Annotated in this window: 55 protein-coding genes and 3 tRNA genes (2 of these 58 running past the window's edge); 15 read left to right on the top strand and 43 right to left on the bottom strand. The window is 68.0% G+C overall.

Annotation, left to right across the window (positions count from 1 at the left end):
* The 3 genes from ACFVV0_RS04430 to ACFVV0_RS04420 form a co-directional block, all read right to left on the bottom strand.
* Positions 1–223: the beginning of a carbohydrate ABC transporter permease gene (locus ACFVV0_RS04430; RefSeq protein ID WP_387058758.1), read on the bottom strand. It extends 620 nt beyond the left edge of the window; the window shows 223 of its 843 coding nt (coding positions 1–223); its start codon is at positions 221–223; the stop codon falls past the left edge of the window.
* Entirely contained in the window at positions 216–1,211 is a 996-nt protein-coding gene (locus ACFVV0_RS04425) for a carbohydrate ABC transporter permease (RefSeq protein ID WP_387058755.1), read from the bottom strand. Before ACFVV0_RS04425 ends, ACFVV0_RS04430 begins: the two co-directional genes overlap by 8 nt.
* Positions 1,212–1,302: 91 nt before the next feature.
* Positions 1,303–2,625: an ABC transporter substrate-binding protein gene (locus ACFVV0_RS04420; protein ID WP_387058752.1), complete on the bottom strand. Its 1,323-nt coding sequence runs from the start codon at positions 2,623–2,625 to the stop codon at positions 1,303–1,305.
* Positions 2,626–2,849: 224 nt separating this feature from the next.
* Between ACFVV0_RS04420 and ACFVV0_RS04415 the strand changes: the two genes are divergently transcribed.
* Positions 2,850–3,302 (top strand): Fur family transcriptional regulator, encoded by a 453-nt coding sequence (locus ACFVV0_RS04415; protein ID WP_387058750.1) that lies wholly within the window; start codon positions 2,850–2,852, stop codon positions 3,300–3,302.
* A gap of 11 nt (positions 3,303–3,313) precedes the next feature.
* On the top strand, positions 3,314–4,807 hold the full coding sequence (locus ACFVV0_RS04410) for a catalase (RefSeq protein WP_387058748.1): 1,494 nt from the start codon (positions 3,314–3,316) through the stop codon (positions 4,805–4,807).
* Between the two features lie 115 nt (positions 4,808–4,922).
* On the opposite strand, the gene ACFVV0_RS04405 is transcribed toward ACFVV0_RS04410, so the two are convergent.
* The 6 genes from ACFVV0_RS04405 to gabT form a co-directional block, all read right to left on the bottom strand.
* Positions 4,923–5,306 (bottom strand): PLDc N-terminal domain-containing protein, encoded by a 384-nt coding sequence (locus ACFVV0_RS04405; RefSeq protein WP_387058746.1) that lies wholly within the window; start codon positions 5,304–5,306, stop codon positions 4,923–4,925.
* Positions 5,307–5,348: 42 nt separating this feature from the next.
* Positions 5,349–6,020, bottom strand: coding sequence for an O-methyltransferase (locus tag ACFVV0_RS04400; RefSeq protein WP_387058744.1), 672 nt, complete (start codon positions 6,018–6,020; stop codon positions 5,349–5,351).
* Positions 6,021–6,049: 29 nt separating this feature from the next.
* On the bottom strand, positions 6,050–6,958 hold the full coding sequence (locus tag ACFVV0_RS04395; RefSeq protein ID WP_387058741.1) for a hypothetical protein: 909 nt from the start codon (positions 6,956–6,958) through the stop codon (positions 6,050–6,052).
* Positions 6,955–7,656 carry a PhzF family phenazine biosynthesis protein gene (locus ACFVV0_RS04390; protein ID WP_387058738.1) on the bottom strand — a complete coding sequence of 234 codons (702 nt, stop codon included), beginning with the start codon at positions 7,654–7,656 and terminating at the stop codon, positions 6,955–6,957. Before ACFVV0_RS04390 ends, ACFVV0_RS04395 begins: the two co-directional genes overlap by 4 nt.
* Positions 7,657–7,741: 85 nt before the next feature.
* Positions 7,742–9,253 carry an NAD-dependent succinate-semialdehyde dehydrogenase gene (locus ACFVV0_RS04385; protein WP_387058736.1) on the bottom strand — a complete coding sequence of 504 codons (1,512 nt, stop codon included), beginning with the start codon at positions 9,251–9,253 and terminating at the stop codon, positions 7,742–7,744.
* Entirely contained in the window at positions 9,250–10,614 is a 1,365-nt protein-coding gene (gene gabT, locus ACFVV0_RS04380; RefSeq protein WP_387058733.1) for a 4-aminobutyrate--2-oxoglutarate transaminase, read from the bottom strand. The genes ACFVV0_RS04385 and gabT overlap by 4 nt, the downstream gene beginning before the upstream one ends.
* A gap of 93 nt (positions 10,615–10,707) precedes the next feature.
* Here gabT and ACFVV0_RS04375 point away from each other — a divergent pair, with 93 nt between their 5' ends.
* On the top strand, positions 10,708–12,159 hold the full coding sequence (locus ACFVV0_RS04375) for a PucR family transcriptional regulator (protein WP_387058730.1): 1,452 nt from the start codon (positions 10,708–10,710) through the stop codon (positions 12,157–12,159).
* 66 nt (positions 12,160–12,225) lie between these two features.
* Positions 12,226–13,149 (top strand): aldose 1-epimerase family protein, encoded by a 924-nt coding sequence (locus ACFVV0_RS04370; RefSeq protein WP_387058727.1) that lies wholly within the window; start codon positions 12,226–12,228, stop codon positions 13,147–13,149.
* A 23-nt stretch (positions 13,150–13,172) separates the two neighbouring features.
* Here the strand turns inward: ACFVV0_RS04370 and ACFVV0_RS04365 are convergent, their stop codons facing one another.
* Positions 13,173–13,796, bottom strand: coding sequence for a TetR/AcrR family transcriptional regulator (locus tag ACFVV0_RS04365; RefSeq protein ID WP_387058725.1), 624 nt, complete (start codon positions 13,794–13,796; stop codon positions 13,173–13,175).
* A gap of 75 nt (positions 13,797–13,871) precedes the next feature.
* Between ACFVV0_RS04365 and ACFVV0_RS04360 the strand changes: the two genes are divergently transcribed.
* Both ACFVV0_RS04360 and ACFVV0_RS04355 read left to right on the top strand, forming a co-directional pair.
* Positions 13,872–14,837: a nitrilase-related carbon-nitrogen hydrolase gene (locus tag ACFVV0_RS04360; RefSeq protein WP_387058722.1), complete on the top strand. Its 966-nt coding sequence runs from the start codon at positions 13,872–13,874 to the stop codon at positions 14,835–14,837.
* The gene (locus ACFVV0_RS04355; protein ID WP_387058720.1) at positions 14,834–15,910 is read left to right on the top strand and encodes an agmatine/peptidylarginine deiminase; all 1,077 of its coding nucleotides are present in this window, start codon (positions 14,834–14,836) and stop codon (positions 15,908–15,910) included. The genes ACFVV0_RS04360 and ACFVV0_RS04355 overlap by 4 nt, the downstream gene beginning before the upstream one ends.
* A 118-nt stretch (positions 15,911–16,028) precedes the next feature.
* Here the strand turns inward: ACFVV0_RS04355 and ACFVV0_RS04350 are convergent, their stop codons facing one another.
* Positions 16,029–16,760 (bottom strand): alpha/beta fold hydrolase, encoded by a 732-nt coding sequence (locus tag ACFVV0_RS04350; RefSeq protein ID WP_387058717.1) that lies wholly within the window; start codon positions 16,758–16,760, stop codon positions 16,029–16,031.
* Positions 16,761–16,905: 145 nt separating this feature from the next.
* Here ACFVV0_RS04350 and ACFVV0_RS04345 point away from each other — a divergent pair, with 145 nt between their 5' ends.
* Positions 16,906–17,367, top strand: a complete 462-nt coding sequence (locus tag ACFVV0_RS04345) for a hypothetical protein (protein WP_387058715.1) — start codon at positions 16,906–16,908, stop codon at positions 17,365–17,367.
* Between the two features lie 35 nt (positions 17,368–17,402).
* Here the strand turns inward: ACFVV0_RS04345 and ACFVV0_RS04340 are convergent, their stop codons facing one another.
* A complete protein-coding gene (locus ACFVV0_RS04340) occupies positions 17,403–18,782 on the bottom strand; it encodes a flavin monoamine oxidase family protein (RefSeq protein ID WP_387058712.1) in 1,380 nt (459 codons plus the stop codon).
* Positions 18,783–18,984: 202 nt separating this feature from the next.
* On the opposite strand from ACFVV0_RS04340, the gene ACFVV0_RS04335 reads away from it, so the two are divergent.
* Positions 18,985–19,281 (top strand): Dabb family protein, encoded by a 297-nt coding sequence (locus ACFVV0_RS04335; protein WP_387058709.1) that lies wholly within the window; start codon positions 18,985–18,987, stop codon positions 19,279–19,281.
* Here ACFVV0_RS04335 and ACFVV0_RS04330 read toward each other — a convergent pair.
* Genes ACFVV0_RS04330 through ACFVV0_RS04295 form a run of 8 tightly spaced genes read right to left on the bottom strand, consistent with a single transcriptional unit; the run spans position 19,268 to position 29,048 of the window.
* Positions 19,268–20,116, bottom strand: a complete 849-nt coding sequence (locus tag ACFVV0_RS04330; RefSeq protein WP_387058706.1) for a hydroxypyruvate isomerase family protein — start codon at positions 20,114–20,116, stop codon at positions 19,268–19,270. The two genes, ACFVV0_RS04335 and ACFVV0_RS04330, sit on opposite strands and share 14 nt — an antisense overlap.
* The gene (locus ACFVV0_RS04325; protein ID WP_387058703.1) at positions 20,113–21,000 is read right to left on the bottom strand and encodes an NAD(P)-dependent oxidoreductase; all 888 of its coding nucleotides are present in this window, start codon (positions 20,998–21,000) and stop codon (positions 20,113–20,115) included. The genes ACFVV0_RS04330 and ACFVV0_RS04325 overlap by 4 nt, the downstream gene beginning before the upstream one ends.
* Positions 20,997–22,022, bottom strand: coding sequence for an ABC transporter ATP-binding protein (locus ACFVV0_RS04320; protein WP_387058700.1), 1,026 nt, complete (start codon positions 22,020–22,022; stop codon positions 20,997–20,999). Before ACFVV0_RS04320 ends, ACFVV0_RS04325 begins: the two co-directional genes overlap by 4 nt.
* Complete coding sequence (locus tag ACFVV0_RS04315) at positions 22,019–23,998, bottom strand: dipeptide/oligopeptide/nickel ABC transporter permease/ATP-binding protein (RefSeq protein WP_387058697.1); 1,980 nt, start codon at positions 23,996–23,998, stop codon at positions 22,019–22,021. The genes ACFVV0_RS04320 and ACFVV0_RS04315 overlap by 4 nt, the downstream gene beginning before the upstream one ends.
* A complete protein-coding gene (locus tag ACFVV0_RS04310; RefSeq protein WP_387058695.1) occupies positions 23,995–24,936 on the bottom strand; it encodes an ABC transporter permease in 942 nt (313 codons plus the stop codon). The genes ACFVV0_RS04315 and ACFVV0_RS04310 overlap by 4 nt, the downstream gene beginning before the upstream one ends.
* Positions 24,937–24,975: 39 nt before the next feature.
* Positions 24,976–26,541: an ABC transporter substrate-binding protein gene (locus ACFVV0_RS04305; RefSeq protein WP_387058692.1), complete on the bottom strand. Its 1,566-nt coding sequence runs from the start codon at positions 26,539–26,541 to the stop codon at positions 24,976–24,978.
* A gap of 45 nt (positions 26,542–26,586) precedes the next feature.
* A complete protein-coding gene (locus ACFVV0_RS04300) occupies positions 26,587–27,723 on the bottom strand; it encodes an enolase C-terminal domain-like protein (RefSeq protein ID WP_387058689.1) in 1,137 nt (378 codons plus the stop codon).
* On the bottom strand, positions 27,720–29,048 hold the full coding sequence (locus ACFVV0_RS04295; protein ID WP_387058686.1) for a hypothetical protein: 1,329 nt from the start codon (positions 29,046–29,048) through the stop codon (positions 27,720–27,722). Before ACFVV0_RS04295 ends, ACFVV0_RS04300 begins: the two co-directional genes overlap by 4 nt.
* 168 nt (positions 29,049–29,216) lie before the next feature.
* Between ACFVV0_RS04295 and ACFVV0_RS04290 the strand changes: the two genes are divergently transcribed.
* The 3 genes from ACFVV0_RS04290 to ACFVV0_RS04280 all read left to right on the top strand — a co-directional run bounded on the left by ACFVV0_RS04290 (position 29,217) and on the right by ACFVV0_RS04280 (position 31,771).
* On the top strand, positions 29,217–30,215 hold the full coding sequence (locus ACFVV0_RS04290; protein WP_387058684.1) for a Gfo/Idh/MocA family protein: 999 nt from the start codon (positions 29,217–29,219) through the stop codon (positions 30,213–30,215).
* A complete protein-coding gene (locus tag ACFVV0_RS04285) occupies positions 30,205–30,978 on the top strand; it encodes an amidohydrolase family protein (RefSeq protein ID WP_387058681.1) in 774 nt (257 codons plus the stop codon). Before ACFVV0_RS04290 ends, ACFVV0_RS04285 begins: the two co-directional genes overlap by 11 nt.
* 91 nt (positions 30,979–31,069) lie before the next feature.
* A complete protein-coding gene (locus ACFVV0_RS04280) occupies positions 31,070–31,771 on the top strand; it encodes a GntR family transcriptional regulator (protein ID WP_387058679.1) in 702 nt (233 codons plus the stop codon).
* Positions 31,772–31,791: 20 nt separating this feature from the next.
* On the opposite strand, the gene ACFVV0_RS04275 is transcribed toward ACFVV0_RS04280, so the two are convergent.
* From ACFVV0_RS04275 to ACFVV0_RS04215, 13 genes are all read right to left on the bottom strand, one after another.
* Positions 31,792–32,874: a glycerate kinase gene (locus tag ACFVV0_RS04275; protein ID WP_387058676.1), complete on the bottom strand. Its 1,083-nt coding sequence runs from the start codon at positions 32,872–32,874 to the stop codon at positions 31,792–31,794.
* 67 nt (positions 32,875–32,941) lie between these two features.
* Positions 32,942–33,118, bottom strand: a complete 177-nt coding sequence (locus ACFVV0_RS04270; protein ID WP_387058673.1) for a hypothetical protein — start codon at positions 33,116–33,118, stop codon at positions 32,942–32,944.
* A 132-nt stretch (positions 33,119–33,250) separates the two neighbouring features.
* A complete protein-coding gene (locus ACFVV0_RS04265) occupies positions 33,251–34,264 on the bottom strand; it encodes a CorA family divalent cation transporter (protein WP_387058670.1) in 1,014 nt (337 codons plus the stop codon).
* A 103-nt stretch (positions 34,265–34,367) separates the two neighbouring features.
* A complete protein-coding gene (locus ACFVV0_RS04260; protein WP_387058667.1) occupies positions 34,368–34,697 on the bottom strand; it encodes a hypothetical protein in 330 nt (109 codons plus the stop codon).
* Complete coding sequence (locus ACFVV0_RS04255; protein ID WP_387058665.1) at positions 34,694–35,356, bottom strand: Hsp20/alpha crystallin family protein; 663 nt, start codon at positions 35,354–35,356, stop codon at positions 34,694–34,696. Before ACFVV0_RS04255 ends, ACFVV0_RS04260 begins: the two co-directional genes overlap by 4 nt.
* Positions 35,357–35,376: 20 nt before the next feature.
* Entirely contained in the window at positions 35,377–37,341 is a 1,965-nt protein-coding gene (locus ACFVV0_RS04250) for a potassium transporter Kup (RefSeq protein ID WP_387058662.1), read from the bottom strand.
* Between the two features lie 173 nt (positions 37,342–37,514).
* Positions 37,515–38,849: an MFS transporter gene (locus ACFVV0_RS04245; protein ID WP_387058659.1), complete on the bottom strand. Its 1,335-nt coding sequence runs from the start codon at positions 38,847–38,849 to the stop codon at positions 37,515–37,517.
* Between the two features lie 40 nt (positions 38,850–38,889).
* Entirely contained in the window at positions 38,890–39,369 is a 480-nt protein-coding gene (locus ACFVV0_RS04240; protein WP_387058656.1) for an RpiB/LacA/LacB family sugar-phosphate isomerase, read from the bottom strand.
* On the bottom strand, positions 39,366–40,343 hold the full coding sequence (locus ACFVV0_RS04235) for a ribokinase (protein WP_387058653.1): 978 nt from the start codon (positions 40,341–40,343) through the stop codon (positions 39,366–39,368). Before ACFVV0_RS04235 ends, ACFVV0_RS04240 begins: the two co-directional genes overlap by 4 nt.
* A gap of 98 nt (positions 40,344–40,441) precedes the next feature.
* On the bottom strand, positions 40,442–41,428 hold the full coding sequence (locus ACFVV0_RS04230; protein WP_387058650.1) for a LacI family DNA-binding transcriptional regulator: 987 nt from the start codon (positions 41,426–41,428) through the stop codon (positions 40,442–40,444).
* Between the two features lie 102 nt (positions 41,429–41,530).
* A tRNA-Met gene (locus tag ACFVV0_RS04225) sits at positions 41,531–41,604 on the bottom strand.
* Positions 41,605–41,638: 34 nt separating this feature from the next.
* Positions 41,639–41,710: transfer RNA gene (locus ACFVV0_RS04220), tRNA-Thr, on the bottom strand.
* Between the two features lie 121 nt (positions 41,711–41,831).
* Positions 41,832–42,788: an aldo/keto reductase gene (locus ACFVV0_RS04215; protein WP_387058647.1), complete on the bottom strand. Its 957-nt coding sequence runs from the start codon at positions 42,786–42,788 to the stop codon at positions 41,832–41,834.
* A gap of 98 nt (positions 42,789–42,886) precedes the next feature.
* Here ACFVV0_RS04215 and ACFVV0_RS04210 point away from each other — a divergent pair, with 98 nt between their 5' ends.
* From ACFVV0_RS04210 to ACFVV0_RS04200, 3 genes are all read left to right on the top strand, one after another.
* Positions 42,887–43,735 (top strand): pentapeptide repeat-containing protein, encoded by an 849-nt coding sequence (locus ACFVV0_RS04210; RefSeq protein WP_387058644.1) that lies wholly within the window; start codon positions 42,887–42,889, stop codon positions 43,733–43,735.
* Positions 43,732–44,286 carry a GNAT family N-acetyltransferase gene (locus tag ACFVV0_RS04205; RefSeq protein ID WP_387058641.1) on the top strand — a complete coding sequence of 185 codons (555 nt, stop codon included), beginning with the start codon at positions 43,732–43,734 and terminating at the stop codon, positions 44,284–44,286. The genes ACFVV0_RS04210 and ACFVV0_RS04205 overlap by 4 nt, the downstream gene beginning before the upstream one ends.
* Positions 44,287–44,414: 128 nt before the next feature.
* The gene (locus tag ACFVV0_RS04200; protein WP_387058638.1) at positions 44,415–46,139 is read left to right on the top strand and encodes an alpha-amylase family glycosyl hydrolase; all 1,725 of its coding nucleotides are present in this window, start codon (positions 44,415–44,417) and stop codon (positions 46,137–46,139) included.
* Between the two features lie 49 nt (positions 46,140–46,188).
* Here ACFVV0_RS04200 and ACFVV0_RS04195 read toward each other — a convergent pair whose 3' ends face one another.
* The 8 genes from ACFVV0_RS04195 to ACFVV0_RS04160 all read right to left on the bottom strand — a co-directional run bounded on the left by ACFVV0_RS04195 (position 46,189) and on the right by ACFVV0_RS04160 (position 52,943).
* Complete coding sequence (locus ACFVV0_RS04195; RefSeq protein ID WP_387058635.1) at positions 46,189–47,052, bottom strand: M23 family metallopeptidase; 864 nt, start codon at positions 47,050–47,052, stop codon at positions 46,189–46,191.
* A gap of 187 nt (positions 47,053–47,239) precedes the next feature.
* Positions 47,240–48,052 (bottom strand): inositol monophosphatase family protein, encoded by an 813-nt coding sequence (locus ACFVV0_RS04190; protein WP_387058632.1) that lies wholly within the window; start codon positions 48,050–48,052, stop codon positions 47,240–47,242.
* Between the two features lie 239 nt (positions 48,053–48,291).
* Positions 48,292–48,373: transfer RNA gene (locus ACFVV0_RS04185), tRNA-Tyr, on the bottom strand.
* Positions 48,374–48,460: 87 nt separating this feature from the next.
* Complete coding sequence (locus tag ACFVV0_RS04180; protein ID WP_387058629.1) at positions 48,461–48,829, bottom strand: helix-turn-helix domain-containing protein; 369 nt, start codon at positions 48,827–48,829, stop codon at positions 48,461–48,463.
* A 73-nt stretch (positions 48,830–48,902) separates the two neighbouring features.
* Positions 48,903–50,258 carry an acyltransferase gene (locus ACFVV0_RS04175; RefSeq protein WP_387058626.1) on the bottom strand — a complete coding sequence of 452 codons (1,356 nt, stop codon included), beginning with the start codon at positions 50,256–50,258 and terminating at the stop codon, positions 48,903–48,905.
* Between the two features lie 149 nt (positions 50,259–50,407).
* Positions 50,408–51,079 (bottom strand): response regulator, encoded by a 672-nt coding sequence (locus tag ACFVV0_RS04170; protein WP_387058623.1) that lies wholly within the window; start codon positions 51,077–51,079, stop codon positions 50,408–50,410.
* Positions 51,076–52,305 (bottom strand): sensor histidine kinase, encoded by a 1,230-nt coding sequence (locus ACFVV0_RS04165; RefSeq protein ID WP_387058621.1) that lies wholly within the window; start codon positions 52,303–52,305, stop codon positions 51,076–51,078. The genes ACFVV0_RS04170 and ACFVV0_RS04165 overlap by 4 nt, the downstream gene beginning before the upstream one ends.
* Before the next feature lie 5 nt (positions 52,306–52,310).
* Positions 52,311–52,943, bottom strand: coding sequence for a DedA family protein (locus ACFVV0_RS04160; RefSeq protein ID WP_387058618.1), 633 nt, complete (start codon positions 52,941–52,943; stop codon positions 52,311–52,313).
* 63 nt (positions 52,944–53,006) lie between these two features.
* Here ACFVV0_RS04160 and ACFVV0_RS04155 point away from each other — a divergent pair, with 63 nt between their 5' ends.
* Positions 53,007–53,273, top strand: a complete 267-nt coding sequence (locus tag ACFVV0_RS04155; RefSeq protein WP_387058615.1) for a hypothetical protein — start codon at positions 53,007–53,009, stop codon at positions 53,271–53,273.
* Here the strand turns inward: ACFVV0_RS04155 and ACFVV0_RS04150 are convergent.
* Together ACFVV0_RS04150 and ACFVV0_RS04145 are read right to left on the bottom strand one after the other, a co-directional pair.
* The gene (locus ACFVV0_RS04150) at positions 53,270–54,226 is read right to left on the bottom strand and encodes an acetylxylan esterase (protein WP_387058612.1); all 957 of its coding nucleotides are present in this window, start codon (positions 54,224–54,226) and stop codon (positions 53,270–53,272) included. The genes ACFVV0_RS04155 and ACFVV0_RS04150 overlap by 4 nt on opposite strands.
* 80 nt (positions 54,227–54,306) lie before the next feature.
* On the bottom strand, positions 54,307–55,586 hold the 3' portion of the coding sequence (locus ACFVV0_RS04145) for an esterase-like activity of phytase family protein (protein ID WP_387058610.1). It continues 379 nt past the right edge of the window; 1,280 of the gene's 1,659 nt are visible here — the last part of the coding sequence; the start codon falls outside the window, past its right edge; its stop codon occupies positions 54,307–54,309.

Genomic DNA, 55,586 nt, shown 5'->3' with positions numbered 1-55,586 from the left:
CGATCAGGCTGTTCGTGAAGTAGTGCGCCAGCGGCACCGTCGTCCAGATGTCGATGAACGGCTGGAACGTCAGGTTCGACGGCCACCACTGGAACGGTCCCTGCACATCCTGAAGCGGCTTGAGCGCCGAAGTCAGCATGACGTAGAGCGGGACCACGGTGAAGATGATGAGCGGCACGAGCACCACCCAGCGGACGATCCGGAAGCCACGGGTCTCAAGCATTGCGGTTCGCCTTTCTCTGCCAGAGCGCCCAGGCGCCTGCGACGATCACCAGGAAGAGCATGAGCAGCACGGACATCGCCGAGCCCAGGCCGAAGTTCCAGTTGATGAACGAGTTGGAGTAGATGTTGACCGTCAGCAGGTTGGCCGACGGCGGGGGCACCGGGCCGAACAGGACGAACGGGGTGTTGAACTCCCGGAAGGTCCAGAGGAACAGAAGCAGGAGCAGCACCGCGTTGATCGGGCGCATCATTCCCATCGTGATGTGGCGGATCTGCTGCCAGACGCTCGCGCCGTCGATGGCTGCCGCCTCGTACATGTCGTCGGGGATGGCCTGCATGCCTGCCATGGTCATCAGGAACGCGAACGGCCACTGCTGCCAGATCGACACGATCACGACCGAGAAGAACGCATTGCCGCCGACGAGCCAGAACGGCGCGGTGTCGGTCGTGTGCAGGTTGTTCACGAGCAGCTCGTTCAGCAGGCCGTTGTCGCGCTGCAGGATGAACTTCCACGTGATGATGCCGGCGTAAGCGGGCAGTGCGTACGGAATGAGGAACATCGTGCGCAGCAGGCCGCGACCGCGGAACTTGCGCTGCAGCACGATCGAGGCCGCCATCCCCAGGAAGAAGGAGATGCCGACGACGAGGATCGTGAACGCCAGGGTCACACCGAACGAGCTGAGCAGCTGCTTGCCGAGGGCATTGTTGAAGTTGAGGATGACCGCGTAGTTGCCGAAGCCGGCAAAGGGGGCGGCCGCCCAGTTGGTCACATAGAACTGAGTGAGCTGGATGAAGCTCATCCAGAGACCGACGATCATCGGGATGACGTGCACCAGCAGTTCGAGCAGAACGGCCGGCAGGATCAGCAGAAGCGGGGTCCACCTGTTCCAGGTCAGCCACTTCTTGCGACGGGCGGGGCGAGCCGGGCCCGGGGCCCTCCCCGTGGAGCTCGGCTCCACGGTGGGGCGGCTCACAGTCGTGACTGCCATGCGTTCTCCTCTGTGTTCCCACCGGCGGCCTTGCGTCTCTGCCGGCCGCCGGCGGGGTCGTTCACTTACCTGTCGGGTGGGGTCGAGCGGGTCAGCCCGTGACGCCCATCTTCTGCTGTGCGTCGTCGAGCGCCTGCTTGATGTCGTCGCTCGACACGGTGCTGCCGGTCGCGGCCTTCGCCATCAGCGCGACGACCGCGCCGCCGACGTTCGCCTGGAAGGCCTGGATGCCGGGCACCAGGGGCAGCGGCTTGGACTTGTCGTTGAGGATCGTCGACCAGACCTTCAGCTGGTCCGGCGAGGCGTCGAACGCCGCCGGTACACCCTTGACGACCGGGATCGTCGTGTACGCCTTGTTCAGGGTGGCCTGCGTCTTGTCGCTGGTCATGAACTTGACGAACTCGATGGAGGCGTCGAGGTGCTTCGTGTTCTTGAAGATCGAGATGTTCGATCCGGCCACGAACGACCCGATGTTCTTGCCGCCCTTGGGCGACGGGATGGGGACCACACCGTACGCGTCCGGGTCCATACCGTTCTGGCGCAGCGTGTTGATGCCGCCGGTCTGGGCGAAGTACATCGCCGCGTTGCCCTTGGCGAACGCGCCGGCCGCCTGGGTTCCGTCGGTGTACTGCACATCGGACGGGTTGATCACGTGGTCCTTGGAGAGCAGGTCGACGTACTGCTGCACGCCCTCGACCATCCCCTTGCTGGTGAAGGTCGGCTTGCCCGACGAGTCGAATGCCGCCCCGCCGTTCTGCGCACCGAAGATGAAGGAGAAGTGCATGCTGACGTTCACCGTTCCGGCTGGAACCGCGAGACCCCATTTGCCCTCATCCGGGTTGGTCAGTGCCTTCGCGTCGGAGACGAGCTCCTCCCAGGTCGTCGGCGCCTTGAGCCCGGCGTCGGCGAAGATCTGCTTGTTGTAGAACAGGCCGTAGGTCTGGCTGTACAGCGGGATCGAGGTCGGGTCCTGCCCGGGAGCACCTGCGGTCGCGAACGAGGAGGCCACGAAGTGGTCCTTGCCGCCGATCTTCGCGAGCGCCTTCGAGTCCCAGCCGTAGAAGGCTCCGGTGGACTGGAAGGTGACTGCGTTGGTGTTGCCGATGTTGAGCACATCGGGCCCCTGACCGCTGACGGCCGCCGCGAGCGTGTTGTTCGTCAGGTCGGACCACGGAACGACTTCGAGGTTCACCTTGATGCCGGTCTGCTTGGTGAACTCATCGATGACCGGGGTGAGGATCTCTTTGTCGTTGTCGAGGCTCGCGCCCTGGTTGCTGGCCCAGTACGTGAGCGTGACGCCCTTGTTGCTGCTGGTGGTGCTCGTATCGCTCGAACCGCTGCCGCTCGAGCACCCGACCAGGGCTGCTGCGACGGCCACCGTCACTGCCCCGGCCAAGAGAATTCGGATCTTCATTGAACGACTCCCATGTGGATGAAACCCGGGGCGCAAGGTCACTCCCCGGCGAGTGTTGCAATTGAAACACTTCCCGACAAATGGTGTCAAGTTAACAAACTCTGTAACTTTTGTCGCACTATTTGGCACGACAGGGGAAGATCTGTGAGAACTGCACCACGCGGCACCATATTTGAGCGACCATCCGATTTTTAGTCATTCAAAACAATCGCTAGGGTCGAAGGATGGACAACGCGCAGCTCGAGGGCGGCCTGAGGGCCGCGGGGCTCCGCGTCACGGCCGGACGCGTCGCCGTACTGGGCGCGCTCACCGAGCGGCCGCACACGGATGCCGAGACGGTCTTCCGCGCGGTGCTCGCCGAACTGCCCGGCACATCGATCCAGAACGTGCACAACGTGCTGGGCGACCTGACGGGTGCCGGACTGGTGCGGCGTATCGAGCCGGCCGGCTCGGCGGCGCTCTACGAGCGGCGCATCGGCGACAACCACCATCACGTCGTCTGCACGTCCTGCGGCGCGGTGGCCGATGTCGACTGCGTCGTCGGGCACGCTCCGTGCCTGACGCCGTCGGACGCATCCGGATTCTCCGTGCGGGCCGCAGAGGTGACGTTCTGGGGTCTGTGCCCGTCCTGTCAACAGCGTGGCGAGGTCTCGTCGCACGCCGAGAAAAGCAGATAGCAAGGAGAACGATGTCAGACGCATACACGACCAGTCAGACCGGAAGCCCGGTGGCCAGCGACGCACACTCGCTGAGTGCGGGCCGGGACGGCGCGGTCGCGCTGCACGACCGGTACCTGGTCGAGAAGCTCGCGCAGTTCAACCGTGAGCGCATCCCCGAGCGGATCGTGCACGCGAAGGGCGGCGGCGCGTTCGGCGAGTTCGTCGTGACCGGGGATGTCACGGCCTACACCAAGGCGGCTCTCTTCCAGCCCGGCGCGCGGACCGAGACGGTGCAGCGCTTCTCCTCCGTCGCCGGCGAGCAGGGCTCCCCCGACACCTGGCGGGACGTGCGCGGCTTCTCGGTGAAGTTCTACACGACCGAGGGCAACTACGACATCGTCGGCAACAACACCCCGGTGTTCTTCATCCGCGACGGCATCAAGTTCCCCGACTTCATCCACTCGCAGAAGCGGCTCCCGGGCTCCGGGCTGCGGGATGCGGACATGCAGTGGGACTTCTGGACCCTCTCCCCTGAGTCGGCGCACCAGGTGACCTACCTGATGGGCGACCGCGGCATCCCGCGCTCATGGCGGCACATGCCCGGCTACGGCTCGCACACGTACCAGTGGATCAACGCCGCCGGCGAGCGCTTCTGGGTCAAGTACCACTTCCACGCTCTGCAGGGCAACGAGGAGATGGCGGGGGCGGAGGCCGAGGCGATCGCCGGTGCGGACGCGGACTACTACCGCCGCGACCTCTACGAGGCCATCGAGCACGGGGACTTCCCCGCGTGGAAGGTCTCCGTTCAGGTCATGCCGTATGAGGATGCGAAGACCTACCGGTTCAACCCGTTCGACCTCACCAAGGTCTGGTCGCACAGCGACTACCCGCTGATCGAGGTCGGCGTGCACACGCTCAACCTGAACCCGGAGAACTTCTTCGCGCAGATCGAGCAGGCCGCGTTCTCTCCTGCCAACACCGTGCCGGGGATCGACATCAGCCCCGACAAGATGCTCATGGCCCGCGTGTTCTCCTACCCCGACGCCCAGCGCTACCGGGTCGGCACGAACTACAACGAGATCCCGGTGAACGCCCCGATCGCTCCGGTGCACAACTACTCTCAGGACGGGTCGACCCGCCACGGCTTCAAGCCCGCGTCGTCGCCGGTGTACGCGCCGAACTCGACCGGCGGCCCGGTCGCCGACGAGGCGCGCGCCGGAGCGGGGAGCTGGGAGTCGGACGGCGCGCTCGTCCGCTCCGCGGCCACCCTGCACGCGGAGGACGACGACTTCGGCCAGGCCGGAACGCTCTATCGCGAGGTCTTCGATGCCGCTGCGAAGGAGCGTTTCCTGCAGACGATCACGGGCGCAGTGGGCGGCGTGAAGAGCCCGGAGATCCGGGAGCGCGCGATCCAGTACTGGTCGAACGTCGACGCATCCCTGGGCATGGCCCTGCGCGCCGAACTGGCGAATGGCGCGGAGACGCCGGACGAGGCCGCCGAGTACGTCGGCGTGGCCGGCTGATAGGAGTCCTGTCGGACGCTTCTAACGTCGGAGATTTCGTCTCTGCGCTGCGCGTTTCTTCCGTCCTGACGGAGTTCGCAGCGGCGCGTCGGGCGAAATCTCCGACGTTGCAGTCTCAGGACTCGAGGCTTTTGCGCTTGCGTTCCACTTCTGCCTCGAGGCGCTCGAGGTGGGCTTGCCGCTCGTAGTACTCGATTTCGCGGTCGATCTGCGCCAGCTGCTCCTCGGTGGAGAGCTCGCCATCGCGGGGCGTGGCCGTGAACTCCTGCACGGGCATCGTCGTCGCGACCCTCGGCATCGAGAGCACACTGCGACCCCCCGATGTGCCGTACTCGCGGCCGATCGCGAACCACAGGATGCTTCCGATCAGCGGCAGCAGGATGACGATCAGGATCCAGACGAGCTTGGGCAGGTGCTTCACCTGCCCCTCCTGCCGAAGGATGATGTCGATCAGCGCGGCGACGAACAGCACGAACGTGAGTAGCGGCAACAGCACCATGACCGGGAGTCTATTGGGCGCCGTGCGCGGGCGGTAGCGTCGTCACCCAACCCGCAGCAGCAAAGCGAAGCCGTCCCACCCTTTGCTCCCCACGGTCTGCAGAGCTGTCGCGCTCAGTCGCGGGTCCGCAGCGGCTGCTGCGAGCACGGCACGGGTTCCCTGAGCAGAGGGGTCCTCGCTCCCGGCGTCGACCACGGAGCCGTTGCGCACCACGTTGTCGATCACGATCACGCTGCCGGGATGGGTCAGCTCCATCGCCGCGGCGAGGTACACCGGATTGTTCGGTTTGTCGGCGTCGATGAACACCAGGTCATAGGGCTCCACACTGCGCTCGATGAGCTCGGCCGCCGTCTGCGCGGCCGGCGCGACGTGCACATCCACGCGGTCGAACACGCCGGCCCGCTTGAAGTTGGCGCGGGCGATCTCGGCGTTCTGCTCCTCGAGCTCGAGCGTGTCGACGTGACCGTCCACCCCGGTCGCGCGCGCCAGCCAGATGGTGCTGTAGCCCGCGAGGGTGCCGAACTCGAGAATGCGGCGGGCGCCGATCATCTGCGCCAGCAGGGCCAGGAAGGCGCCCTGGTTGGGGGCGACTTCGATGTGGCCGGCGGTGGTGTCGTCGGCGGATTCGCGGGCCAGAGCGAGAGTGGCATCCTCATCGACGAGGGTGTCGACCAGGTAGCGGTCGACGGCTGTCCAGGTGTCCGGAGTGCTCATGCGCCCAGGGTACGCCCGGTGGTGGCGGATCAGTCGGGGGCGGAACTCGGCACCAGTTCGGCGAGCGCACCCGACTCCAACGCCACCCACACGGTCCCGTTCGCGGCGACGGCGAGCCCGTGCGGCTCGCTCTCCGGATCGGGCAGCTCGTGGGAGGAGACCGCTCCGTCGTCCGCGACGAAGATCACCTGCCCGGTCCCCCAAAGAGATACCCACACTCCCCCGGCAGGGTCGGCCGCCACCGCGTGCGGCTTGGACCCGGGCAGGAGAGGGAACTCCGTCAGGGTGCCGTCGCGCGCGATCCGTGCGAGCGCATCCGCCAGAATCTGCGCCACCCACACGGCGCCGTTCTCGGCGACCGCGATGCCGACAGGTCCCGAGGGGATGCGCGGCAGCTCGGTGAACGCGATGGCCGCATCCCCGCCGCGCACATGGCCGACGGCGCCGGCTGCGTTGAGAGTGAACCAGAGGCTGTCGCCGGATGCGGCGATCATCGAGACGGTGGAGCCCTCGCGACCCACCGGGAATTCCTCGACCCGACCCAGGATGTCGATGCGGCCAAGGGCGTCCGCGCCGAGTTCGGTGAACCAGGCGGTGCCGTCGTCGAGCGCGACGACAGCGAACGGTTGGGCATCGGGCGTGGGAACGGAGATCGTGCCGAGCACCGAGAGACCGCCGGCGGCATCCGGTGTCAGATGCAGCAGCCGGTTGCCGGTGGTGTCGGTGACCCAGACGGTCGACTCGGTGGCCGCGGACAGCAGCGACGGCTGTGATCCTTCGCCGAGGGAGAGGTACGCGAGCTCGCCGCCGGGGCCACGGCGACCGACCCGGCCGCCGTGCACGAGCGTGAACCAGACGGCGCCGTCCCGGGTCACAGCGACGCCGTACGGGCCCTCACCCGGTTCGCCGACCGGATGCTCGACGATCGTCGCACTCACAGGGCCACCGTCAGTGTGCGGTCGAACACCGTACGACCGCCGACCCGGATGCGCCCCTCGCCGGCCAGAGCCGTCACCAGCTCGGAGCCCGAGCCCTGCACGATGTGCAGGTCGCGCCCCAGCAGCGCCGTCACGCGAACGGCGGCGGCGCCGGTCGCCTCGTCTTCGGCGATGCCCATCTCGGGGGCGAACATGCGCGAGCGGATGCGGCCGGCGCTTTCGTCGATCCACGCGAAGGCGTAGTGGTGGCCGTCGGTGAACGCGGCAGGGTCGCTCGCGTCGACCTCGGCGGGTGTCGCCAGCGGGATCCACTCGAACTCCGGGGCCCACTCCGCGCGGGCCGTGATCCAGGTGGTGTCGCCCTCGACGCTCACCACCACATCTCCCGCCTTCTCGCGGAGTGCCGCGACGGGCGTGCCTTCGCGGTCGAGCCACCACGCGGTCCCGACACTGGGGTGACCGGCGAACGGAAGCTCCCGGGCGGGGGTGAAGATGCGGATGCTCGCGAGGCGACCGTCGGCGTCGTTCGCGCCGACCGCATCCACGAACACCGTCTCACTGAAACCGAGGCCGGTCGCGATCGTCTGCTCGCGCCCCTCGGTCAGCGCCGAACTCCGGATGATCCCCAACTCGTTGCCGTGCCCACCGCTCTCGTCGGCGAACACGCGCACGACCACCACCTCGACCGTCTCTGCCATCCCTCCAGCCTATTGCCGCGCGATTCGCGCCGAATCGACCTTCCGACGGCCCCTGAGGGTCGATTCGCCGCGAATGGGCGAGTGCTCAGCCCGCCGGGATCAGCGTGTACTTCGTGCTGAGGTACTCGTGGATGCCCTCCGCACCGCCCTCGCGTCCGATCCCCGACTGCTTCACGCCGCCGAACGGCGCCGCCGCGTTGGAGACGAGGCCAGTGTTCAGACCCATCATTCCGGTGTCGAGGCGGTCGATCATCCGGTGGCCGCGGGCCAGGTCGCGCGTGAAGACGTAGCCGACGAGGCCGAACTCGGTGTCGTTGGCTCGGGCGACGGCCTCGTCCTCGGTGTCGAACGTCGAGATTGCAAGCACCGGTCCGAAGATCTCCTCGCGCAGAATGGCGCTTCCCGGTTGCACGTCCGTCAGCACCGTCGGCTCGAAGAAGAAGCCGTCGCCGGCCGGGGCGGTACCACCGGTGAGGATGCGCGCTCCGCGGGCCACCGCATCCCCGATCAGCTCCCCCATCGAGACGACCGCGCGGCCGTCGATGAGGGGACCGATCGTGACACCGGCGTCAGTGCCGCGGCCGAGCTTCAGGGCTCCCACCGCGGCGGTGACACGCGCCGCGAATTCCTCGGCGACGGACGTGTGCACGAGGAACCGGTTGGCAGCCGTGCAGGCCTGCCCGATGTTGCGGAACTTCGCCAGCATCGCCCCCTCGACGGCCTTGTCCAGATCGGCGTCCTCGAAGACCAGGAACGGGGCGTTGCCGCCGAGCTCCATCGAGGTGCGCAGCACTGTGCGGCCGGCCTGCGCGAGCAGTCTGCGGCCGACGGGGGTCGATCCTGTGAAGCTCAGCTTGCGCAGGCGCGGATCGGTGATGATCGGCTCCGAGAGCGCGCCGGCATCGCTGGTCGGCACGACGTTGACGACGCCTGCAGGAACTCCCGCATCCGTCAGCAGCTGGGCGAAGAACAGGGTCGTGAGCGGCGTGAGCTCGGCCGGCTTGACCACCACCGTGCATCCGGCGGCCAGTGCCGGTGCGATCTTGCGGGTCGCCATCGCCAGCGGGAAGTTCCAGGGCGTGATCAGGTAGCTCGGGCCGACCGGTCGTTGCGAGACGACCATCGTGCCGGTGCCCTCGGGATTCTGCCCGAACCGGCCGCCGATACGCACCGCCTCCTCGCTGAACCAGCGCAGGAATTCGCCGCCGTAGGTGACTTCGCCGTTCGCCTCCGCGAGCGGTTTGCCCATCTCCAGAGTCATCAGCAACGCGAAGTCGTCGCGGCGCTCCTGCAGCAGGTCGAACGCTCTGCGCAGGATCTCGGCACGTGCACGCGGCGGAGTCGCCGCCCAGTCCTCCGCGGCCTCGACCGCAGCATCCAGGGCCCGGATGCCGTCCTCCGGGCGCGCATCGGCGATGCGCTTGATCACGCGGCCGGTCGCCGGATCGCTGACCTCGATCCGAGACGCGGACCCCGCCTCCCACACGCCCGCGATGAAGAGCCCGTCGGGCACGCGGGCGAGAAGCTCGACCTCGCGAGGAGTCAACGCGGGCGCGGCCGCAGCTGCTGCCGCTGGTGCGGTCTCCACCGCGCTCATGCCGCCGCCACCGCCTCCGCGACGACCTCGAGGCCCTCGATCAGCAGGTGGTCGGGCATGCTCAGGGGCGGCAGGAACCGGATCACGTTGCCATAGGTGCCACAGGTCAGGAGGATGACGCCGGCCGCATGGGCGGCCGCGGCGACGGCGTTCGCGAGCACCGCATCCGGCTCACCGGTCGCCGGGTCGACGAGCTCGATCGCGACCATCGCACCCCGGCCGCGCACCTCGGCGATGCGCGGATCGGCGTCGCGCAGTTCACCGAGCTTGTCGAAGAGGATCGCGCCGATCTCGCGGGCACGCGCGGCCAGGTTCTCGGTCTTGTAGGTCTCGATCGTGGCGAGCGCGGCGACGCAGGCGAGCGGGTTGCCGCCGTAGGTTCCACCGAGGCCGCCGACCTGCGGCGCATCCATGATCTCCGCGCGACCCGTGACGGCGGAGAGGGGGAGGCCGCCCGCGATGCCCTTGGCCGTGACGACGAGGTCGGGCACGATGCCGAACTGCTCGGAGGCGAACATGGTTCCAGTGCGGGCGAATCCGGTCTGCACCTCGTCGGCGATGAAGACGACGCCGTTCGCGGCGGCCCACTCTGCGAGCGCCGGCAAGAAGCCGTCGGCCGGAACGATGAACCCGCCCTCGCCCTGGATCGGCTCGATGATGATCGCGGCCAGGTTGGCGGCGCCGATCTGCTTCTCGATCTGCGTGATGGCACGCGTGGCGGCCTCGGCTCCCGAGAGCCCGCCGTCGCGCAGCGGGTAGCTGAGCGGCGCCCGATAGAGCTCGGGAGCGAACGGGCCGAAGCCGTTCTTGTACGGCTGATTCTTGGCGGTGAGTCCCATCGTGAGGTTGGTGCGGCCGTGATACGCGTGGTCGAACGCGACGACGGCCTGCTTGCCCGTGTAGTGGCGGGCGATCTTCACGGCGTTCTCCACAGCCTCGGCGCCCGAGTTGAAGAGAGCGCTCCGCTTCGCGTGCTCACCGGGCGTGAGGCGGTTGAGCGCTTCCGCGACATCGACATAGGAGTCGTACGGGGCGATGGTGAAGCAGGTGTGGGTGAACTGCGCGACCTGAGCGATGACCGCCTCCACGACCCGCGGCGCCGAATTGCCGACGCCGGTGACGGCGATGCCGGAGCCGAAGTCGATGAGCGAGTTGCCGTCGACGTCGACGAGGACACCACCACCGGCGGCGACGGTGAACACGGGGATCGTCGAACCGACCCCGGCGGCGACGGCCTGCGACTTGCGCTCCATCCGCCTGCGCGACTCCGGGCCCGGGATGGGCGTGACGAGCCGGCGCTCCTGCGGGAGGGCGGGCCCACCGGTGACGGTGACAGTGGCGGGGGCATCGAGGATGGTCATGGGGGAATCGTAGGGACCCTGATCCGTCCACGTCTTCGACAACTCGTACAATTGCGTTGGTTCCGTTATACACACTGGCAAGGAGGGACGACCGTGCCCGCCACCCTGACCCAACTGCTGGCCCAGACCGACCTCGGGCTCCGGTTGCTCACCCCGGCCGGCTCGGCTGCGCTCGATCAGCCGATCCTCTGGGCCCACAGCTCGGAGCTCGCCGACCCCACTCCCTTCCTCAGCGAGGGCCAGGTGCTCCTCATCACCGGAACCCCCGACGACGTCGAGCCGTACGTCGCCCGCCTCGTGGCGCACGGCATCGCCGGCCTGGGGTTCGGAACGGAGGTCGTGCGTGACGGAACCCCCGACGCTCTGGCCGAGGCGTGCATCCGTCACGGGTTGCCGTTGTTCGAGGTTCCGTACCGCACCCCGTTCATCGCGATCGCGCGGTTCATCGCCGACCGCGTCGCCGTCGACTCGTATGCGCGCAGCACCTGGGCCCTGGGCGCCTTCCGAGCGATCTCCCTCGCAGCGCTGCGACCGGATGCGCTCGGCTCGGCCCTCGCAGAGCTCGCCCGCCAGCTCGGTCACCCCGTCGCCCTCGTCGGCGCGACCGGAGCCGTCGATCGCGTCTTCCCGGCCCACGCCCTCGACGCGGCTGCGCGCGCCTCCCTCGTCGCGGCCGCCGAGCCGCTGCTGCGTGCGCGCCGACGCGCCGGGAGCACCGTGCTGCTCGGGCAGGAGTCGTTCACCCTGCAGACGCTCGGCGCCGCGGGCCGGCTGCGCGGCGTCCTGGCCGTCGGCGGCGATGCCCTCGACCCGGCGGATCAGCAGGTCGTCACGGGCGTGGTCGCACTGGCCGGCCTCGCGCTCGAACAGACCAGGGCGACGGATGCGGCCCGAGCCCGCCTGAGGACGGCCGTCTGGCGCGCGCTCCTCGCCGGCGACCCCGCGACTGCTGCGGTGGTGGCGGAGCCGGTCATCGGCGCACTCCCGGCAGGTCCGGTGCGGCTGGCCCTGTTCGCCGGAGCATCCGTCGACGCCGCGGCGGAGTGGCTGGAACTGCATCCCGCCCCGTTCTTCGCCCGAGACGGGGACGACCTGGTCGTCCTGCTCGAGGCCGGCGCGGTCGCGGACGACCTCGCGACCAGGTTCGACCTGCGCGCCGGCGTCTCCGCCCCGGCCTCGCTCGAGAGCCTGCGCGCTGCTCTCGCCCAGGCCAGTGCATCCCGGGACCGCAGTTCCGCCGGGGCGCCCGTCAGCGCCTTCGACGACCTGGCCGGCGGCGGGATGCTCGGCCTCCTGCACACCGAGGACGCCCGCGCGGTCGCCGCCGCATCCCTCGCTCCTCTCGCCGACGAGCCGACTCTGCTCGCGATCCTCCGCACCTGGCTCGACCACGGCGGCGTCTACGACGCGGCCGCCCGCGACCTCGGCATCCACCGCCACACCCTTCGCACCCGTGTCGCCGAAGCGGAACGCCTCCTCGGTCGCGACCTCACGTCCTTCCCCGCTCGGGCCGACCTCTACCTCGCGCTCCAACTCGTGCCCTGAGCCGAGCCCCGGCCCTGGCCCTGGCTGTTGGCGACGTCGGCACACGTTATTCGGCAGAATGGCTGAATGACCACACCCATTTCCGGCATTCACTTCGGCCTGAGCTCGGGCGACTACCACGCCACGATCGCCTCCGTCGGGGCGAGCCTCCGCACGCTCGAGTTCCGCGGACGCCCGCTCGTCGTGCCCTTCGACGCCGACGAGGTGCGCCCCGCCTTCCGCGGAGCGACGCTCGCGCCCTGGCCGAACCGGGTCATCGACGGCCGGTACACCTTCAACGGTGTCGAGCAGCAGCTCGCCCTCACCGAGCCGGCACGCGGGCACGCCCTGCACGGCCTCGCCTCCTGGCTGGACTTCACCGTCGTCGACCGCGCCGGCGACGCCGTCACCCTGTCCGCCACGGTCGAAGCCCAGGCCGGCTACCCGCACCGAGTGGACATCGCCGTCACGTTCAGCCTCGACGAGGACGGACTGCACACCACCGTCACCGCCACCAACAGCGGAACGGATGCCGCCCCCTGGGGCACCGCACCGCATCCGTATCTCGTCGCCGGCGAAGGCCGGGTCGACGACTGGACCCTGAGCCTGCCCGCCACCACGGTCGTTACGATCACCGAGGAGCGCCTGCTGCCCGTCGCTTCGGTCGCGGTCGACTCCCCCAGCGCCGCCGGCCTCGGTTTCGTCGAGGCGCGCGTCATCGGCGACACCTTCATCGACCACGCATACACCGGCCTGATTCGGGATGCGGAAGGCAACGCGACGGTGTCCGTCCTGACCGCCGACGGCACGGGTGTCGAGATGACCTGGGACGGGTCATGCCCCTGGGTTCAGATCCACACCGCCGACACCGACGACCCCGCGACCAACCGGATCGGCCTGGCCGTCGAGCCGATGACCTGCCCGCCCGACGCCTTCAACTCGGGCGAGGATCTCATCGTGCTGGAGCCGGGAGCCTCCTCGTCGGCCGGCTGGACCATCCGCGCCGTCTGAGACCGAGCGCGCTGCTCTTCGGGCTATGCCTGCACAACGTGATCGTCGAGTGACAATCGCGCCCTCAGGGACGTGAGAAGAAGGTCGACCCCGAGATCGAACGCGCGGTCCGCCCGCACGCCACCGGGATCGCCGCGACCGACGAGCCTCCCCAGCGCAGTCGCGGGGTCGGCGCGCCAGACCTCCGGAGGGGCCGAAAGGTCGAGTCCCGAACCGAGAGCGAAGGCGTCGAGAACGGCCACGATCACGAGCACGTCGTCGTCGGCGAAGCCCGCCGAGAGCAGGGCGTGCGCCAACGCCTCGTAGTAGCCGAGCACCGTCACGTCCGTCACCGGCTTGCCCACCAGCAGGGGCAGCACCCGCGGATGCGCCGCGAACATCGCGCGCTGCGCCCGCACCACGTACTCCACCACCGCATCCCATTCGAGCCCGCTCGGCACCACGATCTCCGCCTGCGCTGCGAGTCGCCCGCGCATGAGCTCGACGATCGCATCCTTGCCCTCGACGTGGTTGTAGAGCGACGACGGCGTGACACCGAGCTGCCGGGCGAGCGCGTTCACTCCGAACGGCCTTCCTGCGTCGACCAGAGCGATCGCGGCGTCCGCGATCCGCTCGGGGCTCAGGATGGGCGACGACGGTCTCGGCATCGTCTCCCCTTTCGCTCGCGGCCTCCTCTGTGCATAATAAACGAATACTATTCGTTTTAGCATCCGGATGGACCCATGACCTTCGAACTCGTGCGCTCGACCGGCGCTCCCGCATCCCTTGCCCGCGTGCCCGGAAGCCGCGACGACGCCGAGGCGCTGCGCATCAGCGTGGTGCAGCACGCGTGGCAGCCCGACCGCGCAGCACTCGAAGCGTCGCTGAGCGAAGCCGTCGCCCTCGCGGCGGCCGAGGGCGCCCAGATCGTGTTCCTCCCCGAGCTGACCCTCTCGCGCTACCCGGCCGACACCATCCCGAGCGGCCGCGCCGACGCGCTGGCAGAAGACCTCGAGAGCGGGCCGACGCGTCGCTGGGCTGCAGCCGCGGCTGCGGCGAACGACGTCTTCGTGCACGCGTCGCTCTACCAGCGCACCGGAGACGACGACGGCCGCGGGCTCAACACCGCCATCGTCGTCGCGCCCTCGGGAGAGATCGTCGCGCTGACGCACAAGCTGCACATCCCGGTGACCGCCGGATACTACGAAGACAAGTACTTCCGCGCAGGTCCCGCCGACGACCCGTACCCCGTGCACGTGCTCGCCGAGCTGCGCGGATTGCGCCTCGGGATGCCGACCTGCTGGGACGAATGGTTCCCGGAGGTCGCCCGCGCCTACGGGCTGCAGAACGCGAACGTTGTGGTGTATCCGACCGCCATCGGCTCCGAGCCCGACCATCCGGAGTTCGACACGCAGCCCCTCTGGCGCCAGGTGATCGTCGGGAACGGCATCGCCAACGGCACGTTCATGGTCGTGCCCAACCGGACCGGCGCCGAGACGCGACCCGACGGCACTCCCGGCAACACCTTCTACGGCTCGTCGTTCGTCAGCGACCCGTACGGACGGGTCCTGGCCGAGGCGCCTCGCGATACGCAGGCGGTGCTCGTGGTCGATCTCGATCTGCCGCAGCGCGACGACTGGCTGACCCTGTTCCCGTTCCTCGCCACGCGCCGACCCGACACGTACGACCTGCTCGGGCCGATCCGATGAGCGACCCGACGGCCGGCGGGGCCGACACGGCTGACACGGCCGGAACCGCTCCCGCCTGGCGGATGCCGCACGAGGGCGACCCCCACGAGCGCACCTGGCTCGCGTGGCCCAGCAGCGGATACACGCTCGGCGACACCCCGGCCGACGCCGAGGAGGCCCGCACCACCTGGGCCGCCGTCGCCAACGCCGTGGCCGAGTTCGAGCCCGTCTCCGTCGTCGTCGACCCCCGCGACCGCGACCTCGCCCCGCGCTACCTCTCGGCGTCCATCGAGATCCACGAGGCGGTGCTGGACGATGCCTGGATGCGCGACATCGGGCCCACCTTCGTCCGGTCCACGCGAACGGGCGAGCTCGGCGCCGTCGACTGGATCTTCAACGGCTGGGGCGCACAGGACTGGGCCAACTGGGAGCACGACCGCACGATCGGCGCGCGCGTCGGCTCCTGGGCGGGCGCCTCGCTCATCCCGAGCCGGCTGGTGAACGAGGGAGGCGGCATCCACGTCGACGGCGAGGGCACCGTGCTCGCCACCGAGACCGTGCAGCTCGACCCGGGGCGCAACCCGGACCTGACCCACGCCGACGTCGAAGCCGAGTTCGCCCGCACGATCGGCGTGACCACGACGATCTGGCTGCCGCAGGGCCTCACCCGCGACTCCGAGCGCTACGGCACCCGCGGCCACGTCGACATCGTCGCCGCCTTCGCGCGCCCGGGTGTCGTGCTGCTGCACAGCCAGCGCAACCCCGAGCATCCGGATTTCGAGGTGTCGCGCCGGCTTCGGGCCGTGCTCGAAGGGGCGACGGATGCGGCCGGCCGCGCACTCGAGATCGTCGAGGTTCCGGCCCCCGCCACGCTGCGCGACGAAGACGGCTGGACCGACTACAGCTACATCAACCACCTGCTCGTCAACGGCGGAGTGATCGCCTGCTCCTTCGGCGACGCGAACGACGCCGAAGCCGCGGCCATCCTCGCGGAGGCCTACCCCGGCCGCCGCGTCGTCACCGTCGACGCCCGCCCGCTCTTCGCCCGTGGCGGCGGCATCCACTGCATCACCCAACAGCAGCCCGCAGCCTAGCCGCCAGGCTCCGCCCGCGAGCGATTCGCAATCGAGTACGCTCAAAGTCCCCTTCTCCAACGATGGAGAACGGGACTTTGGGTGTACTCGATTGCGTGCGAGGTCTGAGGACGCCGATCTACGAGATCGCGGCGACCGCAGCCAGAATCGCGTCGATCGAGGCGGACGGTTGCGAGACCATCGAGACGTGGGACGCCTTGACCTCGGTCACGATCGAGCCCGCGCGCTCGGCGAGGCGCCGTTGCACGTCGATCGGAATGGCTTTGTCTTCGGTTCCGAGAACCGCCCAGGAGGGGATCGACTTCCAGGCCGGGGGCCCGGACGGCGTGACGTTGGCGGCGAAGGCGGTCGGCCGCTGGCTCGCGACGATGACCCAACGGTCCGCCTCGGGCAGGTCCTGCGCGAAGCTGGCGTGAACCACCTCCGGCTTGAGATAGGCGTCCCCGTCGCCTTCCGCAGCGCCGGGGAATCCGACGATGTCGAAGATCGTCGCCGGATCGACAGCAACGGCCGAGGTCGAGCCTTCGACGATCGAGACGACCGTCTCGCCTTCGTCTGGGATGAACGCATCCACGTAGACGAGCGCTTTGACGTTGGCCACCGACGAGGCGGCATTGGTGGTCACAGCGCCGCCGTACGAATGACCGGCCAGCACGACCGGGCCGCTCGTGCGCTGCGCCAGGAAGGATGCGATGTATGCGGAGTCGTCCGGCAGGTTGCGGAGCGGATTCGGTGGAACGAGGACCGTGAATCCCTGTGCCTGGAGTGCGACGGTCACCGCGTTCCAACTGGACCCGTCGGCCCAGGCTCCGTGTACGAGGACGATTGTCGGCTTCGTGGAATCAGCCATTGTGATACCTCTTTTCTGGCGGTGGATGATGAGGGGGGATTCCCCCAAGGCGCACGCTACGCGCGCCATCTCGGGCCCACCAGGGGCGCGGGTCGCAGCCGACACGGTTGCCCTATCCGGCGCGGAGGCGGAGGCTAGCAACACCATGACAACCATTCACATGCACACGACGGCGAAGGTGACGCCGGAACAGTTCCTGGCCGCGCTGGTCGATTTCGGGCCCGGGCGCTCGAAGATCTTCAGCAACAGTTCCGACGACTTCGAGACGGTGCACGCGAGCGGCGCGGACTGGGCTGACGTGACCGAAGGCTCCCGGGTCGCCTGGGAGCGCCTGCGGTACGACTGGTCCGATCCGATGCGCGTCACGATGAAGACCACGGACTCCAACATCTGGGGCGGGGCGTCGGGCCACACCTACACGCTCACGCGTCAGAGCGACGGAACCACGGCGGTCGACGTCGTGGTGGTGCGCGACGGGAAGAACGTCAAGGGCCGTCTCGTCGCATCCCTCCTGAAGACCGTGGGCAACGGCGCTCTCTCCAAGGGGCTGACGAGAACGGTCAAAGCGATCGAGGACCGTAACGCCGATCCGAACACGAATACATAGGGAACGGCGCGGGCGGCTCGGGTCGGGTGCGGGAGCTACGCTGGCGGAGCGGGCGGAGCGGCCGCCGCCGCAGCGACGATCGCGGCCGCGGTCTCGCGTCCGACGCGGATCGCGCCGTCGACGTGCTGGTAACCCTTGCCGGCCATGTCGCTGCAGGAGAAGTGGATGGGGCCCACCGGCTCCCGAAGGTCGCTGCCGTATCGCGCGAGTCCGCCCATGTCGAAGCTGGCGGCGTAGGCTCCGCGCGTCCACTCCTCGCTCCCCCAGTCGCTCTCGTAGTAGACGACCGGGCTCAGTGCCGCGTCGCCGTAGTAGTGCGACAGCGATTCCAGGATGCGCGCCTTGCGGTCCTCGGCTGACAACGTGAACACCGCATCCGCCTCCTCATCGGAGACGAACCCGACGAGCGTGCCGCGAGGGTCGCCGTCGTAGCAGTTGTCGTACGCCTCATGCACGATCTCGTACGGGCTGAACGCGGTGCCCGAGTACCCGTCTTCTCGCCAGAACGGCGTCTCGTACACAGCGTGCACCTTGATCACGAAGCCCATCGAGAGGTGCTGGTGCATCTGCTGCTGGCGGCGCGGCAGCGGCGGCTCGTACGTGATCCGGCTGATCAGGATGGGCGGGAGGGCCAGGATCGCGTACCGGGCCCGCACGTCGATCCCGTCCGCAACCGCGGTGACGCCCTGGGCATCCCAGCGCAGAGTGCGCACGGGTGCGGAGAGGTGCACGTCGTCACCGAGCCGAGCGGCCAGTAGCTCGGGAACCTGCTGCAACCCGCCCTTCACACGCTTGTCGAGAATGAAGTCGGCGTCGACCAGGTTCGAGAAGCTCCCCGCCGACGCGGCCATCAGCAGTGCCTGCAGCGCGGAGAACGCGTGCGCCGGCTTGGTCAGCATGGCGCCCGCGATGAACATCCCGATGTTGAGCCTGGCTTCCTCGTCGTCGGTCTGCGTCTCGAGCCAGCGCCGAAACGAGATCTCGTCGAGCTCCTCGGCTTGCGGATGCTCCCACGGCCGGTCGGGGTCGATCTCGGCGACCAGCGCATCCAGCTTCTCGATCAGCGTGAGGATCTCGTGCTCGGTCTGTGCCGCCACGGGAAAGATCTCCCCGGCGAAGGTGCGCCGCTCGCCGGTCGGACTGATGTAGATGTTCAGCCCTTCCCGGTATCGCTCGTACGTTTCGAGTCCGAGTTCGTCGAGCGTCTCGATGAGCGCATCCTGATCGGGCGACACCCACTGGCCGCCGATCTCCAGGGTCGCGCCGTCGATGTCGTTCGTCCACAGCCGTCCGCCGACGCGGTCGCGAGCCTCGAGCACTGCGACACTGAGCCCGGCCTTCTTCAGTTCGGTCGCCGCGGTCAGCCCGGATGCCCCGGCCCCCACGATGACGACGTCACGCTCGATGCTGCCCATGGCCTGCCTGTCCTTCGCCGCAACGGATGCTCAGCCCGATCGTACGGCGCGGGCTCCCGGCGCGCGACTCTGGGTTGCCGAGCGGCAACGAGCTGAAGCACCTCTCGCGAGGCCACTGGCCCGATATGCTCGAACGCGCGATTGACCCCGTCGGTCGAACGCGCGCGATTCACGTGCAGACCGCACCAACGAAAGGCTCGTCATGTCGATCACCCACACGGTCGTCTTCTCGCTCGCGCACCAGCCCGGCTCAGGCGAAGAGGCGGAATTCCTGCAGACCGCTCGAGACACCCTGTCCGCGATCCCCGGCGTTCACGAATTCACGGTGCGGCGCCAGGTCAGCACGTTCAGTTCGCTCGGCTTCCAGTTCTCGATGGTTTTCGACGACCACCCGGCCTACACCGCCTACAACGACCACCCCGCGCACGTCCGGTTCGTCGAGAACCGCTGGAAGCCCGAGGTGACCGAGTTCCAGGAGTTCGACTTCATCGAGGCATAGCGGGATTCACGGTGGACAGCATGGCGAGGGAGGTTTCGGTCGTGGATGTCGGCGCGTATTCGAGGGCGACCGTTCCGGTATAGCCGGCCTCACTGAGACCGTCGAGAACGGCCTCGAAGTCGATGGTTCCGCTCCCGGGCTCGCCTCGGCCGGGCGCGTCGGCGAGTTGAACATGCCCGATGTCGACGACGTATCGTCGGATGACCTCGCTCAGATCCTCCCCGTTGTTGGCGAGGTGGAAGGTGTCGAACAGAAACGCGATCGCATCCCGTCCCGACGCCTCACGGACCCGGTGAACCACCGCTAAAGCATCGGCAGCGGATTCCAGCGGGTACGCACCGTTCAGTCCGCGGCTGAGCGGTTCGATCAGCACCACCCCGCCCAGGTCGCCGAGTACCCGGACCGCGCGCGTGAGATTGGCCGTCGCGGTCCGATCCTGCGCGTCCGGATCCATCCCCGCGATCCGCTGCCCGTAGAGCGCGTTGAACCCGGCGCACCCCGTGCGTCCGGCAACGTCTGCCGCCACTCGAAGCGCGGTGGCGAACTCATCGACCCGAGAGGGATCGGACAGCACTCCCCGCTCTCCCGAAGGCATGTCCCCCGCGTAGAGATTCATCCCGGTGAGTGCCACCCCCGCATCCTCAACCGCCGAGACGAACGCATCGACGTCCGAGGCCGCTGGAGCCGGACCGTTGAACGGCCACCAGCTCTCGACGGCCTCGAAACCCGCCGCGGCCGCCGCGGCAGGACGGTCGAGAAGGTCGACCTCTGTGAACAGCAGTGAGATGTTCGCGGCCAGGGCATACGAGCGCCCGCCGCTGCTCGATATCCTCACAGGACCCAATCCGATCGTCCGGAGAGCCGGTCGACCTGTGTGAGGAGCGCGGTGTGATCGGCATCAGCCCCGCCGGTGATCCGGAGCGCTCCCATCAGCTGTGCGACGACCGCGCCGAGAGGCGCGAAGACACCGCGGTCTCGGGCGGATTCGCTGAAGATTCCGAGGTCTTTGTGGTGCAGGGCCACCCGAAAACCCGGAGCAAAGTTTCCGGACATCATGCTCTCCGCCTTCCGATCGAGGACGGCGCTGCCTGCCAATCCCCCGCGCAGCACGCTGACCGCGGCCCCGACGTCGACGCCGTGCGCCGCCAGGAACACGATGGCCTCGGCGACGAGCTCGATCGTACCGCCGACCAGCAGTTGGTTGGCCGCCTTGACGGTCTGCCCCGCCCCCGACGCGCCGACGTGCACGACCGTCGAACCGACGGCCTCCAAGAGCGGGCGGGCGCGGTCGAATGCCTCGCCGGACCCGCCGACCATGACCGATAGCGATCCCGACACCGCTGCAGCCTCACCTCCGCTGACCGGCGCATCCACGCTCTCGATGCCTCGTTGGCCCGCCTCCGCGCTCAACGCGCGCGCGACATCGGGGCGGATCGTGCTCATGTCGATGAGCAGCGCTCCCTCTGCCACTGAGGCCAATATCCCCGAGTCACCGCGGTACACCGCCGCGACGTCAGGCGAGTCGGGCAGCATCGTGATCACCACCTCCGCCGACGTGACCGCCTCGGCGACGCTGGCGGCGCCGAACCCGCCGACTCCGACGAAGGCGTCCACCTTGTCCACGCTGCGATTGAACCCGACCACCTCATGTCCTGCCCTGAGCAGATTGCGGGCCATCGGCATGCCCATGATTCCCAGTCCGATGAACGCGATCCTCATGCAATCACTTCCTTTTCTGCGACATCCTGCGCCGCCAGCCAGTGACAGGCCGCCTGAACGGCGCCGTCCGTCTCCGCGATCGGTTTCATCGGCGGCATGACCTCCTTGCATATCTGCGTGGCGAACGCGCACCGCGCAACGAACGGGCAACCTGTGTCAGTCGCGCCACCGCTGGCCCGAGCGACGGTGCTCCCAGCCCCCAACCGCTCGCGCCGGTCCTCGCGACGTCGCGACTGATCCTCGGGATCCGGAACGGGCACCGCCTCGAGAAGCATCCGGGTATAGGGATGCTGGGGCCGTTCGCACACGATGTCAGCCGGGCCCTCTTCGACGACACGCCCGCGGTACATCACGATCACCCGGTGGCAGACGTGCTTCACCACCTCGAGGTCGTGGGAGATGAAGAGGTATCCGAGGGAGAGCTCTCGCTGCAGGTCGCGGAGGAGGTTCAGCACCTGAGCCTGAACCGAGAGGTCGAGCGCGCTGACCGCTTCGTCGCAGATGACGAGCTTGGGCGAGAGCATGAGCGCTCGCGCGATCGAGATCCGCTGGCGCTGGCCACCGGAGAACGCGCCGGGGTAGCGGTCGGCTGCCGACGGCGGCAGACCCACTCGCAGCAGCGCCGCCTCGACTGCGGCGGACTTCTCTCGCCTGCTGAGGTGCCGATGGACGAGCAGCGGCTCCTCCAGGGTCTGCCCGATCGTGCGCGACGGATTGAGCGAGGAGTACGGATCCTGGAACACGACCGACAGATCTTCGCTGAGGGAGCGCCGTCGGCCGGCTTTGGCGTGCGTCACGTCTTCGCCCTGGAAGCGGATCCGACCCTCGGCGACCTCCACCATTCCGAGAACGGCATTCGCGAGGGTGCTCTTGCCCGAACCGGACTCGCCGACCAGCCCGACCGTCTCGCCTGCCTCGATCCGCAACGACGCATCGCGGACAGCGGTGGAAGCTGCGCCGCGGCGACTCCGGTACTGGACCGTGAGGTTCTCGACCTCGAGCAATGGGGTTCGGTCGTTCATGCCTTCGCCTCCTCGTATTCACGGCTGCGCTGCACGAGCTCTTCCACTCGGATGCAGCGGCTCAGTCGCCCGTCGCCCGAATCGACCATCGGAATGGCCTCTTCCCGGCAGGCCGCCGTCGCCAGTGGGCAGCGCGGCGCAAAACGGCACCCCCGCGGCCAGTCGGCCGGTGCCGGGACTGTGCCGGCAATCGACGGGAGTTCATCTCCGACTTCCACGCGATGCGGGTCGGACCGGAGCAGCCCGTCGGTGTACGGGTTGAGCGGTCGAGCGATCATCTCGTCCACCCGGGCGTACTCGACGATCTGGCCCGCATACATGACCGCTGCCTGCTGGCAGAGGTCGGCGACGACTCCCCAGTCGTGCGTCACCATCAGGATCGCCAGGTGCTCTTCGCTCTGCAGACGACGCAAGAGGTCGAGGATCTCGGCCTGCACGGTGACATCCAAGGCTGTCGTCGGCTCGTCCGCGATGAGTAGCCGCGGTTCTCCTGCGAGGGCGGCGGCGATCGAGACGCGCTGCGCCATTCCTCCGGACAACTCCCACGGATACTTCCCGGCGACGCCTGCGGGATCAGGCAGGTCGACGAGGGAGAGCAGCTCGAGAACTCTCGCTTTGATCGCTGCGCGGCCCAGCTTCCGGTTCAGACGCACCACCTGCGCGATCTGGTTGCCGACGGTGTAGTTGGGGTCCAGGCTCGCGATGGCCTCTTGCGAGATGACCGCGATCTGGGAGCCGCGGATCCGGCGGTACTCGCCCGCATCCGAACCGATGAGCTCCTTCCCGTCGAGCCGGCACGAGCCTCCGATAATCCGGCCGCCGCCCGTGAGCAGCCCGAGGATCGCCCACGCGGTGACGCTCTTGCCGCACCCGGACTCGCCCACGAGGCCGAGGGACTCTCCCGCGCGCAGCGTGAAGCTGACTCCGTCGACGACCGTGATCTCGCCTGAGCCGTCCGGAAAGGCCACAGTGAGGTTCTCGACCTCGAGGAGGTCGGGAGCGACATCCGAATGGAGGGCCGTTGTCGCTGTCCCGGGCGTGGCCGCTGCAGCAGCCCGAGCCGGCGTCGTCCGGGAATTCCGGCTCTTACGGCGCAGACGTGAGCCGCGAACGCCGGACACGTCGCGGACGGCGTCTCCCAACAGGCCGAACGCCAGCACGCACAGTCCGATCAGCACGCCGGGAGGCACGAGCATCCAGGGGTCCTGCGAGAGCGTGGTCGCCGCGAGGCCCACCATATTGCCCCAGCTGGGCTGCGGATCCTGCACGCCGAGGCCGAGGAAGCCGAGGCCGGTCTCCGTCAGCAACGCCACACCGGCGAACAACGACGCTTGCACGATGATCGGGCCGGAGACTCTCGGCAGGATGTGCCGGGTGAGGATCCGGGGCGTCGAGAGGCCACCCACCCTGGCTGCTGTCACGTAGAGTTCCGGCCGCACCGCGATCGCCGCAGAACGGACGATGCGAATGACGCCAGGCGACCCGAGGATGCCGAGTGCGATCATCGCGACCACCTCGTCGTTGCTGAAGATGGCCAGAACGACGAGGAGCATGATGATGTGCGGGATCGCGAGCAGGATGTCGGTGATCGTCATCACGACGCGGTCGAAGGCGCCGCCCAGATAGCCGGCGGCGAGGCCGGTGGGAACGGAGATCACCAGCAATGTGCCCACTGCGTAGACCACGGCCATGAGGCTCACGCGCCCGCCATAGAGCAACCGGCTCAGGATGTCGCGTCCCAGTGTGTCGCCGCCGAGCAGGTGCTCGGGCGACGGCAGCGAGAGCACGTCCTTGAGATCCTGCTGCAGCGGTCCGTACGGCGCGATGAGCGGGGCGAAGATGACGGCGATCACGACCAGCAGCAGGAATGCGAGCGCCACGATTCCGAGCGGACGCCGTTTCAGGCGCCGCACCAGTCCACGGAACCCGACTGCACCCGAGGTGACCGACGCGCCGTCGGCCGGGATGACGCTCACGACTGCCTCACCCGGGGGTTGAGCCATCCGTAGGCGATGTCGATGATCAGGTTGATCACGATGACCATGAGGGTGAAGAACAGCACGACGCCCTGCAGAGTCGGGAAGTCGTGGCCGTTCGTGGCTGTGAGCGCCGCATTTCCCAATCCGGGCAGCGCGAAGATGTTCTCGACGAGAACAGTGCCGCTCAGCAGTCCGATGAAGAGAAGGCCGAGCGCCGTCACGACGGGAAGTGCCGCGCTGCGCAGTGCGTGCCGGAAGACGATGGTCACCTCCGCGACTCCCTTTGCGCGGAGAGCGCGAATGAACTCGCGGTCCATGACGTCGATCATCGAGTCGCGTGTCAGCTTGGCGATGCCCGCCACGGCGCCGGCGGCCAGCGTGGCCACCGGCAGTACCAGCCCGAGTGCCCACATCCCCGGATCCGTGCCTATGGGCGTGTAGCCGGTCACAGGGAGCAGCCTGAACGTCACACCGAACAGCGTCGCAAGCAGCAGCCCGAGCCAGAAGTTCGGGATCGCGAACCCGAAGAGCGAGATCGCGTCCACGACGCGGCCGAGAAGGCGCCCTCGGAGCGCGCTGGCCACCCCGAGGGCGACTCCGATGATCGCCGAGACGACGACCGTCCCGGCGACCAGCGAGATCGTGACCGGCAGGCGCGCGAGCAGCGTCTCCGCCACCGGAGCCCTGTTGATCGGCGACACCCCGAGGTTGCCGTGGACGACGCCGACGAGCCAGTCCCAGTACTGCTGGTACAGGGGGTGGTTGAGTCCGAGCTCCACGCGGAGCCGTGCGTAGGCCGCCGGGGAGTAGTCCTGACCCAGGATCAGCCTCGCGGCATCTCCCGGGGTCAGGGACTCCAGCACGAACGTCACGATCGAGACGATCAGGATCAGCGGTACCGACAGGGCAAGCCGCTTCAGAATCAGGCGGATCACGAGTTCCTTGCCTTCCTTGTTGAGCTGACGTCCGTCGGCCTACGCGGCAGGCTTCCACCAGGTCGGGTTGCTCGTGCCGTTGCCCGCCGAGAGCTCGACACCCGCGATCTGAGGCCGCGAGTACATCACGCTGTCGATGAAGCTGATCGGCGCGACCCACGCGATGTCCATGAGACGCTGCTCCATCTGCTGGTCGAGCTTCTTACGCTCCGCGTCGGGAGCGGCAGCAGCCTGCTGGTACAGCGACAGGAGCTCTTCGTCCGACGACTTGAAGGGGTTGAACTGGGCCGTCGGCAGGAAGAGGAACTGGCCTTCGAAGAACATCGAACCGGCCCCCAGATACATGGCCGCGGAGGCATACTTGCCGCCCCAGAGGTCGTGGTAGTAGGACGTGTCAGGGTTCTCCGTGACGACGTTCAGCTTGATGCCCACCTTCTCGAGCTCGCCTGCCATCGCTTGCGTGTAGATGTTCCGGCTGTGCGCATTGGTAGCGACCGCATCCAGCGTGAACCCGTTCGGGTAGCCGGCCTGAGCCAGCAGCTTCTTGGCTTTCGCGGGGTCATAGGGGTAAAGCGTCTTGTTGATCCAGCCGTCCTGGCCCTTGATGACCGTTTGGTCGGTCGGAGTTCCGTAATCGCCGAAGAGCGCCTTGGTGAGCGTCTTGCGGTCGAGTGCGTAGTTGATCGCTTGGCGCACCCGCACGTCCGAGAGTTCCTTGCTGATCGCACCGTCTCGGTCCAGCATGAGCAGGCCGACGAAGATGCCCGGCGAGACCGACACGTTGAGTCCGGCGCTCTTTGCCGCCGGCGCCGTCGAGTTGTCGGCGAAGGCAACGTCGATCTGTCCCGACTTGACAGCGTTGAGAAGACTGGTCGGATCGGCGATCACCTTGAGGACCACCTTCTTGTAGTGAACCGCTTTCGGGTTCCAGTAGTGCGGGTTCTGAACGTAGGTGTAGTGGTCGCCGGTCACCGTCTCGGATGCGTCGAGCTGGTATTGGCCCGCGCCGTCGGTGCTCGTTGCGAGCGCCTGCGGGTTCTCGAGGGCCTTCGGGCTGATCACGAACCCCGTCTGGTTCTGCGCGCTGAGGAGCGCAGGGATCGTCGGGTCGGGCGTCGCCGACGTCACCTCGACGCTCAACGGGCCGGTGACCGCCATGGTCTTGCCTGCGAAATAGCTCGGGTTCACGCTGTGCGCGGCCATGTAGTCGAAGCTCTGCTTGACTCCTTCGGCCGTCATCGTCGTGCCGTCGGCGAACTTGACGCCACTGCGCAGCGTCAGATCGAAGACCGTGCCGGGAACCTTGTAGCCGAACTTCGTTGCAAGGCCGGGTCCGTAGGATCCGTCCGCTTCGAAGGTGATGAGCGTGTCGTAGGCGATCTCGGTCTGAGAGACCCAGCTGGCCGCGGGGTCGAGACTGGTGCGGCCGCTCAGCGACGGCGCTCCGATGTTGAGCACGTCGCCGACCGTCGAGTCAGTCGACGCGGAGGATGCCGTCTTAGCGCCGGTGCAGCCGGTCACCGCCAGTGCGACCGCGGCGATGGCCGCGATAGCCGCGACGCCCTGTCGGCGTCGGGTGCGTACGAGGGTGTTACGTGATGCCATTGTCTTTACCTTTCGACTTTGAAGAGGTGACGCGGTTCTTACTGATCAGCGACCGATGACTCGATCCGAGACGGCGTGCGCCTCGATCCAGGCCCAGTCGTAACTCACTCCGAGTCCCGGGCCGTCGGGAACGGCCACGCAGCCGTCCGCCGGGTCGATGGCCGTGAGGTCTTCGACGTAGTCGCCGGTATAGACCGGCGGCATCAAAGGATTGCCCAGCTCCGGGTCGAGCAGTCCCAGTTCGTAGTAGTTCGTGTTGCGGATGGCGGCCATGCAGTGCCGCTGGGCCGGTCCGGCAGCGTGAACTTCGAGATCCATGCCCAGCGCTTCGGCGGCCCGCGCGGTCTTCATGACGCCTGTGATACCCATGTCGAGCTCCGGGTCCCCCCGGAGGAAGTCGGTAGCTCCCGCGATGGCCAGATCGATGCGCTGATCGAGGCCGCGCACGAATTCGGTGATCAACAGGGGCGTGCGCACCTTGTCGCGGAGGATCCGATGAGCGTGGGCGGAGTCCCCGCGAACCGGGTCCTCCCACCAATACGCGCCCGTCTCATCGCACGCCCAGCCGAGCTGCAGCGCATCGGCAAGGGTCGGGAGACCCTTTCCGGGGTCGGTCATGAAGGCCGCCCGGCCGCCGATCCGATCGGCGACCGCTCGCAGGACCTCGATCTCACCCGCCAGGTCGGCGTTGCGGTAGCCGTGGAACTTATAGGCACGGGCTCCGTACTCGACGCAGTGCTGCGCGAAGTCGGCATAGGCTTCGCCCGATCCGAGCGTCCCCTCGCCCTTCACGCCGCCGATCGTGCTGACGTAGGCGGGCAGCCGGTCACGGAAACCACCGAGAAGAGCCCAGATCGGTTGTCCGACGCCCTTTCCGGCGAGATCCCACAGGGCGATGTCGAGAGCGCCGTAGCCGATGCGGTCATTCTTGGCGAGAGTCCTGTTGACCTGGTCCCACAGGTGCTCCCTCCGTCGATAGTCCTGGCCGACCAGCAGCTGCGCGGCGGCGTGCACCTGGGGAACAGCGAGCGGTGGGGCGCTCCACAGGGCGACGTACCCGCCTTCGGTCCCGTCGTCCGCGGTGATGCGCACCCCGAACTTGGTCGAGGTGCGGCCTCCGCTGCCGGGAATCTCGAACGAGAACTCCGTGATTCGCACGGAAGCGATGGTGGTGCCGCTCATGCGTACTCACCCGGCGCGTGGATCCAGTCGGACTCGGCGCCCTCCCACTGCCGCATACCGTCGGTGACGGCACGGAGGCGCTCCATCGTCGCACCGTCGTAGTGGCCGAGCGACAACCCGTCGCAGCCTGCTTCGACGGCGGCCCTGACGCTGTTGCGCAGCGTCTCGGACGTCGCGTTGGGGCGGACTCCGAGTGCGGCGATCAACGGCTTCTCGTAGCCGAGAGCGCGCCGCGCCTTCATGAGCTTCGCACGCTTGACGGCGACACCCTCCGGCGTGCCGAGCTGATCGGAGTAGTCGGACTCGCGTACCGAGTCGACGTACGAGAACGCGGACGTGAAGTTCAAGCCGGCCAGCTCGGGCTGCGCCATGTACGTGTTGTAGCGGAAGTCGATACCGGGCCGTGCGTCGTGCGCGGCCTCCGTGACCAGCTTGAAGAGCTCGTCCACGCTGCGGCGCCGGAACTGGAGCCAGGTCGTCAGCGCGGTGTTCTCGAGCAGAAGCTCGCCTTCGCTGTAGTTGCTCTCGCGCAGCAGCTGCGCCTCGTGCGCCTCTTCGAGGTCACGCCCCGAGGAGACGAGGTTGAGGTGGCGCAGTTCGTGGACGATGTCGTCCCAGTCCAGGCCTTCCGCGATCGCCTTGCGCTTGCACGAGTCGCAGAAGCACCCGCCCGTCGTGGTCGCCAGGAGCGCGCTCCAGCCGGCCGACGCCACGGTGGAGTTCAGCGTGTTGCTCGCTGAATAGCCCGATCCGAACATCACCAGACAGGTCTGGATGTAGTCGATGTCGTGGTTCAGCACGAGGTCGCGGATGAGCGAGACCAAGTACTCCTGGACGTCCGGGTTGTTGAGGCACGGGAGCGCCCGCTGCGCCTCGCGGGCTTCGAAGGGTCCGACGGTGTTGCCGAAGACGTCGCGCTGGAGAACGTCGGGGAACTGCTCCCGCGCGATCTGTGCATCGATGATCGTGTGCGAGATCTCGCACCCCGTCTTCATTCCCCGGGAGCGGGCCTCCCCGATCAGGTGGTCGAGCCAGTCGGTACCGGAGAGGAAGTCGCGGTCACTCTGGAGTGGCTTGATCCGGCCCGTGTACACGTCGGCACGTGGCGTCCAGTAGACACGGCTGTCTTCGGGGGCATAGTACTTGCGCACCGGGTTGTGGGGATAGAAGCGCGCATGCAACGGGCGCTTCTCCTTGTGCATCAACCCCACGAGGTAGGCGGAGTTGACTCCGGCCAATCCCTGGAGGTTGTCGAGGCAACGTTCGACTGTCTCGTCCGCGAGGTCCCACGCATACAGGCTCGCCGCGATTTCACTCAGCGCCATTGATGAACTCCGTTCCGTGAGCGTTCGTGGCTCACGTGCTGTTTGATGTCGACCATAAACACGCGCACAACTACCTGTCAATAAGTTTTGCCATACAAAACCATCTTTACGTCATTTATCACTTGGGATAGTCTCTGATCGTATGAAGAACCCACGAAAAGGAGAGCCATGCCCGTCAAAGACGACGTGCGGATCGCACTGATCGGGCCCGGAGCCATCGGGGAGCGACATCTCGCTTCGCTCCGCGCCGCAGGCGCACGGGTGGAGGTGGTCGTGGGAGGATCCCTCGGCGAGGCCCGAGAATTCGCCGAACGATGCGCTGTGCCGACCGCCCTCGACGATCTGGACGAGGCTCTGTCCCGCCCGGATATCGACGCCGTCGTGATCGCGAGCCCGAGCCACCTCCACGCGCCGCAATCGTTGCGTGCGCTCGCGGCGGGCAAGCCTGTCCTCTCGGAGATTCCGTGCGCGCTCTCACTCGCCCAAGCAGAAGAACTCGCGAACGCATCCCGCTCGGCCGACGTGCCGTTGCAGATCGCCCACACCTTCCGGTTCGCGCGCCCGTACCTGGAGATCCGGCGCCGGATCGAGGACGGCGCGTTCGCGGCCCGGCACGTCGTCGGGCACCAGCTCAGCCGCCGGCACGACAACATCGGCTGGACGGGGCGTCGTCGCGACTGGGTGGACGATGTGCTCTGGCACCACGGCGGTCACCTGTTCGACACGGCGCTCTGGTACCTCGACTCCACTGAGGTCGACGTGCGCGGCACGGTCGGGCCCGATTGGCCGCGAACGGGGAGCTACATGGACGCGGCGGCAGTACTCGTCGCGCCGGACGGCGACCTGGCGTCGCTGGCCCTCTCGTATCACTCCCGCATGAGCTTCGGCGGACTGATGGTCGTCGGCGAGGAAGACACCTTCGAGATCCGCGGAGGCGCGCTGATCTGCAACGGCGAGATCATCCTCGACTGTGGCGACTGGGACGAGATGATGCGCGAGGCGCAGGCCGACCAGGACCGGGATTTCCTCGACGCGATCCGCGAGAACCGCAGACCGCAGTTCACGATCGACGACGCATTGCCCAGCATGCGCGTGCTCGATCGCGTCTCAGCGGGACGGCACGTGGATCCCGTGCCGCACGACGATGGAGCGCTCGATGCTGGTTGATGCCCAGGTGCACGCAGGACCCGACCGCTATGGTCCGATCGAGGACTACCTGCCGACGCTCAAGGCCGCCGGCGTCGACGCGGCGGTCCTCGTGCAGCAGTCCGGGTCGGTCGACAATCGCTACCTCGCCGAACTCGTCGCCCAGAGACCTGACCGCTTCGCCGGGGTCGGAGGCGTCGACGTGTCCGCGGGCCGCGCGGATGCGCAGGTGAGGAGAGTGCGCGAAGCGGGGCTCACCGGCGTCCGGTTGCCCGCGGCCGTCCGCGGGCTCGACGGCGAACCGGATGTCTGGCGCGAGATCGCGGAGGCCGGACTCGTCGCCACCGTCCAGGGCCCGTATGAGGACGTGGCCGACCCCGACTTCCGTCGGCTGGTTGCCGACCTCCCGGGGATGCGCGTCGTACTCGAGCACGTCGGCAATCACCGATACCGCCCTGACGGCCTGCCCGACGCACTGCTCCGCCTGGCGGAGCTGGAGAACGTTCACGTGATGCTCTCCTGCTACTATCGCTTCAGTTCAGAGCGGTACCCGTTCGCCGACTCGGCCGCGACCGTGGCCGCCGTCATCGACGCGTTCGGACCCGAACGCCTGCTGTGGAGCGGTGACCTCAATCGCGCCGACCAAGGCCTCGCCGAGGCCGACGACGACTATCCGCAGGCGATCGCCCTGATCCGCTGCCAGCTCGGAGGGCTCACGGCCGCCGAGCGCGCGCTCGTTCTCAGCGGCAACGCCGCCCGCCTCTACCGAATCGCACTGCCATGACAAACCGCCGAAACAAGCCAGATAGCACACGCACGCGCGTACAATTCGGCTTCAACAGCCGCCGCCGCAACGTTATGGGAAGGGAGCAGCAATGACCTACGTGCTGCCTTCGGCCTCGCTGGTCGACAGCTTGAGCAGCTCGCTCCGCCGAAAGATCATCGCCGGCGAGATCGAGCCGGAGTTCCGCCTCACCGAGGCCTGGGTGTCCGAGCGGTTCGAGGTGGCCCGCCCCACAGCCAAAGCCTCGCTCGACCGACTCATCAGCGAGGGGCTGCTTCGTCGCGGCCCACGTCGCAGCAGCATGGTGCCGCGACTCTCCGCCGACGATGTGTCAGACATCTACTTCAGCCGCGGGCCGGTCGAATCGATCGCCGTGTCGTCGCTGGCGGCCACCTCTACGGTGCCCCCGCAGGCGGAACGTGCACTCGACCTCATGAAGATGGCCGCGGAGCGCAGTGCGCACAATGATCACACAGAGGCCGACGTCGACTTCCACCGCTCGCTCGTGGCCGCCGCCGCGAGCCCTCGTCTTCAGCGGATGCACCAGACCGTCATGGGTGAGGCGCAGCTCTGCATCGCCCAGGTGCGCATGAACCGTTTCGTCGACTTGCAAGAGCTCACTGCGCGCCACTCGGCGATACTCGACGCCATCCGCGTCGGCGACTCCGACGCGGCAGTCCGTGCACTGATGGCCGACCTCGAAGGATGCCGCGACACCCTCCTCGCGGATGTCGACCGTCGGCGCTCGGCCAAGCCGCACGACGCGGACAACGTTCTCAGCACGCTCAGCTGAGGCGCTGCTCCCGCCTGGGGCTACTGGCGGTCGGCGAGCGCTGCTCCCGCCTCCCGGAGGTAGCGCACGGGATCCGCGATCGCTGCGGCCGACCCTCCGGCACGCTCGCTGAGCGACTCGAAGTCCGCGAAGGCAGGCGCGGTGGGCGCATCCACGAGTCCCGCGACGAGCAAGGCTCGCGCGTCGGCGCTCCGCGCAAGGCCCGCGATGTAGCTGGGCACCTTGCCCGCAGCGGACTGGCTGTCGAAGCGGCCCTCTCCGGTGATGACCACGTCGGCCTGCGCGACGGCATCCGGCACTCCGAGCAGCGCCCCGACGAATTCTGCGCCCGCTGCGAGTTCCGCACCCCAGGAGAGGAGGCCGAAGCCGACGCCGCCCGCGGCTCCTGCGCCCTCGCTGCGCGGATCCGCCCGCAGCAGACCCGCAAGCCGTGTGAGCCCCAGCTCGAGCTTTGCGACGTCGTCGGGCGTAGCCCCCTTCTGCGGCCCGAAGACTGCCGCGGCTCCGAAGGGTCCGAGCAGTGGATTCGTCACGTCGCTCAGCACGATCGCTCCGCCTTCGGGCACGGCGCGCAGCGCGGTGAGGTCGACACTACCGACCCGGCCGAGCGCGCCACCGCCCAACGGGAGAGGAGAGCCGTCCTCGTCGCGGAATTCGGCTCCGAGCGCGGTCAACGCCCCCGCGCCACCGTCGGTTGAGGCGCTGCCCCCGATCGCGAGCAACAGGCGCTCCGCACCGTCGTCCAGTGCTGCGGCGATCACCTGGCCGAAACCGAGGCTGTGTGCGGCCAGCGGAGCGAGCGGGTCGAGCAGCGTGATGCCGCTGGCGGACGCAAGCTCGACAACGGCGGTGCCGTCGGGCAGGAGCACCCACTCCGTGCGAACGTCCCGGTTGTCGGGACCGGTCACGACGACGGGTTTGCGTACACTTCCCGCGACTGCCAGCGCGAACGCGTCGACGGTGCCCTCGCCGCCGTCCGCCATCGGCATGAGGCGGATGTCGTCGCTCGGACGTCGCTCGTGCCAACCTTCTGCGATCCCCTGAGCGACCTGGGTCGCCGTCGCAGAGCCTTTGAACGAGTCGGGGGCGATCAGGATGCGCACTCTGCCATTCTGGCGTATCGCAGGGCAGGCACTCCGTTCGCCGCGGAGTGTCAGCCGGTCGGATGCGTCAGTTGTGTTGCTTTCGATGAGTGCTGATCGCGAGGCCGAGCGCGGTGATGAAGAGGACTCCACCGAGAATCCAGAGAGCGCCGGCTGCGGCAGGGACAGCGAGACTCGCGATGACCGCTGCCGCGCCGAGCAGGCACAATGCGGCCGTGATCCGTTGGGCAAGAGCGGGTTTCATGGCGTTCGTCCTTCCGTCACGAATTCAGAGTGGCGGTCGTGATGCGCACTCGCCCATTCTGGCGCATCAGCCCGCACCAAAACCCCCACGTTCCTCGTGCGCGACCCCGTGATGCTTGGACCACGAGCAGGGTTAGAACCAGTGCCTTCTCTTGAGGGCGATGTATGCCCAGAGCTCGAGGGCGACGATGACGGCGACGATGAGCACCCACCCGTATGCCCAGTTGGTGGCGGGGAGGTTCGTGAAATTCATGCCGTAGATCCCGGCGACGACTGCGGGGATGGCGAGGAGCGCGGCGAAGGCGGAGATGGTTCTGGAGTCGCTGTTCTGCTCCGAGGCGACAGCGTTCTCATGACTGGAGATCACTCCGTCGAGCGCCGATTGCTGGTCGTTGGCGAGCCGAGCCGCACCGGCGAGGTCCTCGATGAGATCGATCACGTAGGGGGTGAGCCCTGGGTGAAGGTCAGAGTATTCGACGAGACGGCCTCGGCTGTTCTCGAACGCGACGGCAAGTGTGGTCACGGCTCGATCGACCCGGCCGATTCTGCGGCGGAGTCGGTAGATGCGGAGGTTGTCGTCTTTTTGGGTCTCGTCGAAGACCTGGTCCTCGAGTCCCCCGAGCTCTTCTTCGATCTCACGAGCGACGGCGAGGTAGCCCCGCACGACTCTCGCTACGATCGCATGGACGGCGCCGAGGGTGCCGAAGCCGAGAACAGCGGGGTAGGCGGCATCGAGGGCGGCCCTCACGTCAAAGCTTCCCGCGCCTCGCCTCGGGGCGACTGTGACGAGGATGCCCGGCCGGGCGAAGACATAGAGCTCGGACATTGTCGTCTCCGAGCCGTCGGCGACCGGCTGGAGCGCCCGCAGGACGATGAACAGCTGCTCGTCGAACCACTGCACCTTGGGTTGCTGGCGTCCGCCGTCGATGTCGTCGCGGACCAGAGGATGCAGCCCGACGGCGGCTCCGAGCGCATCGAGCTGCGCCGGGTCGGGGTCCGTCAGCCCGATCCAGACAAAACCGCCGGCCCCGCTCGTCGAGCTGTCACCGATGTCCTCGGTCGAGATCCTGTCCGACTCGGTGAACGTTCCGTCCGGGCTGTAACGCCGGGCCGAAAGCGCCTGCCCTTCCGCGCTGAAGAGTTGCATGAGGCGATTCTGGTCGTGCGACATCTTCTGCGCCAGCGGCCTTTCAGCTTCTGTGGTCATCGAGGTTGCTGGAGACGTGTCGGTGCCGCCCCCGCGTGTGCCCTCAGATGCCCTCTTCCTCCGCCTCTTCCCGCGTCAGGACGGCTTCCTCCGGGTCGCGCTCGAGCACGTGTTCGTGTTCGTTCAGGATGGGCTCCGGCTCACGTGGCTCACCGCCGAACGGCCCGCCTGCGCCCGGCCAGATGGTCTCGCCGGCCACGGCGTCGTTGGTGACGAGGTCGTCAGCGAACTCCCGTATCGCGATCGAGTCCTCGAGGGCGTAGTCCACCTCCCCCTCAGCGGGGTCGACCCAGCCTGGGGTCTCGCCGGCGTCGGCCTCACCGATCTCGTCCTCATCGTCGATGCCGTCCTCCGGGATGCGGTCCTCGTTCATGACGACCGTCCCGCCTCCGCGGAAGGTGTCGCGGACGAGGACGACTCGGCCGAGTTGGAACCGATGGTGACCGTCTGGCGATCGTCAGGGCTGCTCGGCGCGGAGGAGATGTCCACCCGGCGCGGCTTGCTCGACTCGTCGACCGGAACGCGCAAAGTGAGCACGCCGTTCCCGAAATCCGCCGATAGCTTCGAGCTGTCGAGACTCTCGCCGAGGAAGAGCTGACGCACGAATTCACCGCGCGGACGCTCGTCGATCAGCACCACGTCATCCGGCCCGAATGTCGGCCGGCGTTGCACCGTGATGGTGACCACATTGCGCTCGACGCGCACTTCGACGTCAGCGAGATCTGTACCCGGAACATCTGCCACGACGACGTATTGATCGCCGCGCCGATACGCCTCGAGCGCTACCGCGCGCGTGCGCCGATTCGTGCCCAACGCTTGCTCGACAGCGCGGTCTACGTCGTGGAAGGGTTCGAATCCCATCAGCGTCATGATGTCCTCCTCGCTCGGCCCGTCACGGTCTCGCTGAAGGCGAGTGTGCGCCCGCGGAGTGGCCGTTTCTTCGACCCAGCAGAGTGAAACAAGTCCCAGGCGCTTGCACTGTCGGGTCCAAGCGAAAGCGGTTAGAGCTAACGGCGCGGAGTTCACCAACATGTGCGCTTTATCTTCGTCGGTCAGATCTCGACGTCGCTGCCCATGGTCACGGTCTGAAGCGGCGGTAGTCCGAACCGGGCGGCGGGGTCTGCGGCGTTGTGTGCGAGGGCGATGAAGAGTGACCGGCGCCACCGGATCATGCCCGATTTCTGAGTGGTGCGGATCGCCCCACGGGAGATGAAGTACGACGCATGCTTGAATTCGCCGGCCTTGAGGGCGAGGACCCCGGCAGTGCAGGCGGCGCGGAGTGCTCGGGGGATGTCGGGCTTGTCCGAGAAGCCGAAGCGGATGGTCAGATGATCGATTCCGTCGTCCGCGAAGCCGAGATCGTCGTAGGTGTACGCCTCCATTATCGGCACATGTGGGACCTGCGCCGTGATCACCGACACGATGATGACGTGCTCGTGGAGAACGTGATTGTGCTTGACGTTCGCGCGCAGGGCCAGCGGCGTGCTGTCCTTGTTCGGATGCGGAAAGATCGCTATCCCGGGCACTCTCGGCAGCTTTCGGACGCGGACGTCCTCAATGAATTCGGACAGGGAACCCTCCTTCGCCTTGCGGTCATCCTGAACCAGTTGACGGCCGCGGCGCCACGTCGTCATGACGACGACGACTGCTGCGGCGATGAGTAGTGGCACCCAGCCGCCGTTGACGATCTTGGAGAGGTTGCCCGCGAGAAAGGCCAGCTCCAACCCGCCGAACACGACGGCCGCTGCAACGATCTTCCACGGTTGCCATTGCCACAACGGGCGGGCGACGAGCAGCAGCAGCAACGTGTCGACGACGAGCGCCCCGGTCACCGAAATACCGTAAGCAGTCGACAGTCGCTCGGATGAGCCGAATGCGAGCATCACGGTCATGACGCCGATCAACAGGAGGGCGTTGACGGCCGGCAGATAGATCTGGCCGCCCTCGCGCTCTGACGTCTGCCGGATGGTGAGTGGTGGGAGAAGACCGAGCTGCACTGCTTGGCGTGAGAGTGAATAGGCTCCGGAGATGACGGCCTGGCTGGCGATCACGGTAGCGGCCGTCGCCAGGATCACCACAGGAAGTCGCCCCCAGTCCGGAATCAACAGAAAGAACGGGTTGGCCTTGGCGGCGGGATTGTGCAGAACGAGTGCTGCCTGGCCCAGATAGTTGATCGTGAGCGCAGGGAAGACGAGGAAGAACCAGGCGCGGCGAATCGGCGAACGCCCGAAATGTCCCATGTCGGCGTAGAGGGCTTCGGCTCCCGTGATCACGAGGACCACCGCCCCCAGAGCGATGAACGAGATCGTGGGATGCGCGACGATGAAGAGGATCGCATAGGTCGGGGACAGGCCGAGCAGAACGGTTGGGTAGTGAATCACCGTGCCCAGGCCGGCCGCCGCCAATACGACGAACCACAGCACCATGACGGGACCGAAGAGCACACCCACTCTGCCCGTCCCGAAACGCTGAACAACGAAGAGTCCGACCAGAATCACGGCCGCGATGGGGATCACCAGGTGCCCGATGGCCGGCACGGTGACGTGCAGGCCCTCCACTGCCGAGAGAACACTGATCGCCGGCGTGATGATCGAGTCGCCGTAGAACAACGCAACGCCGACGATGCCGATCACGAGGAGCATCCCGGCGCGCGAGGCGCGTTTGGCATACAGTCGCTGGGCGAGCGCCGCCAGCGCCATCACGCCGCCCTCACCGTCGTTGTCCGCACGCATCAAGATGGTGACGTACTTGATGGACACGATGATCGTGATGCTCCAGAACATCAATGAGATCACGCCGAAGACATCGGCCTGATTCGCGCGGACAGCGCCGCCGTCGAGCAGGAAGACTGTTTTCAATGCGTAGAGCGGGCTGGTGCCGATGTCGCCGAAGACGACGCCCAACGCGGCAATCGCGGCCGCCACGATGGCCGGCGAACCGTGTCCGCGTTTGTGGGGTGAGTTAGCCGGAGCCTTCTTGGCGGCACCCGCGCCGCCCCGCCTTGCCGAGACCGTCATTGGATCTCCCTACCGGCTGAACTGTGTGGCTCGAGGGAACCGCGTGCGGCCGAACATGTTCCTCGCATTGACGCTACGGTACCCGCGTTCGACTGCCTTATCGCCGCTTAACCGGTCGCACCATACGGCGCGACCCCACCCGGCTTTTCACCGGGTGGGGTGCCCGGCAGATCTCAGGAGACGCGCGTGCGCTCCTCGGCCACGATGGCGTTGACACGGGCCCGCTCGGCGCGGCCATAGGTTTCGCGGGTGACGAGGATTCCGATCAGACCGATGACGGCCGCCGACATGTAGAGCAGCGAGGCGCCGGGCCAGCCCAGCCAGCCCACCAGCACGGCGGCGAGCAGAGGCGCGAAGCCGCCGAGCGCCGCGGCGATCTGGTAGCCGAGCGATGCGCCCGAGGTGCGGGTGGAGGTTCCGAACTGCTCGGTCAGCAGCGAACCCTGGGTCCCCGTCAGTGCAGCGTGGATGAAGCCGATGCCGAAGATGAACACGGCGACGACGAGCGCGGGGGTGCCGTCGTTGGTGAGCAGGTACATCGGGAACGCGAACAGAACCGCAATGATGCAGGCGACGATGTAGATCGGACGGCGACCGACCCGGTCGGTGAGCGAGCCCGCCAGGAAGGTCATGACGATTGCCACGATGCTCGCAGCGGTGAGGGCTCCGAGCGCCGTGGGGCGGATATCCGGGAATCGCTCGGTGAGGTAGTTGAGAAAGTAGGTAGCCGTGGAGTAGTAGGCGAACGACTCGACGATGCGCAGCGCGATCACGCGGAGGACGCCCTTCCAGTCGCGCCGGATGGTGGTGAGGAACGGGTTCTTCTCGATCTTTCCCTCGGCCTTCGCCTCCTCGAACTCGGGTGATTCCGACAGACGGGAGCGCACGACCAGCGCGACGATCACGAGAACGGCACTGAGAAGGAACGGGATGCGCCAGCGCCAGTCGCCCTCGAGGTTGGCGCAGATGAGGAACATGGCGCTCGCCAGCGCGATGCCGAGCGGGTTGCCCGACTGTGGGATGGCGGCATACATACCGCGCCGGTTCCAGGGCGCATGCTCATACGCCATGGTGATGGCGCCGCCCCACTCGGCCCCGAACGCGAGACCCTGGATCATCCGGATGATCACGAGCAGGATCGGGGCCAGCACACCGACGGTCGCGTAGGTGGGAAGCAGGCCGATGAGGAAGGTGGCGCCGCCCATCACGAGCATCGCACCCACGAGAACGGGCTTGCGGCCGAACCTGTCGGCCAGATAGCCCCCGATCGCGCCGCCGAGCGGGCGCATCAGGAAGCCGACGGCAAGCGTTGCGAACGAGAGCATGGTGCCGACGAAGCGGTCGCTCTCTGGGAAGAAGACGGCGCTGAAGTACAGGGCCGAGGCGGTGCCGTAGGCGATGAAGTCGTAGTTCTCGACGCTCGTACCCAGGGCGGCGGCGATCGCCGTCTTATTGCGGTCTTTCGATCCCAGGGCAGAGGTCTGCCGGATGGTCGTGGTGTTCGTCACTGATGGATCTCCTTTGATCGATTGGGGAGGTGGGAAGGGATTAGTGGTTTGCCGCGATGGGGGTGGCGGATACGGGAACGAGCGCGTCGAGGGCGTTCAGCTTCGCCACGCGACGGCGGGTGTCCGCGTCGTCGTCGAAGGTGGCGGCAAGGAACTGGGCCACGATGTCGTCGATGAAGGCGGACGGCACGAGCCAGGCGCCGAGAGCGATCACGTTCGCGTCGTCGTGCTCGACGGCCTGGTGCGCAGAGTACGACTCGTTGGCGAGGCCGCAGCGGATGCCGGGGATCTTGTTGGCGGCCATGATGGCGCCCGCTCCCGTTCCGCAGACCAGCACGGCACGGTCGGCGCTCCCGTCGAGCACCGGGGCGCAGGTCGCCTGGGTGATGTCGGGAAAGTCGACCGGATCCGTGCTGTCCGTGCCGCAATCGATCACGGTGTGGCCGAGCTTCTCGACGGCGTCGATGACGCGCTGCTTGAGGGGGAAGCCGGCGTGATCGGCTCCGACGGATACTCTCATGCGGGAGTCCTTTCAGGGGTGGCTGCGAGCATCCGCTCGACATCGCGGAGGGACGGGATGGACGAAGACGCACCCTCGCGGGTGACGGCGAGAGCCCCGGCTGCTCCCGCGAGTACGAGTCGCTCGCCCAGTGGCAGCGTCGGGTGGGCAGCGAGATAGCCGACCAACGTGTCGCCGGCGGCAGTAGTGTCCACCGCGTCCACTCGGGGAGCGCGGACGCGACCGGAGCCTTCGGCCGAGACGTAGACGGCTCCGTCAGCGCCGAGTGTGCACACTGCATCGATCGTCATGTGGCCGTCATGGCGGAGCGCATCCACTGTCTCTGAGAGCAGGCGGACGGCGTCGTCTGCTTCGGCACCCTGAGGCTGGACGCCGAGAAGTGCCGCGAGCTGAGCGAGTTCGTTTTCGTTGACGACCAGCAGGTCGATGTCGTGGATGAGGTCCTCGGGTGCCACGGGCGCGGGTGCTGCGTTCCAGATGACCATGGCGCCGGCTCTCCTGGCCACACGGGCTGCGGCGCGGTTGGCTGCGGCGGACACCTCGTTCTGCAAGACCAACACGTCACCCGCACCGATCGTCGTGAGCTCCTCGGCTGCGACACGGTCGTCGAGTAACGCGTTGGCGCCCGGCAACACCACGATCGAGTTCTCGCCTTCATCGTCGACGAGCACAAGGGCCCGGCCGGTCAGCACATCCGGCCGTGCAACGATGCCGTCGACACCGACCCCGCGGTCACCCAGCGCACGGATCATGGCCGATGCCTCGGTGTCGTCGCCGACTGCGCCGATCATGAACGTCGATGCGCCCGCTGCGGAGGAGGCGATGGCCTGGTTGGCGCCTTTGCCTCCCGGCGAGGCATGAGCGCCGCCGGCGAGAACGGTCTGCCCCGGAAGCGGCAGGCTCGAGACACGGTAACAAGTGTCGGCATTGATGCTGCCGAAGACGAAGACGGTCGATCCTTCTGCGCGAACCATGTGCACCTCCTCGTGAATCGTTTCCATGGAAACGATTCCATGCGTCTCGACGTCAATGATGCATCAGTTGCTTCAGATCCGCAAACCGATCCCGCAGCTCAGGAGAGTGTGCGGTCCACGAGGCTGGTGGCCACTCGCTGTGAGCCGACGGGCCGGCCCTCGATGAGGTCGAGAAGTCCGGCCACCCCGAGCCGCCCGATCTCCGCGGCTCCGATCCGCACAGCGCTGATGGGAGGGGTCGCGAGTTCGAACCAGTCCACGTCATCGAAGGAGATGACCTCGACCCTCGCGGCTTCGACCACGCCGAGACGGCGCCTCAGACCACGGACGGCCCCCAGAGTCGTCGGTTCATTAACGCCGAACACAGCCGTCGGCCGCTTCCCGCGGTCGAGGACGCGGAGCATTGCGGCCTCCGCACCGTCGGCGAGAAAATCGCCCTCGTCGATCAGCAGGTCGTCCAGGCTGATGCCGTGCGATTCGCGGCCGGCGAGATATGCCGCTCTGCGCTCTGCGGCCGTAGAGAAGGCAGTCGGGCCGCCGATGAAGGCGACCTCCGTGTGACCCCGCACCTGCAGCCAGTCGAGAACCAGGGCGACTCCCTGGGCATTGTCGGTGGAGAAGAGCGGAGCGTCGAGGCCGTCGAGGCTCCGATTGAGCAGAACGATGGGAAGCTTCGATGCCACCAACGACTCGAGCTGCGGGGAAACAGGTCCTTGCGGAGAGAGCAGCAGGCCGTCGATGCGCTGTGTGGCGAAGATGCGCAAGTATTCGTCCGCCTGCGCCGCATCCTCGTTGGCGTTCGCCAGGAGCACCGCGTAGCCACGTCGCATCGCCTCGCTCTCCGCAGCGTGGGCGAGCTCGGAGAAGAAGGGATTTCGGATGTCCGACACCAGCAGTCCGAGCACTTCGGTGCGCGACCGACGCAATGCCCGCGCCGTCCCGTTCCTGACGTAGTTGAGCTCTGCCGCCGCCGCGAGAACGCGCGCCCGGGACTCGGGAGATGTCTGAGCACTTCCGCTCAGAACACGCGATGCTGTGCCCAGTGCGACTCCGGCACGCTCGGCGACATCCTTGATCGTCGACATCGATCCCTCCACGTGGAAACGTTTCACCCTCACGACACTGTAGTTCCCACGCCCACGCGAAGGCAGGAAAAAAGCCCCGAGATGGCGAGATCTCGGGGCTTGTAGCGGGAGCGGGACTTGAACCCGCGACACCACGATTATGAGCCGTGTGCTCTAACCACCTGAGCTACCCCGCCGCGGCCTGCTCGGTGCCGGGCACCGGGAGGACGGAGCCCCCTGTGGGAATCGGACCCACTACCTCTTCCTTACCAAGGAAGTGCTCTACCAATGAGCTAAGGGGGCGTTGGCCAACGTTTCGACTAGCGCCGCGCGTTTTTGGCAACCGTACGAGGATACCATTCACGCGACCCTGCTTCGTACCATCCAACGCGGCCCGGAGTCCGGCGGGAACGCCGGTGTCGGATCAGGCGGCCTCTGCCTGCTCCGAGGCATCGGAGAGGGCGTCGAGCTCGGCCGGTGTGAGCTGCAGGCTCATCGATGCGAGCAGGTCGGGCAGCTGGTCGAGGCTGCGCGCACTGGCGATCGGCGCGACCACGGTCGGCTGCGCGGCGAGCCAGGCGAGGGCGACGGATGCGACGGATGCGCCATGCGCGGCCGCCACGTCGTCGAGGGCCGCGAGCACCGAACGGCCGCGGTCGTCGAGGTACTTCGAAGCGCCGGCGGCGCGCGGGCTGTCGATGTGGACTCCGTCGCGGTACTTGCCCGTGAGGAATCCCGCGGCGAGCGCGAAGTAGGGCACGACGCCGAGGTTCTCGCGCTCGGCCAGGTCGAGCAGGGTGTCCTCGTAGCCGCGCTCGACCAGGTTGTAGTGCGGCTGGAGGGCGACCGCGCGGTGCAGCCCGTTCGCCTTCGTGATGCGGAACCACTCCTCGATCCGCTCCGGAGAGTAGTTGGAGATGGCGATGTACCGCACCTTTCCGGCGTCCACCAGGCTGGAGAGTGCGCTGACCGTCTCCTCGAGGGGAACGGTCTCGTCGTCGAAGTGGGCGTAGTACAGGTCGATGTGGTCGGTGCGCAGGCGCTCGAGCGACGCATCCGCCGCCCTCAGGATGTTGTCGCCGCCGAGTCCCTTGAAGTCGGGGTGCTGGCTGACCTTGGTGGCGAGCACGATGTCGTCGCGGTTGCTGCGGGCGTCGAGCCACTCGCCGAGGATGCGCTCCGAGTCGCCGCCGATGTTGCCGGGGACCCAGGCCGAGTATCCGTCGGCCGTGTCCACGAAGTTTCCGCCGGCCGCCGCATAGCCGTCGAGCACAGCGAAGGAGGTGTCGCGGTCTGCCGTCCACCCGAAGACGTTGCCACCCAGCGAGAGTGGGACGACGGAGAGGTCGGAGTCTCCGATGGTGCGACGCGATTCAGTCATGCAGGTCTCCTTCGATTCGGTGTGACGCTGTGGCCAACGGCTCGACCCCCTCCGAGAATTCCCCGACAGGCAGAACTCGCAACGCCTAACCTGGATGGGTGGACACGATCGACCGCGGAGCCCGCCCCGACCTCATGGCCGACTGCGCCAACTGCTTCGGGCTGTGCTGCGCGGCGCTCGCCTTCGCCAAGTCCGCCGACTTCGCGTTCGACAAGGCGGCCGGTGATCCGTGCGAGAACCTCGACGGCGACTTCCGATGCTCGATCCATCCGCACCTCCGCGACCGTGGCTTCAAGGGCTGCACGGTGTTCGACTGCTTCGGCGCCGGCCAGAAGGTGTCGCAGCAGACGTTCGCGGGTGAGAGCTGGCTCGCTTCTCCCGGGCTTCGCGCCGACATGTTCGCGGTGCTCCCGGTCATGCGTCAGCTGCACGAGCTGCTCTGGTATCTGGACGAGGCACTCCGGATGCCCGCGGCCCTTCCCCTGCGCACCGAGCTGATCCGCGCATCGGCCGAGGTCACGGCCATCACCGAGAAGTCGCCCGCCGACATCCTGGACACCGACCTCGACGACGTGCGAGGGCCGGTGGCAGCGCTCCTCCGTGAGGCGAGCAGACTCACCCGCGAAGACCTCCTTCTGAGCGCCGGACAGGCCGATGGCCGCTTCGGCGCCGAACTCCCGGGCGCCGACCTGCTCGGCGCCGACCTGTCGGGCCGCGACCTGCGCGGCGCCCAGTTGCGCGGGGCCCTGCTCATCGCCGCCGACCTGCACGACGTCGACCTCTCCGCCGCAGAATTCATCGGCGCCGACCTGCGGGACGCGAACCTCGCGGGCGCCGACCTCCGCACGGCGATCTACCTCACCCAAACGCAGGTGAACGCGGCGCGGGGGGATGCGCGCACTCTGCTTCCGCCCATCCTGAAGCGCCCCTCGCACTGGGCCACGTGACCGGAGCGGCCGTGCACTTCCCTGTCGCGACGACCTCCGATCGGCTGCTGCTTCGCGCTGTCGACGAGCACGACCTCGATGCGGTCTGGCGCCTCCACTCCGATCCGGCCGCCAACCGTTTCATCCCGGCCGGCCCGATGACCGAGCGAGCTCAGGCGCAGGAGCGCCTCGCCGCGTGGACCGACCACTGGGCGGTGCGGGGCTTCGGGTACTGGGCGGTCGAGGAGCTGACGAACCCGGGCGTCGTCATCGGCTTCGGCGGCGTGCGATCATCGCGCTGGCTCGACCGCGAGACGGTCAACCTCTACTACCGTCTGGCTCCGGCGGGATGGGGGCGCGGGCTCGCCACGGAGATCGCCGTCGCCGGCACCGAAGCCTGGCGGGCCACCCTCGCCGACCGCCCGCTGATCGCGCACACGATGCCCGACAACGTCGCATCCCAGCGCACCGCCACCGCGGCCGGGCTCGCGCGGCGACCCGACCTCGACGCGCACGACCCGAACGATCCTCCGGGCACCGGGCTGCACCTCGTCTTCGCGCTCGGCTGGTGACGACTGCGCCGGGCCGCGGAAGCCCAGCCGAAAGCCAGCGAACGCCAAGTAGATCGGCTGTACGATACCAACCGGTCCGACCAGTGATCGTTCAGGCCTTCCCCTCTTTCACCGACGTGAGGATTTCCGTGCCCTCAACAGACCAGACCGCCACCGCATCCGCGCTCCCTGAGAGCCGCCCGGGCCGCGAGTGGTGGCGCTCCGCCGTCATCTACCAGGTGTATCCGCGATCGTTCGCGGACGCCGACGGCGACGGCATCGGCGACCTCCCGGGTATCACGCGCCGGCTTCCCGCGCTCAAGACGCTCGGCGTCGACGCCGTGTGGCTCTCCCCCTTCCAGACGTCGCCGCAGCGGGACGCCGGATACGATGTCGCCGACTACGAGGACGTCGACCCGCTCTTCGGCACACTCGCCGACTTCGACACCATGCTGGCGACGGCGCACGCGCTCGGACTGCGGGTGATCATCGACCTCGTTCCGAATCACACGTCCAGCGACCACGCTTGGTTCCAGGCAGCACTCGCCGCCGGGCCCGGCAGCCCCGAACGTGAGCGGTACATGTTCCGCGAGGGCAAGGGCAGTGACGGATCCGTGCCGCCCAACAACTGGGAGTCGATCTTCGGCGGGCCGGCGTGGAACCGCGTCGTCGAAGCCGACGGCACGCTCGGCCAGTGGTATCTGCACCTCTTCGACAGCTCGCAGCCCGACCTCAACTGGGAGAACCCCTGGGTGTGGGAGCAGTTCCGCGGCATCCTGCGGTTCTGGCTCGACCGCGGCGTCGACGGCTTCCGGGTGGATGTCGCGCACGGCATGGTCAAGGCACCGGGTCTCCCCGACTACACGCCGCCGGAGCACGGTGGCAGCATGGGCGGCGGCGTCCCGCTCGAGCCCGAGATCGGCGGTCACGCATCCGTTGAGCCGCCCACTCCCCCGTACTGGGCGCAGGACGGCGTGCACGAGATCTACCGCGACTGGCACAAGGTGCTGGAGCAGTACGAAGGCGACCGCGTCCTCTGCGGCGAAGCCTGGGTCGAGCCGCTCGAGAAGCTGGCCCGCTGGGTGCGCCCCGACGAGATGCAGCAGACCTTCAACTTCGGCTACCTGGAGACGCCGTGGGATGCGGATGCGCTCCGGCACGTGATCGACCGCTCGATCTCGGTGTTCGGCAGCGTTGGTGCGCCGAGCACCTGGGTGCTCTCCAACCACGACGTCGTGCGCCACGCCACCCGGCTCGCCCTGACCGGCGAGAACCTGCAGGGTCACGGTATCGGCCCGAAGACGACGGGGCTTCCGGATCCCGCGTTCGCACTGAACCGCGCCCGGGCGGCGACCGCTCTGATGCTGGCCCTCCCGGGCTCGTCGTACCTCTACCAGGGCGAGGAACTCGGCCTTCCCGAGGCGATCGACCTGCCCGACTCGGCCCGGCAGGACCCGACCTGGTTCCGCACCGATGGCGAGCGATACGGCCGTGACGGCTGCCGCGTGCCCATCCCGTGGGAATCCGGGGCCCCGTCCTTCGGCTTCGGCCCGAGCGCGGAGAGCTGGCTGCCCCAGCCGGCGTCCTGGGCGGCATACGCTCGCGATGTGCAGCAGGGCGTCCCCGGTTCCACCCTGACCATGTACCAGGATGCGCTGGCCGCGCGCGCCGCACACGACCTGGCCTTCGGCACCCTGGACTGGTTCGACCTGGGCGAGGACGTGCTCGCGTTCCGTAACGGGAACGTCACCGTCGTCGCCAACCTGGGCGAGGCTCCGGTCGCTGCGCCCGCCGGTGAGGTGCTCGTCTCGAGCGGCCCCCTGGTCGACGGCACGATTCCTCAGGACGTCACCGTGTGGGTCGCCAACGTCTAGCTGACGAGCTGGCCCGGGCGTCGCCGTCGGCGGTCGTCCGGGCGCGGCGCTAGTTCGCGTTGGCCTTCAGCCAGGTCATCGGGTCAGTGTGCTCGGTGCCGCGCAGCAGGATCTCGAAGTGCAGGTGCGCGCCCGTCGAGACACCGGTGCTGCCGACCTGCCCGACGATGTCGGCGACCTCGACCTGCTGGCCGACCGCGACCCGCACCGAACCACGCTGCATGTGGCAGTACTTGCTCGAGACGAGTGCGCCGTCGATCATGTGGTCGATGGTGACGTTGACTCCGCATCCGCCGAGGTCGCCGGTCACGACTTCCCGAACGACGCCGTCGGCGATGATCTGGATGGGAACACCCGATCCGGGAGCGAAGTCGACGCCGAGGTGATTGGTCGACGCCCCCTCTGTCGGCGCCGACCGGGCTCCGTAGAAGTCTGAGATCGGCACACCGACGGGGAACGGCCACTGGATGGTCCCGCGTGGATTGTTCGTGAACGTGCCCGCGATGCGCATGTGGCTGAGGGCCGAGACCTGCTCCGCCGACGTGACGCCGGCGCCGTCGCGCATGATCGAACCGACGACGCCGCCTGCCACAGACACCAGCTCCTGCGACTCGCCCTTCTGGGCCGGAGCGAGCAGTGCCTGCTGCGCCTGTGCGCGCACGTCGTCTTCGGTGAGGAGCGCCATCGCGGGAACCGAGGTGGCGACCGCGATCGTGGCGGCGAATGCCATGGCGAGCACGCTGAATCCCTTGGCGTACGCCGTTCGTCGCTTCGTGGTCGGCGCCGCATCCTGTCGACCGGATGCGCGCAGCGGCGGCAGCCGGTGACCCGCGCGCCGTAGAGGGGCGGCGTCAGACGCGGGCGCCGCCTCGGCTGCCGCGCGCTCGCGTTCGCGACGCTCCCGCCGTGTCATGGGCTGCGACTCCGACGGGTCCGACGGTCCAGGGGACGTACGCACGGTGGCGTCGTCTTGCTGGCGGTCGGGAGTCAACGGTCGGGTCGGCTTTCGATCGGGGGCGGTGTTCACGGGGTCACGCTGCGAAGCGAGCGCTCATCCAATGTAACGAAATCGTAAACGCGGACCAAACTCGTGGGTGACGTCACACCCAGTCGGCGTAGGCAGCCTGGATGAGCGGGTTGAGCTGGGTGAACAGCCCCGGCTGGGCCGCGACGATCAGCTCGTCGTTCTCGCGCGCATCCCCCAGTCCGCCGACCGTCGCCCCCGCTTCGCGCGCGATGAGCGCACCGGCCGCGTGATCCCAGGGGTTGAGCCCGCGTTCGTAGTAGGCGTCGAGCCTGCCCGCGGCCACATTGCACAGGTCGAGGGATGCTGCGCCGATGCGCCGCACATCCCGAACCTTGCCGATCAGTTCGGCCACGATGCGCGCCTGCCGCACCCGCTTCGCTGCGTCGTAGCCGAAGCCGGTGCCGACGAGGGCGAGCTCGAGCTCGGTGTTCTCCTTGACCCGCAGCTGACGCCCGTTGAGATGCGCTCCGCCACCCTCCGACGCTGTGTAGACCTCACCGTTCGCCGGATTGACCACGGCCCCGGCGAGCGTGCGCCAGGTGAGCGGATCGGGGTCGCCCTCGACGACCGCGACACTCACCGCATAGGAAGGGATGCCGTAGAAGTAGTTGACAGTGCCGTCGATCGGGTCGACGACCCAGGTGAGCCCGCTCGTGCCTTCTGCGCCGCCCGACTCCTCGCCGAAGAACCCGTCATTCGGCCGTGCCGCCGCGATCGCCTGGCGGATGAGGTTCTCGGACTCCCGGTCGGCCTGCGTCACGATGTCGCTCAGCGAAGACTTGGACGCCGCCACCTCCACCCCGGCCTCCCGGCGCTGCCGCGCCAGTTCGCCCGCGCGGCGCGCGACAGTGAGTGCAATGGCAAGGAGTTCGGCATTCGATGGCATGCTCCCAGCCTCGCAGACCCGGGCGCCCGGTGCGGCCATCCGTGCCTCGAGTTTCGGCTCGCGCTATCGGACACCCGTCAAAGGGGGCTAGTGTGAGCCTCGTCGGGCTCAGACCCCGTTCGACGGCTTGGCCGTCGTTTCGGGTATGGCGGCCGAGCCGCCACCCTCTTGAGCTCCATCAGCCGTCAGACAGACAAAGGGCTTCAGCGATCATGCTGAAGCCCTTTGTTCTACTGGTGTGGCGAGTGAGGGATTCGAACCCCCGAAGGCTACGCCGGCTGATTTACAGTCAGATCCCTTTGGCCGCTTGGGTAACTCGCCGTGGCGCTCCAACCACCAGTTCTCTGCTGGCCGAAGGCGCTCGACAAGAATACTCATCGAACGTCGGTAAACGAAATCAGCGAGTGCTCAGGCAGCGAGCAGTTGCGGCGCGTGGCTTTCGCGGCGCGTCGTCGGCGCGGAGAGCACGTGCGCGGTGTCCCTGGAAGTGCCGAGACCGGCTCCCGCCGAGCGCGGAAGCTCGAGCACCGTGGCCGCCGTCACGACCTCCCGCGTCGAGAACTCCGCAGCAACGCGCGCGAGGAGCTCCCGCTCGCTGACGTCGAGCACGCGGCAGAGCGTGGCGAGGATCTCCGACGACGCCTCCTTGCGTCCCCGCTCCACCTCGGAGAGATACGGAAGCGAGATGCGCGCCGACTCCGACAGCTGACGCAGTGTCTTGCCGCGCTCCAGTCGCATCCGTCTGAGCACCGCACCGATCGCGTGACGCAACAGCATGGTCCCCTCCTGACGGTCGGTGTGTCCGCCAGCCTAGGCGCGCCCGCCCCGATCCGCCGCCCTGTCGCCGCAGTTATGCTCTGGGCAGAATCCGCGGTGCGGGCGACCTCCATGGCAGCTGCAGCGCTCCCGCGCCCGGCCGACTCAGCCGCTCACCGCCCACGACCAGCGCCGCGCCGAGGATCCCGCCCGCGAGGGAGAACCCTGTCACGAGCAGGACGAGCACACCACCCGCGCCGAGGACCGCACTCCCATAGGCAGCCCAAGCCCAGGATGCAGAAGGAGCCGCATCCGCACCGCCGCGACGCCTCGCCTCGACCCGTCCCGCCAGCGCGACCACCGCCGTCACGAACGCCGCCACTGCGACCAGCCACAGCGGCCGGGTCAGCCACCAGTCGCCGCTCAGCGGCACGGGAAGGCGTGCGCCGCTGAGCAGCAACGCGCCCGCCAGGGCGATCAGTACCAGCATGTGCCACAGGTACACCGTCATCGCGCGCGCGTTCACCGTGTCGACCACGATCGCCAGCGACCGGATGCGCTGCAGCCGTCGCAGCCAGGGCCGCGCGAGCTCGAAGAGTGCGAGCTGCGCGACCCCGAGGAGCACCAGCGCGAGCGTCGGCGGGTTGAGGTTCACGAGCATGTCGAACGAGTAGACCTTCGTGAGGCAGAGGACGAGCAACACCGCGAGGGCGAGCGCCGCGAGCGCCCCGAGCATCCGGGGCTCCCGGCGGGCTGTCCACCCGTCGGCGAGCCAGAAGCCGAACTGCTGGATGAGCACCCACACGAAGAGCAGGTTCGCGAAGCCCACGACGGCCACCCCGGCCCACAGGCGCACCACGTCCACCGTGACGACCGCCGCCGCGAGCGCCGCGACGGTCACGACGGGGGCGCGCCGATGGGCGGCGTCGAGGAGCGGGACGAACGCGGTGCACAGGATGTACACGCCGAGGAACCACAGCGGCTGACTGAGCCGGAATCCGGCGGTCGCCACGATCTCAGGCGGCACGCCGCAAACGGTCAGCGCGGCGAGGGCGACGACCACGGCGGTCACGGCGACGGCGGCCGGCCGGAGCAGGCGGCGCATCCGACCGGCCACGTACTCCGACGGGCGAACGCCGCGGGCACGCATCCGGGACCACTGCAGAGAGCTCGAGAACCCGCCGAGCACGAAGAAGAGCGGCATGATCTGCGCGAACCAGCTGAAGACCGGAAACCAGGCCCAGCGGTCGAGTGCGTTGGCGAGCACGGGCCCGTCAGACGATACGCTGACCCCGACCATGAGCGCGTGCAGGGCGACGACGACGGTCAAGCACCAGGCCCGCGCGATGTCGACCGTCGCGTCCCTGGCGGGTATCGGGACAGTCCGGATGCGCGGAGCGGCGACCGTCGACACGGTGTCCGCCCGGGTCGGGGCGAGCGTTGCGGGCATGGGCGGAGCTCCTTCCGTCGGCCATGGCTGGCCGTCGAACGGAGCATCTCAGCGGGGTTGGGGGTGCGTCGTCCATCCGCAGAGCCAACCGGGACCCCTACCGCAGTACCGTCGCGGAGTCGCGCGACGCACAAGCTCAGGGCGCGAGCTCAGGGCGCAGGCTCGACCAGTCCGGCGTCGAACGCCAGGATCACCGCGTGCACCCGGTCGCGCAGCCCGAGCTTGCTGAAGATCCGGCTCACGTGGGTCTTCACGGTCTGCTCGGCGATGTAGAGCTCGGCGGCGATCTCGCCGTTGGAGCGGCCGCGGCCGATCAGCACGAGGATCTCGCGCTCCCGATCGGTGAGGTCGGCCAGGGCGAGCACGTGGCGGCTATTCGCGGGGCGCTGAGCGGCGAACCGTTCGAGGAGGCGTTTGGTGACGCGCGGAGCGAGCAGCGCATCCCCGGCCGCGACCACCCGCACAGCCTGCACGAGATCTTCGGGCAGGGCGTCCTTCAGCAGGAACCCGCTCGCGCCCGCGTTCAGAGCATCGTGCACGTAGTCGTCGGCGTCGAACGTCGTGAGCACGAGCACGAGCGGGCGATGCGGCTCTCCGCGGCTCGGATGGACGAGCTCGCGGGTCGCGTCGATGCCGTTCATGGTCGGCATCCGCACATCCATCAGCACCAGGTCGGGCCGCAGCCGCCGGGCCGCCTCGACCGCTTCGGCTCCGTCGGCCGCCTGCCCGACGACCTCGATATCGTCTTGCGCGTCGAGGATGGCGGCGAAGCCCGCCCGCACCATCGCCTGATCGTCGGCGATGAGCACGGTGATCGTCATGCGGTTCCTCTCGGGGTCGGAAGGGGCAGCGTAGCGCGGACGACGTAACCGCCATCGTCGGTGCGCGCCGCTTCCAGTGTGCCGCCGAGGAGCACGGCGCGCTCGCGCATCCCGCGGATCCCGTGGCCACCGGTGTCGGGGGCGGGGGCGGATGCGGGGCGTCCGGGCGCGCTGCCGTTCCGCACCTCGACGTCGATCGCCCCGTCGGCGGCGTCGAGCAGCACGAGGGTGTCTGCCCCCGTGGCGTGCCGGGCGACGTTGCTCAGCGACTCCTGCACGATCCGGAAGACGGTGAGTGAGAGGGCGGGATCGAGCGCGTCCATCACCGTGGCGGGGATGCGGTTCTCCAGACGCACCGCTCCCCCGGCGCGAGCGAGCTTGCCGACGAGGGCGTCCACATCCGCGATGCCGGGTTGAGGCGCGAGATCGACGGCCGTGTCCTCGCTGCGGAGCACACCGAGCAGCCGGCGCATCTCCCCCATCGCGTTGCGGGCGGTGGCCGCGAGGTCGTCGAACTCCGCAGCAGCCTCCTCGCTCAGCGACGGGATGCGGTACCGGGCCGAGGCCGCCTGCACCTGGATCGAGGACATCCCGTGAGCGACGACATCGTGCAGTTCGCGGGCGATCCGGGTGCGCTCTTCCGCGATCTCGCGCCGGGCCAGCTCGGACGCCGAGACCTGCTGCTCCCTCAGCAGTTGCTCCCGCACCGCACGCCACTGGGTGATGAGCAGCGCAGCTACGAGCACGGCGCCGGTGATGGAGGTGAAGACGATCAGATCCGCCAGGGCTGGGCCGCCGTTGGTCGGAGAGCGCAGCGCGGTGAGGCCGACCAGGACCGCGCCGACCACGCCGGCACCCCATCCGATCAACCCGGTCCGCCAGTCGGAGCGGATCGTGGCGAAGAGGATGGTGACCGACTGCGCGACCATCGACGTCACGGCGATCGGCCACGGACTCTGCCCGTCCTGCGCGGCTGCGAGCGCGAAGGCGATCACGGCCGCGACGGACAGGGCCATCGCCGTTCGGGGCAGGACGATGGCGAGCAGGATGGCGCCGCCCTGAATCACCGCGAGCAGGAGCGCGGCGACGACGTTGATGCCGTAGATCGTCGAGCCGAGGGATGCGCTCAGCGCCACCAGGGCGAGGGCCGCGGTGCCGCCGACACCCCACATCAGCACGAGCAGGGGATCGAGACGCTGCCGCACGGGTGCTGCGGTCGCTGACATCTCACTCATTGTTCCCTCACCTGGCTCAGAACGGTGCCGCTCGCGCGGCGCTTGGCGGCGATCCGGATCACCGCATCCACGACGACGCCGGTGACCAGCCCCATCCCGATGCCGACCAGCATCCCGAGCAACGGGTTGCCGTGCAGCCACTGGCCCGCGAGCACTCCCACCGTAACCGAGTAGAGCGACCAGGAGAGCCCGGCGATCACCGAGAGCCCGAAGAATCGGGGACGGGAGAATCCGGATGCACCGGCGACGAGATTCACCGCGACCCGCCCGACCGGCACATAGCGCGCCGTGAGCAGCAGTGCTGCCGCCCGCCGGTCGAGCCCGCGACGGGCCCAGCCGAGTGCGACCCGGATGCGGGGCCGCTGCATCCACCGGAACCGGTCGAGACCGACGGCCCGGCCGATCGCGAACGTGAGGTTGTCGCCGAGGATGGCGCCGACCGCGGCGCACGCGATCACGGCGGCGATCACCGGCTGCCCGAGGTAGATGCCGGCCGCCGCCGCAGCGATCACGATCGACTCGCTCGGCACCGGCGGGAAGAAGGCGTCGACGAACACGACCCCCAGCACGACGAGGTAGATCCACGGGGATGAGGCTGCGTGCGCTATGAACTCGTTGACGGCATCCACGGGCGCCCTCCTCTCGGTCTCGGGGGCGGACGTGCTCCGCCGCTTCGAGGCTAGGAAGGAGGGGTGCGCGACCGCGTCACCCGCCGGTACGGATGCGCCCCCTACGGCGGAGTGATATCCGTGCCGATCCGCGACACCCCGCCACACCTGACGACCCTGTCGGTGGTGCGGCGCAGAATCGTCGGCATGAGGACAGTGTTGATTTGCGAACGGTGTGACGGAACCGGCGCCGACCCGGTCCAGCGCGAAGAAGAAGTGCTGCTCTGCGTCGAGTGCGGTGGCGACGGCTGCCACGTCACGTACCTGGCCGAACTGCAGCAGACGGCTTAGCGCGCGAGCAGGGCCTCGAGCGCGTTGAGCTCGTCCTGGAGCGCGCCGCCTTCGTGCGCGTTGTACGGCCAGACCGTGATCTCCTTGTCTGCCGCGTACGAGTTGTACGCCGCGAACACGGTGGAGGGCGGGCAGGTCGGATCCATGAGCGCCGTCGAGAACAGGGCCGGGCTCGCCGCCCGTTTGGCGAAGTTCACGCCGTCGAAGTAGCGAAGCGTCTCGAACACCGTCGAGGCCTTGTCGCGGTGCACGGCGAGGTAGCGCACGATCTCCTGGTACGGGTAATCGTCGGTGATCGTGGTCGCGCGGGGGAAATCACACAAGAAGGGCACGAAGGGGAACGCGGCGTGCAGGTCGGGTACGAGCCCGGCCACCGCGAGTGCGATGCCGCCGCCCTGGCTGAATCCCAGCACAGACACGCGCGACGGATCGACGGACGGCAGTGAACGAGCCGCCTCGACGGCACGCACGGCGTCCACGAAGACCCGGCGGTAGTAATAGGTCTCACGGCTTTCGATGCCGCGCGTCATGACGCCGGGATACGCCGGTCCCGAACCGTCGGGGTCGGGGGTGTCGCCGGAGCTCCAGGACGAGCCCTGGCCGCGGGTGTCCATCTGGAAGTGAGCGAAGCCGGCGGATGCCCAGAGCAGGTTCTCGACCGCATGCCCGCGTCCTCCGCCGTAGCCGACGAACTGCACGAGTGCCGGCAGCGGAGCCTCGGCACCGGCCGGAACGCGCAGCCACGCCTTGACCGGCTGCCCCCGGTATCCGGAAAAGGTCACGTCGAAGATCTCGACGGTCTTCACGGGACTCGAGACGGGCTCGACGGTGACCTCGAGCGCGAACGCGCGGGACTCATCCAGAGTGTCGGCCCAGAACTCGTCGAAGTCGGCAGGGTCGAGCTGGCTTCCGGAGTATTCGCGCAAGTCCGCTTCGGCGAGGTCTGTGAACATGGATCCACTTTATTGGGTGCGAACCGGGCGCTCGCCGCCGGCACCGCACACCTCAGGTGCGGTGCCGGCGGTCGGGCGCGTCAGCGGGTGTAGATGCCCTCCGGGGTGACGAAGACCGAGACGGTCGCCGTGCTGTTGGCATCGTTCAGGCGCGTCGTGTCGACGACCAGGTACTCACCGTCGTCCTGCGTGCCGTTCGGAAGCACCTTCTCGTGGAGTTCCCACGGCGCGGCGGCGTTCGAGACCCCGTCGATGCCGAAGTCGTTGTCATTGCTGACCACGAGCGTCTTGCCAGCGTCGGTCGTCGCGACACCCTCGACCTTGTCGTGCCCGAAGAAGCCGCCCGTCGGATCGAGCTTCGTCAGCAACGCCCCCAGGTCGACATCGGTCTGCTTGCCGACCGGCGTGATCCCGACCGATGCGAGCGCCGCGGTCGCCCCTGCAGTGTCGGCATCGGCGACATAGGCGTCGATGCTCTTCGCGGGCGACCCGACCAGGAGGCCGCCCTTGGCTGCGTCGTAGTGCGCGCCGCTCACCGATGAGGCCGGTCCGACATCCGTCGCCTTCGAGATGTCGATGGCGTAGAGCTGCTTGAACGCGTTGGGCTCGAAATTGCCGTCGCGCTCGTCGACGATGAATCGCGTGTTCGACACGGCCGTGATCTCGCTGACCGCCCCCGCGTTCTTCTTCGGGTCGGTCAGCAGGTAGAGGTACTCGTGCACCTTGTGGTTCTTGAGGCCGTACGTGACGATCCGCAGCGTGGTCACGTTGGCGGCCTTTGCCTTGAGGTCGGGCGTCTGCAGGGCGGACTGCATCATGCCGACCAGCGTCGAGCCATCGGGAGTGATCGTCAGGCCCTCCATGCCCTTGTTCGGCACGCGCATCGCGAGCTCGGCGGGCAGGCCCTCACCGAACGGCGAGAGGCGATCGAGCTGCTTTCCGTTGCGGTCGAAATGCGTGATGAAGGGCCCGTACTCGTCGGAGACCCAGAACGTCCCGTCGCGCAGAGCGACCAAGCCCTCCGAGTCGTATCCGTTGGGGCTCGCAGCCAACGGCTTGCCGTTCAGATCGACGATCGCCTCACCCGTGTTCGCCTGCGTGTTGACCGCTCCGTTGTACGGCGTGCCGTTGGCGGCCCGGAGAGGGATCGAGCGCTCGAGCACCGCTTTTCCGTCGACCAGCCGGAAGCGGCCGATCGCGGGATCGAACGTGGGAAGGGGTTCGACCTTTGTGACGCCGTCGGGCGCGGTGACGTTCGGGCCGCGGTCCGTCAGTCCGTAGAACTCGTCCGAGGAGCCGGGTACAGGGGTGAGCGAGGAGCCGTAGGCGCCGCCCGTGATCGAGACACCGCCGATGGTGG

This window comes from Leifsonia sp. NPDC058230, assembly GCF_042882245.1.
GTDB lineage: Bacteria > Actinomycetota > Actinomycetes > Actinomycetales > Microbacteriaceae > Leifsonia.
Note: the sequence above shows the minus strand (reverse complement) of the source record. Positions and strands in the feature narration are given on the sequence as shown.

What these genes read in the sequence shown, in the direction of transcription:
- ACFVV0_RS04425 (WP_387058755.1), bottom strand. Translation starts at nt 1,211, where the DNA reads ATGGCAGTCACGACTGTGAGCCGCCCCACCGTGGAGCCGAGCTCCACG.
- ACFVV0_RS04420 (WP_387058752.1), bottom strand. Translation starts at nt 2,625, where the DNA reads ATGAAGATCCGAATTCTCTTGGCCGGGGCAGTGACGGTGGCCGTCGCA.
- ACFVV0_RS04415 (WP_387058750.1), top strand. Translation starts at nt 2,850, where the DNA reads ATGGACAACGCGCAGCTCGAGGGCGGCCTGAGGGCCGCGGGGCTCCGC.
- ACFVV0_RS04410 (WP_387058748.1), top strand. Translation starts at nt 3,314, where the DNA reads ATGTCAGACGCATACACGACCAGTCAGACCGGAAGCCCGGTGGCCAGC.
- ACFVV0_RS04405 (WP_387058746.1), bottom strand. Translation starts at nt 5,306, where the DNA reads ATGGTGCTGTTGCCGCTACTCACGTTCGTGCTGTTCGTCGCCGCGCTG.
- ACFVV0_RS04400 (WP_387058744.1), bottom strand. Translation starts at nt 6,020, where the DNA reads ATGAGCACTCCGGACACCTGGACAGCCGTCGACCGCTACCTGGTCGAC.
- ACFVV0_RS04390 (WP_387058738.1), bottom strand. Translation starts at nt 7,656, where the DNA reads ATGGCAGAGACGGTCGAGGTGGTGGTCGTGCGCGTGTTCGCCGACGAG.
- ACFVV0_RS04385 (WP_387058736.1), bottom strand. Translation starts at nt 9,253, where the DNA reads ATGAGCGCGGTGGAGACCGCACCAGCGGCAGCAGCTGCGGCCGCGCCC.
- gabT (WP_387058733.1), bottom strand. Translation starts at nt 10,614, where the DNA reads ATGACCATCCTCGATGCCCCCGCCACTGTCACCGTCACCGGTGGGCCC.
- ACFVV0_RS04370 (WP_387058727.1), top strand. Translation starts at nt 12,226, where the DNA reads ATGACCACACCCATTTCCGGCATTCACTTCGGCCTGAGCTCGGGCGAC.
- ACFVV0_RS04365 (WP_387058725.1), bottom strand. Translation starts at nt 13,796, where the DNA reads ATGCCGAGACCGTCGTCGCCCATCCTGAGCCCCGAGCGGATCGCGGAC.
- ACFVV0_RS04360 (WP_387058722.1), top strand. Translation starts at nt 13,872, where the DNA reads ATGACCTTCGAACTCGTGCGCTCGACCGGCGCTCCCGCATCCCTTGCC.
- ACFVV0_RS04355 (WP_387058720.1), top strand. Translation starts at nt 14,834, where the DNA reads ATGAGCGACCCGACGGCCGGCGGGGCCGACACGGCTGACACGGCCGGA.
- ACFVV0_RS04350 (WP_387058717.1), bottom strand. Translation starts at nt 16,760, where the DNA reads ATGGCTGATTCCACGAAGCCGACAATCGTCCTCGTACACGGAGCCTGG.
- ACFVV0_RS04345 (WP_387058715.1), top strand. Translation starts at nt 16,906, where the DNA reads ATGACAACCATTCACATGCACACGACGGCGAAGGTGACGCCGGAACAG.
- ACFVV0_RS04340 (WP_387058712.1), bottom strand. Translation starts at nt 18,782, where the DNA reads ATGGGCAGCATCGAGCGTGACGTCGTCATCGTGGGGGCCGGGGCATCC.
- ACFVV0_RS04335 (WP_387058709.1), top strand. Translation starts at nt 18,985, where the DNA reads ATGTCGATCACCCACACGGTCGTCTTCTCGCTCGCGCACCAGCCCGGC.
- ACFVV0_RS04325 (WP_387058703.1), bottom strand. Translation starts at nt 21,000, where the DNA reads ATGAGGATCGCGTTCATCGGACTGGGAATCATGGGCATGCCGATGGCC.
- ACFVV0_RS04320 (WP_387058700.1), bottom strand. Translation starts at nt 22,022, where the DNA reads ATGAACGACCGAACCCCATTGCTCGAGGTCGAGAACCTCACGGTCCAG.
- ACFVV0_RS04305 (WP_387058692.1), bottom strand. Translation starts at nt 26,541, where the DNA reads ATGGCATCACGTAACACCCTCGTACGCACCCGACGCCGACAGGGCGTC.
- ACFVV0_RS04300 (WP_387058689.1), bottom strand. Translation starts at nt 27,723, where the DNA reads ATGAGCGGCACCACCATCGCTTCCGTGCGAATCACGGAGTTCTCGTTC.
- ACFVV0_RS04295 (WP_387058686.1), bottom strand. Translation starts at nt 29,048, where the DNA reads ATGGCGCTGAGTGAAATCGCGGCGAGCCTGTATGCGTGGGACCTCGCG.
- ACFVV0_RS04290 (WP_387058684.1), top strand. Translation starts at nt 29,217, where the DNA reads ATGCCCGTCAAAGACGACGTGCGGATCGCACTGATCGGGCCCGGAGCC.
- ACFVV0_RS04285 (WP_387058681.1), top strand. Translation starts at nt 30,205, where the DNA reads ATGCTGGTTGATGCCCAGGTGCACGCAGGACCCGACCGCTATGGTCCG.
- ACFVV0_RS04280 (WP_387058679.1), top strand. Translation starts at nt 31,070, where the DNA reads ATGACCTACGTGCTGCCTTCGGCCTCGCTGGTCGACAGCTTGAGCAGC.
- ACFVV0_RS04270 (WP_387058673.1), bottom strand. Translation starts at nt 33,118, where the DNA reads ATGAAACCCGCTCTTGCCCAACGGATCACGGCCGCATTGTGCCTGCTC.
- ACFVV0_RS04265 (WP_387058670.1), bottom strand. Translation starts at nt 34,264, where the DNA reads ATGCAACTCTTCAGCGCGGAAGGGCAGGCGCTTTCGGCCCGGCGTTAC.
- ACFVV0_RS04260 (WP_387058667.1), bottom strand. Translation starts at nt 34,697, where the DNA reads ATGAACGAGGACCGCATCCCGGAGGACGGCATCGACGATGAGGACGAG.
- ACFVV0_RS04255 (WP_387058665.1), bottom strand. Translation starts at nt 35,356, where the DNA reads ATGTTGGTGAACTCCGCGCCGTTAGCTCTAACCGCTTTCGCTTGGACC.
- ACFVV0_RS04250 (WP_387058662.1), bottom strand. Translation starts at nt 37,341, where the DNA reads ATGACGGTCTCGGCAAGGCGGGGCGGCGCGGGTGCCGCCAAGAAGGCT.
- ACFVV0_RS04240 (WP_387058656.1), bottom strand. Translation starts at nt 39,369, where the DNA reads ATGAGAGTATCCGTCGGAGCCGATCACGCCGGCTTCCCCCTCAAGCAG.
- ACFVV0_RS04235 (WP_387058653.1), bottom strand. Translation starts at nt 40,343, where the DNA reads ATGGTTCGCGCAGAAGGATCGACCGTCTTCGTCTTCGGCAGCATCAAT.
- ACFVV0_RS04230 (WP_387058650.1), bottom strand. Translation starts at nt 41,428, where the DNA reads ATGTCGACGATCAAGGATGTCGCCGAGCGTGCCGGAGTCGCACTGGGC.
- ACFVV0_RS04215 (WP_387058647.1), bottom strand. Translation starts at nt 42,788, where the DNA reads ATGACTGAATCGCGTCGCACCATCGGAGACTCCGACCTCTCCGTCGTC.
- ACFVV0_RS04195 (WP_387058635.1), bottom strand. Translation starts at nt 47,052, where the DNA reads ATGACACGGCGGGAGCGTCGCGAACGCGAGCGCGCGGCAGCCGAGGCG.
- ACFVV0_RS04190 (WP_387058632.1), bottom strand. Translation starts at nt 48,052, where the DNA reads ATGCCATCGAATGCCGAACTCCTTGCCATTGCACTCACTGTCGCGCGC.
- ACFVV0_RS04180 (WP_387058629.1), bottom strand. Translation starts at nt 48,829, where the DNA reads ATGCTGTTGCGTCACGCGATCGGTGCGGTGCTCAGACGGATGCGACTG.
- ACFVV0_RS04175 (WP_387058626.1), bottom strand. Translation starts at nt 50,258, where the DNA reads ATGCCCGCAACGCTCGCCCCGACCCGGGCGGACACCGTGTCGACGGTC.
- ACFVV0_RS04170 (WP_387058623.1), bottom strand. Translation starts at nt 51,079, where the DNA reads ATGACGATCACCGTGCTCATCGCCGACGATCAGGCGATGGTGCGGGCG.
- ACFVV0_RS04165 (WP_387058621.1), bottom strand. Translation starts at nt 52,305, where the DNA reads ATGTCAGCGACCGCAGCACCCGTGCGGCAGCGTCTCGATCCCCTGCTC.
- ACFVV0_RS04150 (WP_387058612.1), bottom strand. Translation starts at nt 54,226, where the DNA reads ATGTTCACAGACCTCGCCGAAGCGGACTTGCGCGAATACTCCGGAAGC.